The sequence below is a fragment of the Streptomyces sp. ASQP_92 genome (assembly GCF_025399895.1).
Lineage (GTDB): Bacteria > Actinomycetota > Actinomycetes > Streptomycetales > Streptomycetaceae > Streptomyces.
Map to the genome: position 1 here is coordinate 1 of NZ_JAODUA010000026.1, position 56,174 is coordinate 56,174.

The following is a 56,174-nucleotide window of genomic DNA, read 5'->3' on the forward strand; positions in this document are numbered from 1 at the left end:
GGGGCTTTGCCCCAGCCCCGCGGGGGGTCCGCCCGCCCACCCACCCGTGCAGCCCGTCGAACCGGCTGAGCCCCTGGGGCTGCGCCCCAGACCCCCTTCGCGCCTTGAGGGCGCTCGTCCTCAAACGCCGGACGGGCTGAGGTGCCCCGCTGCGGGGCGGCACCGACCCTGCCAGGGGGCGCGGGGAACTGCGCGAGAAGCGGGCACGGTCCGCAGGCGGAGGGGCTTTGAGGGGCGCGGGGAACTGCGCGAAAAGCGCCCCCGTTCCGCAGGGCGAGGGGCTTTGAGGGGCGCGGGGAACTGCGCGAAAAGCGCCCCCGTTCCGCGGACGAAAGCGGGCTTAGGGGCGCGGGGAACTGCGCGAGTAGTGACCGCGGACCGCAGGCGAAAGCGGGGTTGGGGGGCGCGGGGAACCCCGTGGGGGTGATCGGCGGCGGGGTCGCAGGGCGCGAGGGGGGATGGGGGCGAACCCCCAGGGGCGTGGGGGGTTTCGGGGGGCATACCGACCGGTTAGTCTGTCGGGGCATCCGGCACGCAGAGAGGCGGGTCTCCATGAGCACGGGACAGACGGCCGAGGGCACCACCGTGGTGGTCACCGGCGCGGGCGGCGGCATCGGAGCCGCCCTCGCCCGCAGATTCGCGGCGCAGGGCGCCCGGGTCGTCGTCAACGATCTGGACGCGGACAAGGCCCGTACCACCGCCGAGGAGATCGGCGCCATCGCCGTACCGGGCGACGCCTCCACCGTGGTCGGGGCGGCCCGGGACGCCCTGGGCGGGACCATCGACATCTACTGCGCCAACGCGGGCCTGGGATCGGGGGGTTCGGAGTCCGCGCCCGAGGAGGTGTGGGCCGCCGCCTGGGACGTCAATGTGATGGCCCACGTCCGCGCGGCCCGCGAACTGCTGCCCCACTGGCTGGAGCGCGGACACGGCCGCTTCGTGTCCACCGTCTCCGCCGCCGGCCTGCTCACCATGATCGGCGCGGCGCCGTACAGCGTCACCAAGCACGGCGCGCTGGCCTTCGCCGAATGGCTGTCGCTGACCTACCGGCACCGCGGCATCCGGGTCCACGCCATCTGCCCCCAGGGCGTGCGCACCGACATGCTGGCCGACACCGGCACGGCCGGTGACCTCGTGCTCAAGCCGACCGCGATCGAGCCCGACGAGGTCGCCGACGCGCTGTTCGCCGCGATGGCCGAGGACCGCTTCCTGGTGCTGCCGCACCCCGAGGTCGCGGACTACTCCACCGCCCGCGCCGCCGCCCCGGACCGCTGGCTGACCAGCATGAACCACCTTCAGCAGAAGTGGGAGGCGAGCGCCGGATGAGCTCGATCTACGCGACCAGGCCCTGGCTCTCCCAGCTCAGCGCCGCCCAGCGGGCGGACATCGACCCGCCCGCGACGGTGCTCGACTCCTTCCGCGCGGCCGTCGCCCGCGCCCCCGAACACACCGCGCTCGCCTACTTCGACGGCCGTCTCGGCTATCGCGAGGTCGACGAGCTGTCCGATTCCGTCGCCGGTCACCTCGCCGCCCGTGGCCTGGCCCGGGGCGACCGGGTCGCGCTCATGCTCCAGAACAGCCCGCACTTCGTGATCGCCCTGCTCGGCGCGTGGAAGGCCGGGGCCACCGTGGTGCCGCTCAATCCGATGTACAAGGCGGGCGAGGTCGCACACGTGCTGAACGACGCCGGGGCCGCCGCGCTGATCTGCTCGGACCGCGCCTGGGAGGGCTATCTGCGCGACACCGCGGCCGGCTCCCCGGTGCGCGTCGCGCTCACCGCCTGCGAGCTCGACTTCCAGACCCGCCACGACGAGCGCGTCCTCGGCTTCGAGCGGCTGCCGGTCCCCGCCGACGCCGACGACCTCCTCACCGTCGCCCGGCAGGGGCTCGCCGCGCCCTCGGGACGTGAACTCTCCGGCGGGGCAACGGCGTTGATCAGTTACACCTCCGGCACCAGCGGAACCCCCAAGGGCGCGATGAACACCCATCGCGGCATCGCCTACCAGGCGGAACGGCAGCGCACCGGACATCCGATAGCGCGAGGCGCGGGCTACTTCGCGCTCGCGCCGCTCTTCCACATCACCGGCATGGTGTGCGAGCTGGCGACGTGCATCGCCAACGCGGGCACCCTGGTCCTGACCTACCGCTTCCACCCGGGCGTCGTCCTGGACGCGTTCACCGAGCACCGCCCCGCCTACACGGTCGGGCCCTCCACGGCCTTCATGGCGCTCGCGGCGACCCCCGGCGTCACCCCGGACCACTTCGCTTCCTTCGAGCTCATCTCCTCGGGCGGCGCCCCCCTGCCGCCCGCGCTCGTGGAGAAGTTCCGCGAGGGCTTCGGACCGTACATCCGCAACGGCTACGGCCTGACCGAATGCACCGCCCCCTGCGCCTCGGTGCCGCCCGAGAAGGAGGCGCCCGTGGATCCGGTCTCCGGCACCCTCTCGGTCGGCGTGCCCGGCCCCGAGACGGTCGTACGGATCGTCGGCCCCGACGGCAAGGAGGTGCCCTTCGGGGAGCAGGGGGAGATCGTGGTGCGCGGGCCCCAGGTCGTGCCCGGCTACTGGCGCCGGCCCGAAGCCACCGAGGAGGCGTTCCCCGGCGGCGAACTGCGCACCGGCGACATCGGGTTCATGGACCGCGACGGCTGGCTCTATGTGGTCGACCGGATGAAGGACATGATCAACGCGTCCGGCTTCAAGGTCTGGCCGCGCGAGGTCGAGGACGTCCTGTACACCCACCCCGCCGTCCGCGAGGCCGCCGTCGTCGGCATCCCGGACGCCTACCGCGGGGAGAGCGTCAAGGCGTACGTCAGCCTGCGCCCGGGCGCCGAGGCGGGCCCGGCCGAACTCGCCGCGTACTGCAAGGAGCGGCTCGCCGCCTACAAATACCCGCGCGAGGTGGAGATCCTGGCGGAGCTTCCCAAGACCACGAGTGGGAAGATCCTCAGGCGGGAGCTGCGCACCCAGGCGTAGCACCCCCGGACCCGGCCGGCGGACCCGCCCGGCACGACCGGTACGGCACGACCAGCACACGCGGCGAGGGGCACGACCCCTCACGCGTGTACGAAAGACACGTACGAGAGACACGTACGAGAGAAAGGTGGCGGCGATGGCCAAGGCGACGGACACGAGTGACACCACCCCCGTGCCCCAGCGGCTGCTCGCCGCCGCCACCCGCCTGTTCGCGGAGAACGGCTACGACCGCACCTCCGTGCAGGAGATCGTCGAGGCGGCGGGCGTCACCAAGGGCGCGCTCTACCACTACTTCGGCTCCAAGGAGGACCTGCTCCAGGAGGTGTACGCCCGGGTGCTGCGCCTCCAGCAGGAGCGGCTCGACGCGTTCGCCGACGCGGACGAGCCGGTCGAGCGCAGGCTGCGCGAGGCGGCCGCCGACGTGGTGGTGACCACCATCGACAACCTCGACGACGCGGCGATCTTCTTCCGCTCGATGCACCATCTGAGCCCGGAGAAGAACAAGCAGGTCCGGGCCGAGCGCCGCCGCTACCACGAGCGTTTCCGGGCGCTCGTCGAAGAGGGCCAGAACGCCGGGGTGTTCTCCACGGCCACCCCGGCCGACCTGGTGGTGGACTACCACTTCGGTTCGGTCCACCACCTGTCCACCTGGTACCGCCCGGACGGCCCGCTCACCCAGCAGCAGGTCGCCGATCACCTGGCCGACCTGCTGCTGCGCGCTCTTCGCCCCTGAACGGCCCGGCCGCTACAGGTACTTCTTCAGCTCGCGGCGGGCCAGCGAGCGCTGGTGCACCTCGTCCGGGCCGTCCGCGAGCCTCAACGTCCTTGCGGAGGCCCACAGTTCGGCCAGCGGGAAGTCCTGGCTCACGCCGCCCGCGCCGTGCAGCTGGACCGCCTTGTCGATGATGTCGACGACGGTGCGCGGAGTGGCGATCTTGATGGCCTGGATCTCGGTGTGCGCCCCGCGGTTGCCCACCGTGTCCATCAGCCAGGCCGTCTTCAGGACGAGCAGCCGCACCTGCTCGACCGCGACCCGGGCGTCCGCGATCCACTCCTGCACCACGCCCTGCTGAGCGATCGGCTTGCCGAAGGCCGTACGGGCCACGGCCCTGCGGCACATCAGCTCGATGGCCCGCTCGGCCATCCCGATCAGCCGCATGCAGTGGTGGATCCGGCCCGGCCCCAGGCGGGCCTGCGCGATGGCGAAGCCGCCGCCGGCCTCTCCGATCAGGTTGCTCGCGGGCACCCGGGCCCCGTGGAAGACGACCTCGGCGTGACCGCCGTGGGAGTGGTCCTCATAGCCGTACACCTGCATGGCGCGGCGGATCTCGACGCCCGGGGTGTCGCGCGGGACCAGGATCATCGACTGCTGGCGGCGCACATCGGCGTTGCCGGGGTCGGTCTTGCCCATCACGATGAAGATCGCGCAGTCCGGGTTCATCGCGCCGGAGATGTACCACTTGCGCCCGGTGATGACGTAGTCGTCGCCGTCCCGCTCGATGCGCGTCTCGATGTTGGTGGCGTCCGAGGAGGCGACCTCGGGCTCGGTCATCGCGAACGCGGAACGGATCTCACCCGCGAGCAGCGGCTGAAGCCACCGCTTCTTCTGCTCGTCCGTGCCGAACTGGGCCAGCACCTCCATGTTGCCGGTGTCCGGGGCCGCGCAGTTGAGGGCGGTGGGCGCCAAGTGCGGGGAGCGGCCGGTGATTTCGGCCAGCGGGGCGTACTGGAGGTTGGTGAGGCCCGCGCCGTGCTCCGCGTCGGGCAGGAACAGGTTCCACAGGCCCTGCCGGCGCGCCTCGGCCTTGAGGTCCTCCACCACCTGGGGGGTGTCCCACGGCGAGGCGAGCTGGGCGCGCTGTTCGTGGGCGGTGACCTCGGCGGGGTGGACGTACTCGTCCATGAAGGCGAGGAGCTTGGCCCGCAGTTCTTCGGTGCGGGCGTCGTATGCGAAGTCCATGACGGGCTTTCAGCCTTCCTGAAGGGTGGTGAGGCCGTGCTCGATGAAGACGGGGACCAGTTCGCCGATGCGGTCGAACCCGGCGCCCACGGTCTGGCCCAGGGTGTAGCGGTAGTGGATGCCTTCGAGGATCACGGCGAGCTTGAACCACGCGAACGCCGTGTACCAGGAGAGGGCGGAGGTGTCGCGGCCCGAGCGGGCCGCATAGCGTTCGATGAGCTCGGCGGGGGAGGGGTGTCCCGCGGCGCCCGCCGTGGTGGAGACCGGCGAGTGGGGGAGGTCCAGCTTCGCGCTGTACATCACCAGGAGGCCGAGGTCGGTCAACGGGTCGCCCAGAGTGGACATCTCCCAGTCGAGCACCGCCGTGATCCGGTCGTCGTCGCCGATGAGCACGTTGTCCAGGCGGTAGTCGCCGTGGATGACGGTGGGCGCGGGGGAGGTGGGAAGGGCGCGTCCCAGAGCGGAGTGCAGCTCGTCGATGCCGGGCAGGTCGCGGTTGCGTGAGGCGTCGAGCTGCTTGCCCCAGCGGCGCAGCTGACGGTCGAGGAAGCCCTCGGGCCGGCCGAAGTCCCCGAGCCCCACGGCCTGCGGGTCCACCGCGTGCAGCTCGACGAGCGTGTCGACCAGCGCGAGCACGGCCGCCCGGGTCCGCTCGGGGCCGAGCGGGGCGAGCTGTTCGGCGGTGCGGTAGGGCGTGCCGGCCACGTACTCCATGACGTAGAACGGCGAGCCGAGCACCGACTCGTCCTCGCAGAGCAGCACCGGCTCCGGCACCGGGACGGCCGTCGGGTGCAGGGCGCTGATGACCCGGTGCTCGCGCCGCATGTCGTGCGCGGTGGCCAGCACATGCCCCAGGGGCGGGCGGCGCACGACCCACTGACCGGTCCCGTCGGTGACGACGTACGTCAGGTTCGAGCGGCCCCCCTCGATCAGCCGGGCCCTGAGCGGTCCGCTCACAAGCCCGGGGCGCACGCGGTCGAGGTGGGCCCGCAGCGTCTCCGGGTCGAGGCCTGGCGGGGGGACTGTGCTCATCTGCGGCACCTCCGGAACGGGGCGGGCGACTGTCCGAAGACACGCTACCGACCAGTCGGTATGCCGTCCAGGGCGGGGTCTGGATTACGGCGTGGCGCGGGCGGCGGGGTGCCGCATCAGGGGCCGGACGCGGCCGGGCCCGATCGAGACCCGGGCCGCCGGCTCAGAACAGCGTGGCGACGGCGCAGCAGGCCAATGCCACCGCGCACAGGGCCGCCGCAGCGGCCGAGCGCGCCCCGAGCAGCCGGGGGCGCGTCCCCTTGCTCAGGGTCTGGATGCGGCGGTGCGCCACGGCGAGGAAGCCCAGCCACACCAGCCCGCTGAGGGCCACCGCGACCAGGGCGAGCGGTGAACTCCCTTGGTGCAGCGCCTGTTTGGCGGCGAGCACGGCCGCCACCGTGCAGGACAGGGTGGTACGCCGCCAGGCGAGCCGGGTCCGCTCCGGCTGGAGCCCGGGGTCGCGGGCGGGCGCCGCCGAGGGCATCAGCCGGCCCAGCCGAAGACGACGACCACCACCATCACCACGGCCACCACCGCGACCGCGAGGCTCAGCAGGGTGGGGAAGCGCGAGACCGGCAGATCCTCGCCGCGCCGCATGGCCCGCTCGCAGCGCACCCAGTGGTTCACCGCCCGCAGCGCGCACAGCACCCCCGCCGCCAGCAGCGCGAGGGCGAGCGCGACGCGGACGCCCCAGCGCAGGCCGGGCAGGAACTGATCGACCGCGAAACCCCCGCCGACCAGCGCGAGCGAGGTCCTGATCCAGGCCAGGAAGGTGCGCTCGTTGGCGAGCGAGAACCGGTAGTCGGGGGTCTCGCCCTCCTCGCCGATGCGCTGGGGCGCGAACCACAGCCGCAGGGTCTGCACGATCGTGATCACTCGCCGCACCCTACCCGGCGGGCCCTCAGGACGGCCCGAGCCCCGAGGCGCGCAGCCGCCGCCAGGCCGCGAGCCCGTCCGGCACCCACTCCCAGGTGTCGACGCGGCGCTCCAACTCCGCGAGCGGCAGGAAGGCGTGCCAGGCGACCTCCTCCAGCTGCGGGCGCACCGGCAGCTCGCAGCGCACCTCGTACACCGAGGACCACCAGCTCTGCTCCCCGTTCTCGTAGAGGAACTTGAACAGGGGCCTCGGCCGGGGCAGCCCGTGGACGCCGAGTTCCTCCTCGGCCTCGCGCAGCGCAGCGTCGTCGTACGACTCGCCCGCGCCGACCACCCCGCCCACGAACATGTCGTACAGGGAGGGGAAGACGAGCTTGTCCGGGGTGCGGCGGTGCACGAAGATCCGGCCCGCCGCGTCCCGGGCCAGGATGAACACGCAGCGGTGGCGCAGATGGCGGGCGTAGGCCTCGGCGCGCCGCGCCCGGCCGATCACGGTGTCGTTCTCGTCGACGATGTCCAGGATTTCGTCAGCCGGATTCATGGGCCCATGAAAGCACCGCCGCGCCGGTCGCCACCGGCCCCGGGCGGCGGGCCTCAGTGCGGCTGGAGGTCGCGGGACTGCTCCGGTGACGCCGTGCCCGAGGGCATCGCCGGATGCAGACCGAGCAGCACGATCCCCGTCACGATCGCCGCCAGCCCCGCCGCCTCCCAGGCCAGCGCGCCCGTGTCGGTACGCAGCCGGTCGCCCAGGAAGCCGACCCCGCAGGCGATCCCGGCGAGCGGCTGGGCGGCCGTCAGGGCCGGCAGCGACATCCGCAGCGGCGCGGTCTCGAAGGCGCTCTGCACCAGGACGAGCCCGGTCACCCCGAGCGCGATCACCCCGTACAACTGCCAGCTCGTCAGCAGCTCCGACCAGCCACCGCCCGAGAGCCGCTGTCCGCTGATGCGGGTCAGCGCGTCCTGGAGGCCGTAGAGCAGACCCGCCGCGACGGCCAGCATGACGGGGGCCGCCACGCTGAGCCGATCGTGTTTGGCGAGGCCCGCCAGGAGCAGCGCGATCCCGACCACCAGACCCACGATCAGCCAGTGGCGCAGCGCCCCCGCCTCCGAGACGCCGCCGTGCGGCTGGCCCGCGACGATGAAGGCGGTCACCCCGCCCGCGAGCAGGGCCAGCCCCGCCCAGCCCTGGCGGCCCAGCGGCTGGCGGGTCTGGAGCCGCGACAGCCACATGGCGAAGAACAGATTGGTCGCCACCAGCGGCTCGACCAGCGAGACCTCGCCGGAGCCGAGGGCGAGCGCGCTGAGCACCATCCCCGCCACCATCAGGCCTATCCCGGCCAGCCAGCGCGGCATGCGCACCAGGTCGAGCAGCAGCCGGGGCGACAGGAAGTCGCTGATCGGGGCGTGCTGCGCCGCGTTCTGTTGCAGCACGAAGCCGGAGCCCAGACAACAGGCTGCGCTCACGGCGAGGACGAGGACCAGGACCGACACGACGTGCACCTCAAGTACGGCCGGGGGTAGCCGACTTGGCCGACGATAGCGCCCCTGGGGGGCGGCTGCCTCCCGGGCGCCCCGGTCCGGGCGGTTGACGCCGGGTGAGCGCCCACCCAAGATCTGACGCACGAGTAACGTGCCGGACGAGCGGAGTGACGGGCCCATGGCGTACGACGCCGATGTGATCGTGATCGGGGCCGGCCTCGCGGGCCTGGCGGCCACGGCCGAGCTGGCGGACGCCGGCAAGAAGGTGATCCTGCTCGACCAGGAGCCCGAGCAGTCGCTCGGCGGCCAGGCCCACTGGTCGTTCGGCGGGCTCTTCCTCGTGGACTCGCCCGAACAGCGCCGTATGCGGATCAAGGACAGCCGGGCGCTCGCGCTCCAGGACTGGTACGGGACGGCCGGCTTCGACCGGGACGAGGACCGGTGGCCGCGCGAGTGGGCCGAGGCCTACGTCGACTTCGCCTCCGGCGAGAAGCGGGCGTGGCTGCACGCCCAGGGGGTCCGGTTCTTCCCGGTAGTGGGCTGGGCCGAGCGGGGCGGCTACGACGCCAACGGGCATGGCAACTCCGTTCCCCGCTTCCACATCACCTGGGGCACCGGGCCCGGCATAGTGGCGCCGTTCGAGCGGCGGGTGCGGGAGGCCGCCGCCCGGGGGCTCGTCCGGTTCAAGTTCCGCCATCGGGTGACCGGGCTCGGCCGCAGTGCCGGGGCCGTCGACACCGTGAGCGGCGAGATCCTCGAACCGTCCGGCGCCGAGCGCGGGACGGCGTCCACCCGGACCGTCACCGGATCCTTCGAGCTTACGGCGCAGGCCGTCATCGTGACCAGCGGCGGCATCGGGGGCAACCACGACCTCGTACGGGCCCAGTGGCCCGATCGGCTCGGCACCCCGCCGGAGCAGATGCTCTGCGGAGTGCCCGCCCATGTCGACGGGCTCATGCTCGGCATCGCCGAGGCGGCCGGCGCCCACCACATCAACCGCGACCGGATGTGGCACTACACCGAGGGCATCCAGAACTGGAACCCGATCTGGGCCCGGCACGGCATCCGCATCCTGCCCGGCCCCTCCTCGCTCTGGCTGGACGCGCGCGGCAACCGGCTGCCCGTGCCGCTCTTCCCCGGCTTCGACACGCTCGGCACGCTCGACCACATCATGAAGACCGGATACGGCCACACGTGGTTCGTGCTCGACCAGAAGATCATCGGCAAGGAGTTCGCCCTGTCGGGCTCCGAGCAGAACCCCGACCTGACGGGGAAGTCCGTGCGCGGGGTCATCGGGCGGGCCCGGGCCGATGTGCCCGGCCCGGTGCGGGCGTTCATGGACCACGGCGCCGACTTCGTCGTCGAGAAGGACCTCGCCGCCCTGGTGCGCGGCATGAACGCGCTCACCGGGGAGCCCCTCATCGACGAGGCCGCGCTGCGCCGCGAGATCGTGGCCCGGGACCGCGAGATCGCCAACCCGTTCACCAAGGACCTCCAGGTCACCGCCATCCGGGGAGCGCGCAATTACCTCGGCGACAAGCTCATCCGCACCGCGGCCCCGCACCGCATCCTCGACCCGAAGGCCGGTCCGCTGATCGCGGTCAAGCTGCACATCCTGACGCGCAAGTCGCTCGGCGGCCTGGAGACCGACCTGTCCTCGCGCGTGCTCACCGCGTCCGGCGAGCCCCTGCCTGGCGTGTACGCGGCGGGGGAGGCGGCCGGGTTCGGCGGTGGAGGCGTGCACGGCTACCGCTCACTCGAAGGCACCTTCCTCGGCGGCTGCCTCTTCTCGGGCCGGACCGCGGGCCGCGCGGCGGCGAAGGCCGTCTCCTAGGCACCCGAGGGGGCCCGCGATCCGTGCCCCGCCACCGGTCAGTCGTGCGGCGGGGACTCCACCAGGCGGAACCGGGTGGCGACGACCGGGGTGTCGTCGGTGACCTCGAACGCGGGGTCACCGAGCGCCTCCACCATCTCGGGGCTGCTCCAGTACGCCTCGTGGTGGGCGCGCCAGCCGGCCACGCTCTCGTCGCCCTCCCCCTCGTCGATCGCGTGCTGAAGATCGACCTCGGACAGCGGCAGCACCCGTACCCCGGTCACCTCGATCACGGCGACCGGCGCGCCCGCCGAGTCGATGACGCGGCTGCGTTCCCCCACGCGCGGCAGCGGGTCGCCCGCGTGCTCGTAGTCGGCGAGCAGGCCGGTCGTCGAGGTCTTCGCCCCGCTGAGGACCGCCACGACGAGCCGGTCACGCAGCGGCCCCGGAAAGGCAAACGCGAAGTCGGGCAGCGGCTGTTGATCGTTCATGCCGCCAGCCTACGGTGCCCGCCTGAGCCCCAACACCTGTGCGTGGGGCCCCGGTTCACCGGGCGGACAAGAGGCGAACGGCCTTGACGTGCGGCGGCGGCCACCGCTTTGCTGGCGGGGCCATCGCGCCCGCGTTCAGGGAACGCCGCCCACGCCCCGGCGACCCCCCGACGCCCAGGGGCGGTCCGCTCCGGACAGCACCGAAAGGGCACACCCCGCATGTCGAGCCGGACCAGCGAGACCGAGACCAGCACGGACCACGGACCGGACCGGGCGCTGCGCCCCGGCCGACTCGGCACCCCCGGGCTGCTGTTCTCGGTCCTCCCGGCGAGCGCGCCCCTGATGGTGATGGCCGCCGTGATGCCCGCCGCGTTCGCCACGGTGGGCATCGTCGGGCAGCCACTGATCTTCCTCGTGCTCGGCGCGGTGTCCGCTTTGTTCGCGGTGGGCTATGCCGAGCTGAGCCGCCGGGTGCACCACGCGGGCGCGTTCTACGCCCATATCGCGCGCGGCCTCGGCCCGACCGCCGGCGCCGCGGCCTCCCATGTGGCGCTCGCGGCCTACACCGCGCTCCAGGCGGGCCTCGGCGGCCTGGTCGGCTTCGAGGTCTCCGACCTGCTCGACCACCGCTTCGGCGTCACCATCGACTGGTGGGTGCCCGCGCTGCTCGCGGTGGCACTGGCCGGCGGGATCGCCCGGCTGCGGGTCGACCTCAACGCCAAGGTGCTCGGGGCGCTCCTGCTCGTCGAGGTCGCCCTCGTCCTCGTCTTCGACGGCGCGGCGCTGGCCCAGCCGGCCGCCGAGCGGCTCTCGCCGCACGCCTTCAACCCGCACACACTGGCCCGGGGCGGCGTCGGCACCGCCCTGTGCCTGTGCGCCGCCGCGTTCACCGGCTTCGCGCAGGCACCGGCGTACGCGGAGGAGACCAGGCGCCCCCAGGTCACCGTCCGACGCGTCCTGTTCCTCGCCGTCGGCTGTGTGACGGTCCTGCTGGTGCTCGGCTCCTGGGCGCTGACCCTCGCGGCAGGCCCGCAGGACGTCGTGGACTCGGCTCAGAAGCAGGGCCCCGGGCTGCTGTTCGCCCTCGCCGGGAACACCCTGGGCGCCACCTTCACCGATGTGCTCCACATCCTGTACGTGACCGGCGTCTTCGCGGCGCTGCTCGCCTTCCACAACGTGGCCGCCCGGTACGCCTTCGCGATGGGGCGCGAGGGCCTGCTGCCCGCCGGCTTCGGCCGCACCCGCGCGGCCGGCGGGGCCCCGCTCGCCGGCTCGCTGCTCCAGACCGCGCTCTCGGTGGCCCTCGTCGCGGCCTTCGCGCTCACCGACCACGGGCCGCCCGGCGACCCGACCGCCCCGGTCACCCGTCTGTGCGCCTGGACGGGCGCCTTCGGTGCGCTCGGCGTGGTGCTGCTGATGGCCGCCGCCTGCCTCTCCGTGATCGTCTACTTCCTGCGCCGTGGTGAGGCCGCGGACCAGCGGTGGCGGCTGCTCGCCGCGGGCCTCGCGGGTTTCGCCCTGCTCGGCATCGCCGCGTACACCGTCAGACGCCTTCCCGTGCTCATCGGCGCGGGCCCGCACAGTGTTGCCGGCCGGGTGCTGCCCGGGCTGCTCGTCCTCGTGCTGCTGGGGGGCCTGGTCCACGGGTTGGTGCTGCGGGCGCGCAGGCCCGAGGCGCACGCCGGGATCGGCCGGGGCAATGAGGCCCGCCGCCCGGGGCCGGCGCCGAGCGGGTCACGGGATTTCTGACGGAACGGTGACGTACGGCCGCGGCCCCTGGCAGGACCGGCCCCCGGGTGTTCGAATCGACGCGTGACACCAGAACCAGCACCGCCGCCCCCGCGCGGCACACCCGTGGGCCGCCGGCTCGTACTCGGCATGCTCGGCCTCGGCGTGGCGGGGGTCGCCTCGGCGCGCTATGTGCAGAGCGGCCTCGAATCCTTCCTCGGCGCCGCCGCCGACAAGGACCCCACGGGCCTCACCAATCTGCTGCCCAACGGCGGCGGCTTCCGCTACTACTCGGTCGCCTCCTCGGTGCCGGACAAGAGCGCCGCCGACTACCGGCTCACCGTCGACGGCCTGGTCACCAAGCCGGCCACGTACACCCTGGACGCGCTGCGCGCGCTGCCGCGGACACGGCTGGTGCGCGATGTGCAGTGCGTGACCGGATGGCGCGTGCCGGCCACCCCCTTCGCGGGGGTCCGGCTCTCCCGTCTGCTGGACGCGGCGGGCGTGCGCCCGGGCGCCGGCGCGGTCCGCTTCACCTGCTTCGACGGGGCGTACAGCGAGAGCCTCACCCTCGAACAGGCGCGCCGCGACGATGTGTTGATCGCGCTGAGCATGCAGGACAAGCCGGTCAGCCACGCGCACGGCGGACCGGTCCGGCTCTATGTGGCGCCCATGTACTTCTACAAGTCGGCGAAATGGCTGTCCGGGATCACCGTGACACACAAGGTCGAGCGGGGATTCTGGGAGGAGCGAGGCTATGACACCGACGCCTGGGTCGGCCGGTCCAATGGACGCGAGGACACCCCCACCACCTGAACTCCCGCGCACCGTACGGAGGTTCACGCCGGGCCAGCGCTGGGTGCACCGGGCCACGGCCTGGCTGATGGGTGCCTGTGTGGTCACCGCGGCGATCCTCTACGTCCCCCAGTTCGCCGAGGCGGTCGGCCGGCGCGAGCTGGTGGTGCGGGTGCACGAGATCTGCGGGACGCTGCTGCCCGTGCCGGTCCTGCTCGGCCTGGCCTCACGGGCCTTCCGCGCGGACCTGGGCCGCCTCAACCGCTTCCACCCCTACGACCGCACCTGGCTGCGCACCGCGCTGCGCAGGGAGCGGGAGCCGCGGCCGGCGGGGAAGTTCAACGCCGGGCAGAAGGTGTACGCGGGCTGGATCGCGGGGGCCGCCCTGGTGATGCTGGGCACGGGCCTGCTCATGTGGTTCACCCATCTCGCGCCCATCGAGGTGCGGATCGGGTCCACGTTCGTGCACGACTGGCTGTCGCTGGCCGTCGGTATCGTCGTCGCCGGGCATGTGTGGATGGCGATCGGCGACCCGGAGGCACGCCGTGGCATGCGCACCGGGTCGGTCGAGCGGTCCTGGGCGAAACGCGAACACCCGTTGTGGGAGCGGGAGTTGGACAAGGAGTGACAGGGACGGGCGAGGCGTGGCAGGGCTAGACGAGGAGTGAGAGGAGCAGCACGAAGCCGAGCGCCACCACCGAGATGATCGTCTCCATCACCGACCAGGTCTTGACCGTCTGGCCGACGTCCATCCCGAAGTACTCCTTCACCAGCCAGAACCCGGCGTCGTTCACATGGCTGAAGAACAGCGAACCGGCGCCCACGGCGAGCACCAGCAGGGCCGCGTGCGCGGTCGACATGTCGGCCGCCAGCGGTGCCACCAGGCCCGCCGCGGAGATCGTCGCCACCGTCGCGGATCCCGTCGCCAGCCGGATCGCCACCGCGATCAGCCAGGCCAGGAGCAGCGAGGGGATCGCCCAGTCCTTGGAGAGGTCAAGGATCATCCGGCCGACGCCCACGTCGATGAGGGTCTGCTTGAAGCCGCCGCCCGCGCCCACGATCAGCAGGATGCCCGCGATCGGGGCGAGGGACTTCTCGACGGTGGTCGAGAGCCGCTCCTTGGTGAAACCGGCCGCCCGGCCCAGCGTGAACAGGGCGACCAGGACGGCCGCGAGCAGGGCGATGAGCGGCGAGCCGACGACGTCGGTGACCTGCTGGAGGTGGCTCTTCGGGTCGTCGACCACGATGTCGACCAGTGCCTTGGCCAGCATCAGGACGACGGGAAGCAGCACCGTGGCGAGGGTCGCGCCGAAGCTCGGCCGCTTCTGGAGGTCCTCCGAGGGGCGGGTGGGGACCATCTTGTCCGGGGCCGGGATGTCGACCCAGCGGGCCGCGTACCGGGAGAACAGCGGGCCCGCGATGATCACCGTCGGGACGGCCACGACGACACCGAGCGCGAGGGTCACCCCGAGGTTGGCGCCGATCGCGTCGATGGCGACGAGCGGCCCCGGGTGCGGCGGGATCAGGCCGTGCATGACGGACAGGCCCGCCAGCGCGGGGATGCCGATCCGCATGAGCGAGAAGTTGCCGCGCTTGGCGACGAGCAGCACCACGGGGATCAGCAGCACGATGCCGACCTCGAAGAAGAGCGGGAGCCCGATGATCGAGGCGATGGCCACCATCGCCCAGGGCATCGCCCGCCCGCCGGACTTGCCGGCCTTGGCCAGGATGGTGTCGACGATCTGGTCGGCGCCGCCGGAGTCGGCGAGCAGCTTGCCGAGGATCGCGCCGAGCGCGATCAGGACGCCCACTCCGGCGACCGTGCTGCCGAGCCCGGCGGTGAAGCTGGTGATGGTCTTGTCGAGCGGGGCGCCCGCGAAGGCGCCGAGCGCGAGCGAGCCGATGGTCAGGGCCAGGAAGGCGTGCAGCTTGAACCGGGTGATGAGCAGGACGATGACGGCGATGCCCGCGAGTACGGCGATGCCCAGCTGGGCGTTGCCGGCCGAGGTGATCGGCTGCGTGGCGTCCGCTGCCAGGAACTCGACGCTGAGTCTGGTCACGGTGGGGATTCCTTAGCTGGTGAGCGGTCGCAGGGCGGCGGCGGCCCGCTCCGCGATGTCCTCGGGGGTGCCGGACACGTCGACGGCGACGCCCGCCTCGTCGGGGCCGAGCGGCTGGAGGGTGGCGAACTGCGAGTCGAGCAGCGCGGTCGGCATGAAGTGGCCCTTGCGCTCGGCCATCCGCTGCTCGATGAGCGCGCGCTCGCCCGTCAGATGCAGGAAGACGATCCCGGGGGCGGCGGCCCGCAGCCGGTCGCGGTAGCTCCGCTTGAGCGCGGAGCTGCTGACGACTCCGCCGAGGCCCGCCCGGTCGTGCGCCCAGGCGCCGATCGCGTCGAGCCAGGGCCACCGGTCGTCGTCGTCCAGCGGGACGCCCGCGGACATCTTCGCGACGTTGGCCGCGGGGTGGAAGTCGTCGCCCTCGGCATAGGGAACGCCGAGGCGCTCGGCGACCAGCGGCCCGATGGTGGTCTTGCCGGTCCCGGCGACACCCATCACGACGATGGTCAGGGGGGAGTTCATGCGGGTGGTGCCTCGCTGTCCTCTTCGACATCGATGTCCGTCGCGCACACTCAAACCCATTAGGTACGACATATTCAAGAGCTCGTGATGTAAAAGTCATACTTTTATGCGTCCGACGGTGACCCGTAGGCTTGGCCCATGACGACTCAGGCGCGGGGGCTCCACACGCATGTGCTCACCAGCCTGGGTCTCGCGATCACCGCGGGCGAGTACCCGCCCGGCAGCGTGCTGCGCACCGACGAGCTGGCCCAGCGCTTCGACGTCTCGCGCACCGTGGTCCGCGAAGTGGTCCGGGTCCTCGAATCCATGCATCTGGTCGAGTCCCGGCGCCGGGTCGGGGTGACCGTCCGCCCGGCCGAACAGTGGAACGTCTACGACCCCCAGGTCATCCGGTGGCGCCTCGCGGGCGCCGACCGGCCGCGCCAGCTCCGCTCGCTGACCGTGCTGCGCTCCGCGGTCGAGCCGGTCGCCGCAGGGCTCGCGGCCCGGCGGGCCACCCCCGCCCAGTGCGCCGACCTCACCGAGCAGGCCCTCGGCATGGTCGCCACCTCACGCGGGCGCCAGCTGGAGGCGTACCTGGTGCATGACGTCGCGTTCCACCGGATCGTGCTCAACGCCTCCGGCAACGAGATGTTCGCCCGGCTCGGGGACGTGGTCGCCGAGGTCCTCGCCGGGCGCACCCACCACCAGGTGATGTTCCCCGACCCCGACCCGGCCGCCGTCACTTTGCACGTGCGGGTGGCCGAGGCGGTCCGCGAACGCGACGCGGAGAAGGCCGAGCGGCTGACCCGCGAGATCGCGGTCGGCGCCCTCCAGGAGCTGGACGTCCTCGCACCCTAGGTACCCTGAGCAACAAAAACCGCTCACCGGATACCTTTCGGTTACCTCAGAAACAGCTCAAATCTGCCCGTACGTGACATTGGCCACTGCCAAACTGTGCCGACAGCCGGGACTATGGGCCGCCGGCCCGCGCCAAGGTGACGACCTGCATCACCAGGACGGCCGGTCCCGCACGACCGCATGACCCCTCACAAAGGCGAACTACTCCATGAGTGACCGCACCATGCCTGCGGCGGCCGAGCCCCAGAGTGCCCCCGCGGGGGCGACACCGGGCACCCCCCACATCGACGCCGGTGATGCCGGTTACAGCAAGGACCTCAAGTCCCGCCACATCAACATGATCGCCATCGGCGGCGCGATAGGCACCGGCCTCTTCCTCGGTGCCGGCGGCCGCATGGCGGGCGCCGGACCCTCGCTCGCGATCGCCTACGCGGTCTGCGGCGTCTTCGCCTTCTTCGTCGTCAGGGCCCTCGGCGAGCTCGTGCTCTACCGCCCCTCCTCGGGCGCCTTCGTCTCCTACGCCCGTGAGTTCATGGGGGAGAAGGGCGCCTACACGGCGGGCTGGCTGTACTTCCTGAACTGGTCGACCACCGCCGTCGCCGACATCACCGCGGCCGCGACCTACGCCCACTTCTGGGCCATGTTCAGCAGCGTTCCGCAGTGGGTCTGCGCCCTGGTCGCGCTCGCGGTCGTCCTGACCGCCAACCTCATCTCGGTGAAGTACTTCGGCGAGATGGAGTTCTGGTTCGCGATCATCAAGGTCGTCGCCCTGGTCGCCTTCATGCTGGTCGGCATCTACCTGGTGGTCACCCAGCACGACGTGGACGGCTCCACCCCGGGCTTCGCCAACATCACCAACCACGGCGGCATCTTCCCGATGGGCATGCTGCCCATGCTGCTCGTCATCCAGGGCGTCGTCTTCGCGTACGCCTCGGTCGAACTGTGCGGCGTCGCCGCGGGCGAGACGGAGAACCCGCAGAAGATCCTGCCCAAGGCGATCAACTCGATCATGTGGCGGGTCGGCGTCTTCTACGTCGGCTCGGTGGTGCTGCTCGCGCTGCTGCTGCCGTACACCGAGTACTCCGAGGGCCAGAGCCCCTTCGTCACCGTCCTCGACAAGATCGGCGTTCCGGGCGCGGCCGGCGTGATGAACCTCGTGGTCCTCACCGCGGCCCTCTCCAGCCTCAACTCGGGCCTGTACTCCACCGGCCGCATCCTGCGCTCGATGTCGCTCTCGGGCTCCGCGCCCAAGTTCGTCGGCGTGATGAACAAGGGCAAGGTGCCCTACGGCGGCGTGCTCTTCACCGCCTTCTTCGGTGTCCTCGGCGTCGCCCTGAACGGCTTCGTGCCCGACGACGCCTTCGAGATCGTGCTGAACTTCGCCTCCATCGGCATCCTCGGCACCTGGGCGATGATCATGATCTGCTCGCTGCTGTTCTGGCGCCGCGCGCAGGAAGGCGCCCTGGAGCGTCCCTCCTACCGGCTCCCCTGGGCGCCCTACACGCAGATCGTGACGCTGGTCTTCCTCGCGAGCGTGGCGTTCTTGATGTGGTACGGCGGGGGAGTGGGCCGCACCACGATCTACTGCCTGCCGATCATCGCGGCGCTGCTCGTCGGCGGCTGGTACGTCGTGCGCAAGCGGGTCGGCGCGATCGCCTCGGCCAAGTAGGCGCGAAGCCCCCAGAGGGCGGCACCCCCGGCGACGGGGGTGCCGCCCTTCAGCATGCCGGGGCCCGGCCCGGCACGCGCAGGCACGCGGTGCTCAGGCCCGTACGTGCCGCAAGCGGGCCGCGGCCGCCGCGAGCATCATGTCCAGGGCGGCCGGATAGGCGCTGCGGCCCATCTCCGCCACCAGCGTCGGCGCGGTCGCGGCCACATGCGGATGGGTGTCCGCGGGAAGCCGCGCATAGCGGTCCCGCCAGGTCCGCTCCTCCAGCGCCCGGGACTCCTCGGGCAGCGTGAGCACGGCGGCGTCGAGCGCCGCGAACGACAGCGTCTGGTCGACGAACACGTGGTAGATCCGCACCGCCTCGGCGTCCGGGAACCCGGCGTCGCGCAGGATTCCCAGGATCGTCTCCACCGACCGCATCTCGTGCGCCCGACCGGTCACCCGGGTGCAGGTGAGCATCGCCGCCTGTGGATGGGCCTGGTAGTCGGCGTGGATGCGCAGCCCGAGCGAGCGCAGATCCGCCCGCCACTCGCCGGTCGGCCGCCAGGTCCGCAGGGTGCGGCCGATGAGCTCGTCCGCCACCGCGAGCAACAGGTCGTCGGTGTCCTGGAAGTACCGGTAGAGGGCGCTGGGATCCGCGCCGAGGGCCGTGCCGAGCCGGCGCACGGTCAGGGCCGCCGCGCCGTGCTCGCCGATCAGCCGCAGCGCGGTCTCCACGATCAGCTCCTCGGACAGGACCGTGCCCCGCTTGGTGGGCCGCCGCCGGCGCCGCTGCCCGTCCGCCACGACTCGCTCGTTCATGGGCGGCACCCTACGAACCGGGCGCCCTTATGACAACAGCGTTGACGCATCCGCCGCATCCGGAGTTCGATGTGCCGCCATCGGGGCCGAAGCGCCCCCCTCGGCGAAGGAGCCCCTTGTGCGCACTCCCTACGGCAGCGGCCCGCCACCCGTTCTGCGCAAGAGCCTCGGCCTCGTCGACGGGGTCGCCATCGCCGCCTCCTCCACGGCGGCCACCACCAGCATCGGCATCGGACTCGGCGTCACCGCGGGCGCCGTGGGACTGCATCTGCCGATCGTCATGATCCTCGCGTTCCTGCCGATCCTGGGCATCGCGAGCGCCTACACCCGGCTCAACAAGGTCGAGCCCAACATGGGCAGCGGCTATGTGTGGGTGGGCCGGTCGCTCAGCCCCTGGCTCGGCTTCCTGACCGGCTGGATCGGCATCGTCTCGACCGTCGTCTTCCTCGCCTACACCACGGCCGTCACCGGCTCCGCCCTGCTCCAACTGGCGGGCGAGGCACGCCTGGACAGCGTGGGCGGGCTGCGCCTCGACCCCGACTCGACGGCCCAGTCCACCGCCCTCGGCATCGTCGTCCTGATCGCCGTCACCTTCACCGCGGTCGTCGGAACCCGCTCGGCCGCCACCCTCCAGAAGTGGCTCCTCGTCTTCGAGTACGCCGTGCTCCTCGGCTTCTGCGGCTACGGACTGATCGAGGGCCCCCACCCCTTCAGCCTCGACTGGCTGAACCCCTTCACCATCCCCTCCGGCCACGACCTCGCCCAGGGGCTGCTGCTCTCCGTCTTCTGTTACTGGGGCTTCGAGTCCACCTTCAGCGTGAACGAGGAGGTCAAGGATCCCGAGGACGCCTCCAGAGCCGGTCTCATCACCCTGTTCACCATGCTCGGCCTTTTCCTGCTCGGCTCGTTCGCCTTCCAACGGGTGCTCTCCGTCGAGGAGTTGACCGGCCACGGCGCCCAGGGCCTCACCTTCTTCGGCGACCGGCTCGCCGCCCAGCCGCTCGCCGCCCTCCCCCTGGTGGCTCTGACCTTCTCGGCCGTCGCCTCACTCCAGTCCGGCGTGATCCCCACCGTGCGCGGCATGTTCGCGATGAGCCGCGACCGCACACTCGGCCCGCTCTGGCTCAAGGTCAGCCCCCGATACGGAACCCCGGCGGCGGGCACGGTCGCGATCGGCTGCGCGGCGGCGGCCATCGCCGTCCTCTCGCTGCTGATCCCCAGGATCGGCGACCTGATCCTGGCCTCCGTCAACGCCATCGGGATCGTGGTGTCGCTCTACTACGCGCTGACGGCGCTGGCCGCCGCGAGCCGTTTCCGCGGTGCGCTGCGTGAGGGGGCGGCCGAGGCCGCGCGGGCGGTGGTGATCCCGGCCCTGAGCGCGCTGTTCCTGCTCGGCCTCGGCGGCTATCTCGCCTGGACCTTCTACACCTCCGCCGACCACTTCGAAGTCAGCCCCGACAATGGGTGGTTCATGCTCCTGTGCCCCACGGCGATGCTGCTCAGCGGCTTCGCCGTCGCGGCCTGGGCCAAGTGGGTGCGGAAGTCCCCCTACTTCGTCACCGGCCGCCCGACCCCGCCCACGGAATCGGCGCCCCCGCCCGCCACCGCTCCCGAAACCGTTTGAAAAACCGCCAGTACGGGGCGCCACCGGGCCCGTACCGAACCGACCGAACCCGATTCGCCCCTCCCGCACAGAATGGATCCGCGCATGCGCCACGACCCCGCCGACCTCGTCTTCACCGGCGGTCCGGTCCTCACCCTGGACGCCGCCCGCTCCCGCGCCACCACGGTGGCCGTCACCGGGGACCGGATCACCGCCGTCGGCCACGACGAGGTGCGCGAACTGATCGGCCCGAAGACCGAAGTCGTCGACCTGGGCGGCAAGTTGCTGATCCCCGGCTTCCAGGACGCCCATGTCCACCCGGTGTCCGCGGGCATCGAGCTGGCCCGCTGCGACCTCACGGGCCTGCGTACGGCCACCGACACCGTGGCCGCCGTGCGGGCCTACGCCGACGCCCACCCGGACCAGGAGTGGATCACCGGCGGCGGTTGGTCCATGGAGGCCTTCGAAGGGGGCAGCCCCACGCGCGAACTGCTCGACCGCGTACTGCCCGACCGTCCCGTCTACCTCCCCAACCGGGACCACCACGGCGCCTGGGTCAACTCCCGCGCCCTGGAACTCGCCGGGATCACCCGGGACACCCCCGACCCGGCCGACGGCCGCATCGAACGCGACGCCTCGGGCGAGCCCAACGGGCTGCTCCAGGAGGGCGCCATGGACCTGGTCGGCCGGCTCACCCCCCGCTCCACCCCGGCCGAGCGGCTCGCCGCCCTGCTGCGCGCCCAGGCGCATCTGCACGCGTACGGCATCACCGCCTGGCAGGACGCGATCGTCGGGCGCTTCGGCTCGATGGACGACCCCGCCGACGCCTATGTGACGGCCGCCCGCGACGGCTCGCTGACCGCCCGGGTCGTCGGCGCCCTGTGGTGGGACCGCGACCGCGGCGCCGAACAGATACCCGAACTGGTCGAGCGGCGACGGGAGTTGAGCGTGGGCCGCTTCCGCGCGGGCGCCGTGAAGATCATGCAGGACGGGGTCGCGGAGACCGGCACCGCGGCGCTGCTCGGCCCCTACCTCGACAGCTGCGGCTGCGCCACCGCCAACACCGGCACCAGCTTCGTCGACCCGGCCCAACTGCGCTCGTACGTCTCCGAGTTGGACGCGCTCGGCTTCCAGGCCCACTTCCACGCGCTCGGCGACCGGGCCGTGCGCGAGGCGCTCGACGCGGTGCAGGCGGCCCGCGAGAAGAACGGCTGGAGCGACACCCGGCCGCATCTCGCCCACCTCCAGATCGTCCATCCCGATGACATCGGCCGCTTCCGCGCCCTGGGCGCCACCGCCAACATCCAGCCCCTGTGGGCCTCTCATGAACCCCAGATGGACGAGTTGACCATCCCCTTCCTGGGGGCGGAGCGCGCGGGATGGCAGTACCCGTTCGCGGCGCTGCTGCGCTCCGGGGCGACGGTGGCGGCGGGCTCGGACTGGCCGGTGAGCAGCCCCGACCCGATGCAGGGCATCCACACGGCCGTCAACCGGATCGCGCCCGGCGAGAACGGCCCGGTGTTCCTGCCGGAGCAGCGCATCGGCCTGACCGCCGCCTTCGCCGCGTACACCTCGGGCACGGCGTATGTGAACCACCTCGACGACACGGGGTCGATCCGCGCGGGCGCGCTCGCCGACCTCGCGGTGCTCGACCGGGACCCATACGCGGGGCCCGCGCAGGAGATCGGGGAGACGCGGGTCCTGGCGACCTACGTCGGCGGCCGACGGGTGCACGATGCCACCTCATAGGGTGTATTCCTGATTCATCCGACGGTCGGTACGGAACAGGGAGTGGCGGTATGGCGCAGCAGGTCCAAGGGGTCATCGCACCGGGAAAGAACCAGCCCCTACGGGTGGAGACCATCGTGGTGCCCGACCCGGGCCCCGGCGAGGCGGTGGTGAAGATCCAGGCCTGCGGCGTCTGCCACACCGACCTGCACTACAAGCAGGGCGGCATCAACGACGACTTCCCGTTCCTGCTCGGCCATGAGGCCTCCGGAATCGTGGAGTCGGTGGGCGAGGGCGTCACCGACGTCGCGCCCGGCGACTTCGTGATCCTCAACTGGCGTGCGGTGTGCGGAAGTTGCCGCGCCTGTCTGCGCGGCCGTCCGCAGTACTGCTTCAACACGCACAACGCGCGTCAGAAGATGACGCTCCTCGACGGAGGGGCCGAGCTGTCGCCCGCGCTCGGCATCGGCGCGTTCGCCGAGAAGACCCTGGTCGCGGCCGGCCAGTGCACCAAGGTCGACCCGACGGTCTCGCCGGCCGTGGCGGGTCTGCTCGGCTGCGGGGTGATGGCGGGCATCGGCGCGGCCATCAACACCGGCAACGTCGGCCGGGGCGACTCCGTCGCGGTCATCGGCTGCGGCGGCGTCGGCGACGCGGCGATCGTGGGCGCCCGGCTCGCGGGCGCGGCCCGGATCATCGCCGTCGACATCGACGACCGCAAACTGGCGACGGCCCAGGCCATGGGCGCCACCCACACGGTCAACTCCCGCGCCCAGGACGCCGTCGAGACGATCCGCGAACTGACCGGGGGCCATGGCGCGGACGTCGTCATCGAGGCGGTGGGCCACCCCGAGACGTACAAGCAGGCGTTCTACGCGCGCGACCTGGCGGGCACGGTCGTCCTGGTCGGCGTGCCGACCCCCGAGATGACCCTGGAGCTCCCCCTCCTGGACGTCTTCGGCCGGGGCGGCGCCCTGAAGTCCTCCTGGTACGGCGACTGTCTGCCCTCCCGGGACTTCCCGATGCTGATCGACCTGCACCAGCAGGGCCGGATCGACCTGGGAGCGTTCGTCACGGAGACGATCGCGCTCGACGAGGTCGAGAAGGCCTTCGAGCGGATGCACGAAGGGGATGTGCTGCGTTCGGTGGTGGTGTTCTGATGTCGCCTCGCGCAGGTGGGGGGAGTTCTGACGGCGGTGGAGTTCCGACTTCGCCCATTCGCACACGTATGAGGAATTTCTGATGTCAGTTCGCGCGCGTATCGATCATCTGGTCACGTCAGGCACGTTCGCTCTCGACGGCGGTACGTGGGACGTCGACAACAACGTATGGATCGTCGGGGACGACGAGGAAGCCGTCGTCATCGACGCGGCGCACGACGCCGAGGCGATCCTGGCGGCGCTCGGCGGCCGCACGCTCCGGGCGATCGTGTGCACCCACGCCCACAACGACCACATCGACGCGGCGCCGGCGCTTGCGGAGGCGACGGGTGCGCCGATCCTCCTCCACCCGGCGGACCTCCCGCTGTGGAAGCTGACCCATCCGGACCGGCTTCTCGACGGTGAACTCGCCGACGGCGAGGCCGTGTTGGTCGCGGACGTGGTCCTGAAGGTCCTGCACACCCCCGGCCACGCCCCCGGCGCGGTCTGCCTCCACGCCCCGGCCCTCGGCACGGTCTTCACGGGCGACACCCTGTTCGCGGGGGGCCCGGGAGCGACGGGCCGCTCGTTCTCCCACTTCCCGACGATCATCGACTCGATCAGGGAGCGGTTGCTGACGCTGCCGGGAGAGACGGTGGTCCTCACGGGGCATGGGGACGGGACGACGATCGGCGCGGAGGCGGGGGGTTTGGAGGGGTGGGTGGCTCGGGGGCACTGACGCGTCCCTGGGCGGTGCGGTTGCGTCCCGGGGGCGGGGGGTCCTCTTGCCGTTCCGGCCGGCTTTCCTTTGGTCCGCCGGGTGGCCCCCCTCTGGCCTTCGGGCCGGGTGCGGGGCCGCCCTTCGGGCGGGGGAGGGGGGTGGGTGCCTCGGCTGAGGGGGGGGGGGGTACGTCTTGCGCAGTTCCCCGCGCCCCTTGGGGTCGTTTTCGTCCTCGGGTTGTGGTGGGCTGGTCGCGCAGTTCCCCGCGCCCCCAAAACCCTATGTCCGCCTCGCGCCGTGGTCGCTTCTCGCGCAGTTCCCCGCGCCCCTTAGCGGTACTGGTGCTGGCCCGCATCGGGCAACCTCAGCCCGTCCGGCGTTTGAGGACGAGCGCCCTTAAGGCGCGAACGGGGTCTGGGGCGGAGCCCCAGGAGGGCCGGAACGAACCAACCCGCTGCACGGGCGGGTGGGTGGGCGAGGCGCCTCGGGGTCTGGGGCGGAGCCCCAGAGGGCCCGGAACCGACCAACCCCGCTGCACGGGCGGGTGGGTGGGCGAAGGTGCCCGGGGCCTGGGGCGGAGCCTCAGGAAGTCCACCTCAGCCGCCCACACCCCCGGAGGGTTTCGGGGAGGGGCGGGGAGGGGCAACCCCCGCCGAAGGCGACAACCCGTACACCCCCCGAGCCGTCCCCCCGAACACCGCCCGCCGCTCACCCACCCCCAACCCCGCCACCAACCCCCGCCCCGCCCCCAACACCCCCTCGTACGACGCCGCCAGCCGGCACACGGGCCAGTCCGACCCCCACATCACCCGCCCAGGCCCGAACGCGTCCAGCACCACCTCCGCGTACGGCCGAAGATCCGCGAGCGTCCAGCGCGTCCAGGACGCCTCCGTCACCATCCCGGACAGCTTGCACACCGTGTTCGGCAGCGCCGCAAGCGCGCGCACGTCCGAGGCCCAGGGCTCAAGGGCCCCCGAGGCGATCGGCGGCTTCCCCAAGTGGTCGAGGACGAGGGTGAGTCCGGGATGGAGCGCGGCGGCCCGGACGCACGCGGGCAGCTGACCGGGGAGGACCACCAGGTCGTAGACGAGCCCCGCGTCCGCCACGGCCCCCAGCCCCCGCGCCACATCGGGACGCAGCAGCCACGAGGGGTCCCGCTCGCCCTGCACCTGGTGCCGGATCCCGACCAGGCGGTCGCCGCCGGGAAGCTCCCGGAGCCGGGCCAGCTCGTCGGCGACGCCCGGCGCGGTGAGGTCGGTCCAGCCGACGACCCCCGCCACGAGATCGCTGCCGTCCGCGAGGGCCAGGAGTTCGGGGGTCTCCTCCGCCACGGTCACGGTCTGCACGAGCACGGTCGCCCCGACACCGGCGGCCCTCGCCTCGGTCCGCAGGTCGTCGAGCGTGAAGTCCCGTCGCAGCGGGGCGAGTTCGGGGCCGTTGATCCAGTCCTGATCACGCACCCCGAGCTCCCACACATGGTGATGCGCATCGACGGCCTCCGCGAGTTCGACGGCTTCCGCGACTTCGACGGCCTCTGCGACTTCGGAGACGTCGGCGGCCACGTCGGACACGTCGGACACGTCGGCCACGGCGACCTCGGCGGGGCTCACAGCTCCCACACCACCGGAAGCCCCGCCCCCGCCCCCTCGCCCGAATAGTCGTGCACGACATCGAGCAGTTCGCTCATACGAACCTGCCACGCCGCGTTCACCGGCAGGTCCGCCAATTCGCTCAGCAACCGTGCGTAATCCGTGCATTCGATCACGTGGAACAACTCGGTCCCGCTGCGCCAGATCGTCCATGAGGTGGCCCCGGCGGCCCTGATGGCGGCGGTGAGTTCCGGGGGCACCTCGCGGTGCGCGGCCTCGTACTCCTCGATCCGGTCGGCCCGGACCCGGGTGTGCAGTGCCACCCTCACAGACCCAGCTCCTCCCAGAGCGCGTCGGGTATGGACGTCTCGAACTGGGCGGCGGCGTCGATGACTTCGGCGGGCGAGCGCGCGCCGACCAGGACGCCGGCCACCGCGGGATGCCGCAGCGGAAAGGCCAGCGCGGCCGCCCGCAGCGGGACGCCGTGGGCCGCGCAGACCGCCTTGATCCTCAGCGCCCGCTCCACGAGCTCCGGGGGAGCGGCCGCGTAGTCGTAGGTCGCGCCGGGGCGGGGGTCGGCGAGCAGGCCCGAGTTGAAGACCCCGCCGACCACCACGCTCCTGCCGCGCGCGGCGGCCTCCGGCAGCAGTTCGTCGGCCGCTTCCTGGTCGAGGAGCGAGTAGCGCCCCGCGCACAGCACGGCGTCCACGTCCGTCTCGCGCAGGAACCGCGTCAGCAGCGCCGTCCGGTTCATGCCCGCGCCTATGGCCCGTACGACGCCCTCCGAGCGCAGCCGTTCGAGTGCGGGGTACGCCTCGCGCAGCGCCTGTTCGGCGTGGTCGTCCGGGTCGTGCAGATAGACGATGTCGACCCGGTCGAGCCCGAGGCGTTCCAGACTGGACTCGATGCTCCGGCGCACCCCGTCCGCGCTGAAGTCCCAGCGGCGCCGGTGGGTGGCGGGGACGGCGAAGCCGGCGGCGAGGTCGTCGCCGCCGCCGCCGTCCCGGGGCTCAAGGATCCTGCCCACCTTGGTGGAGAGCGTGTACGCATCCCGGGGCCGTTCGCGCAGCGCCCGCCCCATCCGGCGCTCCGAGAGGCCGAGGCCGTAGTGCGGGGCGGTGTCGAAGGAGCGGATGCCCGCGTCCCAGGCGGCGTCGACCGCACCCCAGGCCGTCGCGTCGGACAGCGGCGAGAAGAGGTTGCCGAGGGCGGCGCCGCCCAGGGACAGAGCGGTCACGAGGCAGTGACTCGCGCCCAGCGAGGTAGCACGCATGCCCGCATATTTATCAGACCTTTGCGGGGTTCAGGCACCCCTCAGGCCCCAATTTCCGTACAGGAAGCCCCTATTGATCCGATGTCTGAGGGTCGGGCCACTCCGCGAGCCGGAGCCGGCTCTCGAACCTGTGCGCCCGGCCGTCCACCGGATCGGTGAACTCGAGGGCCTTAGCGAGCAGTTGCAGGGGCCGCTCGAAGACCTCCGGCTCGGGCTCCGGCAGGACCACCGGATACACCGGATCGTGGAGGATCGGCAGGCCGAGCCGGTGCATATGGACCCGTAGTTGGTGGGTACGGCCGGTCGTGGGCAGCAGACGGTAGCGGCCGAGGGCGCCACGCCGTTCGGCCAGCTCGATCCGGCTCTCGGCGTTGGGCTCGCCCGCTTCCTCGCGGGCGGCGATGACCCCGCGCTCCTTCACGATCCGGCTCCGCACGGTCACGGGCAGCCCCACGCCAGGGTCGTACGCGGCCACCGCCTCGTACTCCTTGCGCACCCGGCGCCCGCTGAACAGATTCTGGTAGGCACCCCGGTCCTCGGGCCGCACCACGAACAGGGCCAGGCCGGCCGTCAGGCGGTCGAGGCGGTGGGCCGGCTGGAGTGCGGGCAGGCCGAGGTCGCGCCGCAGCCGGGCCAGCGCCGTCTCGGTGATGTGCCGGCCGCGCGGGGTGACGGCCAGGAAGTGCGGCTTGTCCGCGATCACGATGCGCTCGTCCCGGTACACGACGCCCACCTCGAACGGCACCGGCACCTCCGGCGCGAAGTCCCGGTGGAACCAGACGAACGCCCCCGCCCGGTACGCCTCCGCCCCGCTCAACGCCCCCTCGGAGCCGACGAAGCGTCCCTCGCGCAGCATCGCCTCCACCCGCTCGGCGCCGATCGCCCCCGCGAACCGGCCCAGGAGATGGTCACCGATCGTCACCCAGGTCCCCTCCGGGTCGGCGGGCAGCCGCACACGTACCGGATCGATGCCGTCGCGCTGTGCGAGCGGGGCGGCCGGGGTCCTGGATCTGCGTCTCACGGAACCAGAGAACCCCACCGCACCCACCGGAGGCAAGAGAAGCCCAGGTCAGCCCCGGTGTCTCGGGACGCCCCGCGCACTTTTCGAGGGCGGGACGAAACTCCCTGGCCTGCTTTCTTCCCGCTCCGGAGGCATGCTGCCAGAGGGGATTAACCCCGTAATGTTTCGAATCCGTCGCGAATGAGGCAAAGGTTCACGATGAGCGAAGAGTCGGTCATGGGCGGCAAGTGCTGTCTGCTCACCACGGGCGAGCTCGTGCCCGGGGACGTCATCGCCACGGATCCGGACGGCCCCTGGCTGGTGGTGGTGCGCACCGCGCCCGCGACCGAGACCAGGACGCGGCTGCAACTGCGCCCGATGACCGGCGGCCCCGACCTGGAACGCGTACTGCCGCGCTACGAACGTCAGGTGGTCCGCACCACGCGGGTGGACCCGGCCGAAATCCCTGACCCGGTGAGTCCGGCCGTCCCCGAGCGCCGCCGGGTGGTGGTGACCGGCCTCGGCGCGGTGAGCCCGCTCGGCGGCGATGTGCCCGAGCTGTGGCACGGCCTGCTCGAAGGCCGCTGCGGGATCTCGGTGATGGAGGGCCCGGGCTTCGACGGGCTTCCGGTACGCCTCGCGGCCCGCGCCGCCGTCGACCCCGCGGAGCTGCTGCCGAGGCCGATGGCGCGGCGGATGAACCGCTCGGCCCAGTTCGCCCTGGTCGCGGCCCGCGAGGCCTGGCTGGACGCGGGACTCGACCCCGCCGGGACCGTGGCCAGCGGGCTGCGCCCGACCCGTACCGGAGTCTCCATGGGCACGATCATCGGCGGTGCGCCGGTCATGGTCGAGAGCCGGCTCACGCTCATCGAACGCGGGCCGCGAGCCATTTCCCCGTACACCACCCCCATGACCGTGCCGTCCGCCTCGGCCGCCCAGATATCCAAGGACCTGGACATCCGCGGCGAGGCCCGGACCTTCGTGTCCGCCTGTGCCTCGGGAACCGAGGCGATCGGGCAGGCCATCGACGCCATCCGCACCGGACGGGTCGACCTCGTGGTCGCGGGCGGCACCGAAGCGGTGATCACCCCGGAGATCCTCGCCGCGTTCGCCGCGATGCGGGCCGTCTCGACACGCAACGACCAGCCCGAACACGCGTCGAGGCCCTTCGACGACGCCCGCGACGGATTCGTCCTGGGCGAGGGCGCCGGCATCCTGGTCCTGGAGGACGAGGAGCACGCCCGGGCACGCGGGGCCCGCATCTACTGCGAGGCGGCCGGCTGGGGACTGTCCGCGGACGCCTTCCACATGGCGGCCCCGGAACCGGGCGGCCGGGGCGTCGAGGCCGCGCTGCGCTCCGCCCTCGCGGACGCCGGGGCGACACCCGCCGACGTCGCCCACGTCAACGCGCACGCCACGGCGACCATCGAAGGCGACCGCACCGAGGCCCTCGCACTCGGCCGGCTCTTCGGCAGCCACGTCCGGGACATCCCCGTCACCGCGAACAAGGGAGCCCTGGGCCACCTCCAGGGCGGGGCGGGCGCGGTGGAGGCCGTCGCCGCGATCCTCACCCTGCGGGACGGCCTGATCCCCCCGACCGTCGGCTGCGACCACCCCGAGGAAGCCCTGGGCCTGGACATCGTCCGCGACACCCCCCGCCCGCTGCCACCCTGCGGCGACATCGTCCTGAGCAACTCCTTCGGCTTCGGCGGCCACAACGCGGTCCTCGCCTTCCGGCGCGCGTGAGCCGACGGGGATGGCGGCGTACCGACTGGCCCACCGGTCGGCGGGCGCACGGAGGTGCAGCACATGAGGTCGCCTGGTGCGCCGTGCGTACGCCGAGGACGGCTCGGTTGCCACGCCGCCCCAGAAACGCAGAAAACCCCAGACCGACTGGGGTTCTCACTGGTGCCTCTCCGCTCGGGCACCAGCACTTTAGAGGGCTGACCTGCAAGAACACGGCCGACACGGCAGAGAGTTGACGGCCCCTGTTGGTCATGCGTTCCTGCCGTTTCGGGCGTTTCGGACCGCTGTTGGTCATGCGCTGGTCACGTAGCCAACCCTCACGCGCACCTGACTGGTCAGGATGCCCTCAAGATCGTCTACCCGACAACGCGAATATTGGCGAAGTGCCATAGACCTGGCATGCGGGCCCGGCCTACCGTCCTCCTGGCGGCAGGGAACGCCCCTGCGCCCGAGGAGGGGAATCATGGCGCGTGAGGAACTGACCCGCCTTACCGGCAACGTCGGCGGACCCAACTGTGACGACGACGATTGTCCGAACGTCTACCGGGCGAAGGGCGGTTCGATCGTCGTCCAGGGCGACGTGTCCGATGCGTTCACTCCGCCCTCGGGCGAGGGACTGGTGGAGATCCCGGAGCACGTTTTGCGGGAGGCCGTCCGTGCTCTTGGATGGTGACGACTGGCGCCGCTTCTTCGACGCCTTCGAGCGCGAAGCGTGGCGGTTCGAGGCGCAGCCCACATACGCCATGCCCAAGGAGCAGGAGAACGTAGCCCGCTTCCTGCACGGTGAGGACAAGCCCACCGGCCACAATGCCCGCTGGCACGAACGAGTGCGCGGATACATCGAATCCGGCAAGCACATCGGACGTGTCCGCATCGTGCGTCAGCCGCTCACTGACTACCAGCTGTATCAATTCGCCTGGGGCATCCCCGGAAACATCTCTGCTGGAGAAGACATTCGCATCTTGGATGTGACGTTCGGCGACTTCGGGTTGCCGCTCTCAGGTCGAGACTGGTGGATGTTCGACGATTCCCGCATCGCCCACCTGAACTTCCGCCCGGACGGAACTCAGATAAATCGTGAAGCGTACGAAGGCGATCCGGCCCCCTATCGGGAGTGGAAGCGGGTCGCCCTGGAGCACGCAGTATCTTTCGAGGAGTACGTGAGGGGCCTTGACGCTTGACCCTGACCAGCTAGGCCAGTCGAAAGCTGACCTGGCAGAAACACTCCGCAGCATGCGAAAGCGAGCCGGGCGTACTCAAGTCTGGCTCGCTCAGCGCTGCAATATTTCTCAGACCAAGCTGAGCAATATCGAGACTGGTCGAGTCACCCCTGGTCTTGTTGATGTTGAGTTGATTCTTAGAGCCCTCGATGCGCCTCCGGCACTCTTGGCCGAAGTTACTGCCCTGGCGCGGCTAGCTCATACAGAGTGGCAAGGTAAGCGGGCGTCGTGGCGAAGAGGGCTGGAGAAGCGACAAGCAGAGCTGGCCAGCCTTGAAGGGGAAGCCTCGACGCTCCGCTACTTCCTGCCTGCAATGGTGACGGGGCTCCTCGCCACACCTGAATACATCAGGTCCAGCCTCAGCAACTCTCCAGTGGACACAACCAAGACGGTCGCTAGGAAGCTGGAACGGCAAGCAGTCCTCTACGAAAGCACGAAACATTTCACGTTCCTGCTGACAGAACAAGCTGTCAGGTGGGCCGTTGTCCCGCCTGTAGCCATGGCCGTCCAGATGGATCGGCTCGCCTCAATTTCCCACCTGTCCAATGTGCGTGTCGGGGTCATCCCTACAGGGACGGTTGTGGGTCGTGGGCCCATGAACACCTTCACCGTCTATGACCAACGGCTAGTGACTGTCGAGACATTCACCGGCCGTATCGTTTTTCAGGACGCCAGGGATATTGCGGAACACCTCGAAGTTTTCCGCACGTATGAGCGTTATGCATTGTTCGGCGACGAAGTCAGAGCTTTGCTCGGCCGGTGGGCCGCAGACTGCCGCGCGTGATCATTTACCTCACAACGCCAATAAGTGCGAGTTCCATGCAGCATCGGGTCGACACTTGTCGGGCGCCAAAGACGCCGACGAGAGGAAGCCATGACTAGTCCGCTCAATTATCCGCAACCACCGGTGGAGTTGGCCGGGGCGGTGGAGGCCTATCTCTACGACTGCACTCCGGCCGACGGCTGCGGAGTCTGCGCGGCACTCGTGAGGGAGTTGGAGGAGGCCAAGACGGCCAAGAGGTGGAGTGACGCATACGACGCTGCGGCGGAGGTGCGGAACCACCCGCATGCGAGGCGGAGGCAGCGGTGATGGACATGCAGGAGTGGCGCGGGGCGTGGGATCGCGCTCAGGATGCCACGGACGCTCTCACAGCTGCTCTGTCCGACATGGGGGCGGGACAGACGCGGGTGTCCCACTTGCGGCCCGTGGTGTCCCGCAGGGGAACGGCGTGGGTCGATGTGGGTCAGTTGCCCGCGACCGTGGCGGAAAGGCTCGCTGAGATCATTCGGGTCGGCAGTCTCGACACCATCGACCGCTCGTGAGCCAGGATGCGGCGTACACGCCCCAGGAGCTGAGTCCGGACGAAGCACTGGCCTCGTTGTACCGGTTGGCCATGAGCGTGGCTGCGGAGAACGGGGCGACGATCACAACCGGCGCCCGAGGGCTGGGCCCCTACGCGTTCATGGCCGAGGCCCGGCGTCGGGGAGTCATCATCCGTTTCCTCGACCATCGTGAGCCGTGACCGAATGGGTTGATCCGCGCTACGCGGACATCGTGGAGTTCTTCGATAAGGCGTACATCGGGGGCTCACTCCACTGCCCGAAGTGCTACGGCGTCCGCAACTGCGTGCTCATCGACATGGCGAATGGGGGCGCATGGGACCACTGGACGTGCATGTGCATCCCGGACGCCTATCGGGGCCCCCTCTGATACTCCCGCTCAGATTGGTGCTCCCACTTTTCTCACGGAACGGCTCCGTCGGCCGCTGCGCAGCGTGAGGGGAATCGGGCTTCTCCCGTCGCTTCTCGGAGAGGCTCACCATGTTCGGATGCTCCCCATGGTGCTCACGCTGGGGTGCGGGGCGACTCGGCCTCGCATCCCTGGTCTGACCAGCAACTCTCCGGGCTGTCGGTCACGTGGTTGGTCACGCCGCACCCAGAAACGCAGAAAACCCCAGGTCAACTGGGGTTCTCGCTGGTGTCCGAGGGGGGACTTGAACCCCCACGCCCGATAAAGGGCACTAGCACCTCAAGCTAGCGCGTCTGCCATTCCGCCACCCGGACAAGGTGTCTGTCTCGCGGGCCGTGCCCGTTCCGACGTGGAAAACAATAGCAAACATCCGGGGGTGCTCGATCACCCCCCTGGCCTGCATGAACTCCGAGTGACGGCGGGAAGCCGCCCTTGGGTGGGGAGGGGGCGCGGGGGAGGATGGAGGCGGACCACACGGAGCGACAGCGGGAGGAAGCAGCGTGAGCGAGTCGAGCACGACCCGGACCGGCGGCGTGACCGGTGAGGACGAGGTCGTCGACCTCTGTCGCGATCTCATCAGGATCGACACCAGCAACTACGGCGACCACTCCGGCCCCGGCGAGCGCGCGGCCGCGGAGTACGTCGCGGAGAAGCTCGCCGAGGTCGGCCTGGAGCCGAAGATCTTCGAGTCGCACAAGGGCCGGGCCTCCACGGTGGCCCGGATCGCGGGCGAGGATCCCTCGCGGCCCGCGCTGCTCATCCACGGTCACACCGACGTCGTACCGGCCAACGCCGACGACTGGACCCACGACCCCTTCGCCGGCGAGATCGCCGACGGGTGTGTCTGGGGCCGCGGCGCCGTCGACATGAAGGACATGGACGCGATGACCCTGGCGGTCGTGCGCGACCGGCTGCGCAGCGGCCGCAAGCCCCCGCGCGACATCGTGCTCGCCTTCCTGGCCGACGAGGAGGCCGGCGGCACCTATGGGGCACGCTTCCTGGTGGACAAGCACCCCGAGCTCTTCGAGGGCGTCACCGAGGCGATCAGTGAGGTCGGCGGTTTCTCGTTCACCGTCAACGAGAAGCTGCGGCTGTACCTGGTGGAGACGGCCCAGAAGGGCATGCACTGGATGAAGCTGACCGTGGACGGCACCGCCGGGCACGGCTCGATGATCCACAAGGACAACGCCATCACCGAGCTGTCCGAGGCCGTGGCGCGGCTCGGGCGGCACAAGTTCCCGGTGCGGGTGACCAAGACGCTGCGGCACTTCCTCGACGAGCTCTCGGACGCGCTCGGCACCGAGCTCGACCCCGAGAACATGGACGACACGCTGGCCAAGCTCGGCGGCATCGCCAAGCTCATCGGCGCCTCCCTCCAGAACACCGCCAACCCGACCCAGCTCGGCGCCGGTTACAAGGTCAACGTCATTCCCGGCCAGGCCACCGCGCACGTCGACGGGCGCTTCCTGCCGGGATACGAGGAGGAGTTCCTCGCCGACCTGGACCGGATCCTGGGGCCGCGGGTGCGGCGCGAGGACGTGCACGCGGACAAGGCCCTGGAGACGACGTTCGACGGTGCCCTGGTCGACGCGATGCAGACCGCGCTCCAGGCCGAGGACCCGATCGCCCGCGCCGTGCCGTACATGCTCTCGGCCGGCACCGACGCCAAGTCGTTCGACGACCTCGGCATCCGCGGCTTCGGCTTCGCGCCGCTGAAGCTGCCGCCGGAGCTGGACTTCGCCGGGATGTTCCACGGCGTGGACGAGCGGGTGCCGGTCGACGGTCTGAAGTTCGGCGTACGGGTCCTGGACCGGTTCATCGACGCCTCCTGAGCCCCCTGAGCCCCCTGAGCCCGGCAAGGGCCTCCCGTATCGGCGTGTGCGACCGCGACATTCCGTTAATCGTTTGAACGTACGGGGCGGACTGAAAAGAGTGAATGTACTCATATGCTCGTAGCCCCATAACTTCCCCCTCGTTACAGGGTGTGCGGTCCGAGGCTGAGATCGCACATATGCCAACAAGGAGGAAGTAATGATCAAGAAGGTCGTCGCTGCTGCGGCTGTCACTGGTGGTCTGGTTCTCGCGGGTGCGGGTCTGGCTGTCGCCGATGCGGGTGCCCAGGGTGCCGCTGTGCACTCCCCGGGTGTTCTGTCCGGCAATGTCGTCCAGGTCCCCGTGCACGTGCCGGTGAACGTGTGCGGCAACACGGTCTCCGTGATCGGGCTGCTGAACCCCGCCTTCGGCAACACCTGCGTCAACAAGTGACGTTGTGCCTCACCCCGTGAGGGTCTGAGCCGGGCGGCCCCGGAGTGCGCGCCATGCACTCCGGGGCCGCCGGGCATTTCAGTCCGGGCGCAACGGCGCATCCGGGCTTTCCGGAAGGCAGAAGGCAGGGAACGAATCTATGCGACAGGTCACCCGCAAGGGACTGATCACCATGGCGGCCGCGAGCGGCGTCATCGCCATGGGAAGTGGCGCGGCACACGCCGACTCGTCGGCCCACGGGGGCGCCTCGAACTCGCCGGGCGTGCTGTCCGGCAACGCCGTCCAGGCCCCGGTGCACGTGCCGGTCAACGCCTGCGGCAACACGGTGAACGTGATCGGCGCGCTCAATCCGGCGTTCGCCAACCACTGCGCCAACCAGGGCGGCGGCACCCGGGGCGGTGGGGCGGTCGCGGCCGGCCACGCCTCCCAGTCGCCCGGGGTGGGCTCCGGCAACGTCATCCAGGCGCCCATCGACGTACCGCTGAACCTCTGCGGGAACAGCGTGAACGTGGTCGGCGTCGGCAACCCCGTGTTCGGCAACGACTGCGTCAACGACGAAAGCGGCCACCCCGGACACCCCCAGCACCCCGGTCAGCCCCACCACCCGGGCACCCCGCACCACCCGGGCACCCCGCACCACCCCGGCACCCCGCACCATCCCGGGCATCCCGGCCAGCACCAGCCGCCCTGCACCCCCGGGCACCCCGGGCACCCGGGCCACCCCGGTCAGCCCCAGCACCCGGGCGTTCCCCAGCACCCGGGTCAGCCGCAGCACCCCGGTGTTCCCCAGCACCCGGTCGGCCCGGTGGCGCACCAGCCGGCCAAGCACGCGAAGCCCGGCGGGCCCGTCCTGGGCGGCTCTCCGGTCACCCAGGCCGTGACCGCGCCGCACGCCCCGGCCGCCGCACTCGCCAACACCGGCTCCGACGGCCTGGGCTTCGCCGGCCCGGCCGCCGCCGGGCTGCTGCTCGGAGGAGCGGTGCTCTACCGCCGGGGCCGGGCCGCGCAGTAGCCGTGCCCACCCGCCGAAGCGGCGCGCACGGCTGTCACGACGCATGACTGTCACCACGCAGGCACAGCTGTCACCGCGCACGCATGGCTGTCACCACGCACGCACGGCTGTCATGACGGAGCGGGCCCCACACACGCGGGGCCCGCTCCGTCATGGACGCACGTTCACCACGTGGCTCGCACCTGGCGGATGATCCGCCTGCGCAGTCGCACTCTGCGGCTGCCGTCCCGGTGCAGACTCAGTCGGTCCAACTCCCAGTGTCCGTACTCGGCATGGTCGGTCAGCAGACGTGTGGCCTCCTTGCGGGAGACCCCGCGCGGGACGTACACGTCGACAAATTCGTATTCCGGCATCGCATCTATTGTGCGGGCACGGGCCCGGTACGGATAGCGTCTGCACTATGTCTGATGCTGCGCAGCCCACCGCTGCCGAGGTACGTGCCGCCGCCGAGGCGGTCAAAGCCGCGCTGGACCGTCACCTCGATGCGGTGGAACGCCGCACGGGGGACGACGACCCCCAGGTGTACGAGGCGTTCAACGCCCTCGCGGCGGCCGCCGAGGCGTACGACGAGCGGCTCTACGACCGCTACGACGAGGTCACCCCCTTCGAGATCCCCGGCGCCGACGACTCGTTGCCGCCCTATGTGGGCCCCGAGGAACCCCATGCCCTGAGCGTCCTGATCCGGCGCGACTACGCGGTGGCCGAGCCACAGCGGCTGCTCGCCCAGGCCCAGCGGATCACCGACCTCGACCCCGACACGGACGAGAACACGGTGCCGGTCGTCGGCAGCAGCGTCCACGCGGCGCTCGGCGTGCTCTTCGGCGAGTACGAAGCCGATGAAATCGCCTCCCGGCACAAGGAGTTCGGCCTGGAGGAGGGCGACTCCACGCTGTGGGTGTCGGCCGCCGACGAGCTTCCGGAACCGGGGGAGTGGCTGAGCACGCCCTTCGACCATGCCGACCCCCAGCGCGTGGTGTGCCGTTTCGACGTGAGCGCGGTCTTCGACGAGGAGGAGCTGGAGGACGACCTCGACGAGGAGGACGGCCTGCGGGCCGCCCCCTGACCCGGTCGTCATGGCCACCCCCTGACCCAAGCGGCCTGACCTAAGCGGCCTGACCCAAGCGTCCTGACCCAAGCGTCCTGACAGAGGCCGCGCACTCCCCGACGGGGTGCGCGGCCTCCGTCATGGGCCTTTACCGATCCGCGGACGGGCATGGGCCGCACCGATCCGCAGGCGGGCATGGGCCCGCACTGATCCGGTGGCGGTGAAGGGCCCGCACTGACCGCGGACGGGCAGGGGCCCCTACTGCTCCGCGGGCTTCAGAAGGCCGTGCAGCAGCGGGACGAGACGCGTCGTGCGCGGCGCCGGGAGGACCTCCGCCACGGCTCGGGGGAGCGCCTGGTCGACGCCGTGGACGACGGACAGATGCCGCTCGGCGCGGCCGAAGGCGGTGTAGACCCATGCCCGGCTGAGCCCCTGCGCCGCGTCTCCCGGCAGCACCGCGACCACGGCGGGCCAGCGCATCCCGAGCGCCTGGTGCGCGGTCAGCGCCCAGCCGTGGCGCAGCATCGACTCGACCCCGTCCTTCGGTACGAGCACGGGCGTGCCGGCGCAGTCGAGCCGGAGGCCCTCCGCGTCCGCCGCGACCACCGTACCGGTCACCGTACGGCCAGGGGTCTGGGCGTATGCGATCCGGTCGCCCGGGTCGAAGCCGCCGAAGCGGCCGGGCCCGGGGTTGAGGCGCTGCTTGAGGGCCGCGTTCAGGGCGCGGGTGCCCGCGGAGCCGCCGTGGCCCACCGTGATGACCTGGGCCTGTTCCACAGGGATGCCGAACGCGCGGGGGATCGAGTCCGCCAGGAGCTGCACACAGCGGTGCACGGCCTCTCCCGCGTCCCGCACCGGGACGATCACGACCTCCTTGCCCGGGGCCTCGACCTGGTTCAGCTCGCCGATGCCGATCCCCGAGACCAGCTCGCCGACGGGACCGGGGTCGGGCAGTCGTGACGCCACCACCGGGCAGATCCGGGCGGCCAGTACATCGTGGAAGACCCGGCCCGCACCGGCCGGGCCGAGCACCCCCGGGTCCCCGCTCAGTACCAGGCGGCAGCCGTCGGGCAGCGACTCCGCGAGGACGGCCGCGGTCTCCACGTCGAGCTGCGCCGCGTCCTGCACCACCAGTACGTCGAGGGCGAGCGCGCCGTCCGAGTCCCGGCCGGGGCCCTCGCCGGACAGCAGCCCCGCCACCGTGAACGCGGCCAGCGGGCCGGTCAGTTCGGCCAGGCGCCGCTGTCCGTCCGCGGTGTGCGCCGCACCCGCGGCCCGCAGCCCCGCGGCCGCGGCCGCCGTCACCACCGCCGCCGACTCGGCGCGCGCGGCCTCGCCGCCGGTGTGCGCCACCAGGCCACTGGCCGCGACCGCGCGGACCAGCTCACTCCCTTCCGGCCACACCGAACCGTCGTCCCCCACCGGGGAGTTGAGCAGTCGCGCGAGAGCGTCGGCCAGGCTCTCCTCGGCGAGTGCGTACCGGTCGAGCCCGAGCAGTACCTCGACCGGCTCGACGGGCTCGACGGGCTCCGCCTCCTCCTCGGCCTCCTCGGCGTCCTGTGCGCCTTCCAGGCCGGCCGGATCCTGCGCGAGGCCGTCCTGGAAGACCAGCACCACGCCCTCGGCGACGGCCTGCTGCACCGCCTCGTCCGGATCGGGCACGGACCGCGCGGCCAGGGACTTGCGCACATCGTCGGCCGCAAGCGCCGTGTGCCCCTGGGCCGCCGCCTGCTCCAGGATCCAGCCCACCAGTGCGGCCGCCCTGCGCTCGTCGTCCGGCCGGCACTCGGCGCCGAGCAGCGCCCGTGCGAAGCCGTCGGCCTGCTCGGGCCGTACTCCGGGCACGGCCAGGAGCTGCCAGGGGTCCGCGCCGAGCCGCTCGGCCGCCTGCTCGCCCAGGGCGCCGGTGACCCGCACGGCCAGCGTCTCGGGCGCGCCACCCCGGGTCAGCACGTCCCGTACGGAGGCGAGGGCCTCCACCGAGGTGGTGGGCGCCTGCGCGGGCTCGGGCGCGCGGGGCCGTACCGGGGCTGCCGCCGGGGCGGGGTCGGGCGCGGGCCTGCGGGGGGCGGGCGGCGGCCCCGCGAAGAACGCGGCACCGGACTTCTCGCCGCTCTCCACGGCCCGTACCGCCGCGAGGAGGTCGGCCGCCTGCCCGCTCAGCTTGGTCCCGGCCGGGATCGGCGCCTCCTTCTCGGCCTTGCGCTGCTCGATCCTGGCCCGCAGCTCCCGCTGAGCGGCCAACTCGGCGGCGGCTTCGGTGAGTTCGGGCGCCTTGGCCTCACCCTCCAAGGGTGAGCCGTCGCCGGGTGAGCCGTTGCCCGCGCCGGCACCGGCCTCAGGATCGGCACCGGCGTCGGGGGCAGTCCCGGCATCGGCTTCAGGGTCGGCACCGGCATCGGCTTCGGCGCCGGCCTCGGGGGCGGCTTCAGGGTCGGCACCGGCATCGGCTTCGGCGCCGGCCTCGGGAGCAGTCCCGGCCTCGCCCTCGACTTCGTCCTGTGCCCCGCTGGCCTCGTCCGCGTCGTCCGCGTCGTCCGCGTCGTCCGTCTCGTCCGTCTCGTGCGCCCCGTCCGCCCCGTCCGCCCCGTCCGTGTCGGCCCCCGGGCCGGACGCCTCCGCGGCCTCCGTGGCCTCCGCGGTGGACTCGCCGACGGTGTCTGCGCCCGTGTCGGCGGTGTCCTGCGTGGGGTCGGGTGCCACCTCCGCCCCGGCGGATTCGTCGGCCGTGGATCCAGGGGCCGAGCCCTGGGGAAGCGCAGTCACAGCGTGCTCCAGTCCTGATCGGGATAGCGGTGCACGGGCGCCGACACATCGTCGAGCGCCTGGCAGATCTCGTCAGGAAGACTAAGGGCCTCCACTGACAATGCCGCCGCGAGCTGGTGTGCGTTGCGCGCGCCGACGATCGGCGCCACCACTCCCGGCCGGTCCCTCACCCATGCCAGCGCCACCTGAAGGGGTGTCGTGGCGAGGCCGTCCGCGGCTATCGAGACCGCGTCGACGATCCGGCTCGCCGCGTCGTCGAGGTAGGGCGCGACGAACGCCGAAAGACCCTCCGAGGCACCCCGCGAGTCGGCCGGTGTGCCATGCCGGTACTTCCCCGTCAGCACGCCCCGCCCCAGCGGTGACGAGGGCAGCAGCCCCACCCCCAGGTCCACCGCGGCCGGCAGAACCTCGCGTTCCACCCCGCGCTGCAGCAGCGAATACTCCATCTGGGTGCTGGCGAGCCGGGTCCGTACACCGGGCGCGGCGAGTTGCCACGTGGCGGCCTTGGCGAGCTGCCAGCCGCTGAAGTTGGAGATGCCCGCATAGCGCGCCCGTCCGCTGCTGACCGCGATGTCGAGGGCTTGCAGGGTCTCCTCCAGGGGCGTCCCGCAGTCGAAGGCATGCACCTGCCAGAGGTCCACGTGATCGGTGCCCAGACGCTGGAGGGAGGCGTCCAGGGCGCTCAGCAGATGGCCGCGCGAGCCGTCGAAGCGGCGGTCGGGATCGGGCACGCTGCCCGCCTTGGTGGCGATCACTAGATCGCGGCGCGGCACGAGCCGCTCCATCAACTGGCCGAGCAGATACTCCGCGTCCCCGCCGCCGTACACGTCCGCCGTGTCGATCAGCGTGCCGCCCGCCTCCCAGAACGCCTTCAGGAGATCGGCGGCGTCCTGCTCGCCGACGTCCCGGCCCCATGTCAGGGTGCCGAGCCCGATCCGGGATACGCGCAGGCCCGTGCGGCCGAGATGCCTCTGCTCCATGGGCGCGAGATTACTGGCCGGGGGCGCGGGGGGTGAGAGCCTGTGGACAACTCGACCCTGCCGCATCGCGCCCCCGCGCGCTAGAGTCCCCGGCACAGGAACGTTACTCATGAGTAAGACGCGGGAGTGGACGCGTGCGTACGCGTCACGACGAGTAAGGGGATCGGCCATGCGGCTCGGCATCAACCTCGGCTACTGGGGCGCGGGAATGGACGGCGACAACCTCGCCGTCGCCAAGGAAGCGGACAAGCTCGGCTACGACGTCTGCTGGGCGGCCGAGGCCTACGGTTCGGACGCGCCGACGGTGCTCGCCTGGGTCGCCGCGCAGACCGAGCGCATCGACGTCGGCTCCGCCATCCTCCAGATCCCCGCCCGCCAGCCCGCCATGACCGCGATGACGGCCGCCACCCTGGACTCGCTCTCCGGCGGCCGCTTCCGGCTCGGCCTCGGCGTCTCCGGGCCGCAGGTCTCCGAGGGCTGGTACGGCGTCAAGTTCGACAAGCCGCTGGCCCGCACCCGCGAGTACGTCGAGATCGTCCGCAAGGCCATGACCCGCGAGCGGCTCTCCTACGAGGGCGAGCACTGGACGCTGCCGCTGCCCGGCGGCCCCGGCAAGCCCCTCAAGCTGACCGTGCACCCCGAGCGCGAGCACATTCCGCTCTACATCGCCGCGATCGGCCCCAAGAACCTGGAGCAGACCGGCGAGATCGCCGACGGCGCGCTGCTGATCTTCCCGGCCGCCGAGCACATCGAGGCCACCGCGATCTCCCACATCCGCGCGGGCCGCGAGAAGGCCGGTCTGACGATGGACGGCTTCGACGTCTGCCCGACGCTGCCGATCGCCCTCGGCGCCGACGCGGACGTCCCGGCCCTCGCCGACGTGTTCCGCCCGTACACCGCGCTGTACGTCGGCGGCATGGGCAGCCGCAAGCAGAACTTCTACAACCAGCTCGCACAGCGCATGGGGTACGAGAAGGAAGCCGCCGAGATCCAGGACAAGTACCTGTCCGGCGACAAGGCCGGGGCGGGCGCGGCGGTGCCGCAGCAGCTCATCGACTCGACCACGCTGCTCGGCTCGGTGGAGCGGATCGCCGACCGGATGGGGGCCTACGCCGCGGCCGGTGTCACCACGCTCACGCTGGCCCCGGCCGGCTTCACGCTCGACGAGCGGCTGGCCTCGCTGCGCGCGGGCACCGAGGCGCTGGAGCGCGCGGGCCTCGCGTAAGGGGTGATTGGTCTCAGCGGCCGTGGTGGGGGCTCGGGGGGTCTTCCCCGCCACGGCCGTCATGCCCTACAACGCCCGGCCGCCGCGGGCGGTTACGGCGGCGGGGGCACCGCACATTCCTTCGTTCGGCCCAGTGGGGCCCGACCCCTGTTGCCGGGGCCGGTTCGCCGCATTTGACTCGGTTGCGCAGAGTCCTGCGCGCACCCGGAGGTACGGCAACGATGCTCTCGGCCAAGAGTCTGTTCCAGGAGATCCTCGACAACGACGAGTCGTTCCGCCTCTTCTGCTCCATCGCGGCCGGCGGCGAGTCCCAGGGCGGCTGGGAGAACGGCCGGATCGCCGCCCTCCTGCCCCCGGAGTGCCGCGCCCTCGCTCCCAAGGTGGCCCGGCACGGCGCCGACGAGGACAAGCACGGGCGGATCTTCCACGCGCTGATGAAGAAGCGCGGCCTGAGCGCCGTCGACGTACCCGACGACACCAACTACACGATGCTGCTCGAACGGCTCGGCATCGGACTCGGCCACGCGCGGCTCAGGAGCGAGGAGCCGCTCACCGAACGGGATGTCGTGGTCTACCTCGCACACAGCCGCGTCACCGAGCAGCGCGCCTCGGAACAGATGGAGCTGCTGTGCAAGCACTTCGGCACCGATCCCGACCTGGGGCGCGCGGTGCGGATGATCTCCGCCGACGAGGACAACCATCTGGCGTACTGCCACGAGGAGTTGCTGCGGCTGGCCCGCGCCGGACATGGGCCCGCGATCCAGCGGGCGCTGCGCCGCTGCGCGCTCGCCGAGATCCGCGTGTACCGCGATGTCAGCCTCGCCGTCATGGCCCACATGGGCCGCATCCTCGGCTGGCCGAGCTCCAGGGCGAGGCTCCTGGCAGCGGGCATCCACGCCGTGTACGCCTACGAACGCCTCGCGGGGTGGCGGCGGATGGTGAGCCTCGCCATGCCGCAGCGGCGCGACGCGCTCGGCGGCCCGCCCCTGCCCGCGCCCGGCTTCGCGTGACTACAGCCAGCCGCGCCGCTTGAACAGGCCGTACAGACCGGCTTCCAGGAGCACCATCAGCACGATCAGCGCCGGATAGCTCCATGCCCAGTGCAGTTCGGGCATGTGGTCGAAGTTCATGCCGTAGACGCCGGCCAGCATCGTGGGGACCGCCGCCATCGCCGCCCACGCCGAAATCTTCCGCATGTCGTCGTTCTGGCGGACGCTCACCTGCGCCAGATGTGCCGAGAGGATGTCCGAGAGCAGCCGGTCCAGGCCCTCCACCGCCTCGTTGGTCCGCATCAGATGGTCGTCCACGTCACGGAAGAACGGCTGGGACTCGGCGTTCACGAACGGCACGCCCGCACTCGCGAGGCGCTGCACCGGCTGCGCCAGCGGGCCGGTCGCCCGGCGGAACTCCTGGAGCTGCCGCTTGAACGTGTAGATCCGCGACGCGGTGTCCTTCGTGTCGCGGCCGCCCGAGGGCGAGAAGATCTGCGCCTCCAGCTCCTCCAGGTCGTTCTGGAGCTCGGCCGCCACCTCCGTGTAGTGGTCGACGACCGCGTCGCTCACCGCGTACAGGACCGTCGTGGGCCCGTGCTTGAGCAGCTCGGGCTCCGACTCCAGGCGTCGGCGCACCGCCTTGAGCGGCGCGCCCTCACCATGCCGCACGGTCACCACGAAACCGTCGCCGACGAACAGCATCAGCTCGCCGGAGGAGACGGTGTCGCTCTGCGGCTCGTACACGACCGGCTTGAGGACCATGAACAGCGAGTCGTCGTAGACCTCCAGCTTGGGCCTCTGGTGGGCCTTGAGGGCGTCCTCCACGGCCAGCGGGTGCAGCCCGAACTCGGTGCTGACCAGCTCGAACTCCTCCTCCGTCGGCTCATGGAGTCCCACCCAGAGGAAGCTGTCACCTTCGGCGCGCGCCTGGCGGAGGGCGTCCGAGAAATCCTCCGGGCCCTCGGTGCGGCGGCCGCCGTGGTAGATGGCGCAGTCAACGATCATTGCGCGCATTCTCCCGTGAAAGGGAGCCGCCCGCACCCGAGGGAGACCGGCCGCCTAGGCTGACGACCATGGCCACGCTGATCCTCGTACGTCACGGACGTTCCACCGCCAACACGGCGGGGGTGCTGGCCGGCTGGACGCCGGGCGTCGCCCTCGACGAGCGCGGCAACGCCCAGGCCGCCGCCCTGCCCGGCCGGCTCGCGGGGGTGCCGCTCGCCGCCGTCGTCACCAGCCCCCTGCAACGCTGCCGGGAGACCGTGCGGCCGCTCCTCGACGCCCGCCCCGGCCTGCCGCTGCACCCCGAGGACCTGATCGGCGAGTGCCACTACGGCGACTGGTCGGGCCGCCCGCTCGCCGAGCTCTCCACCGAACCGCTGATGGAGGTCGTGCAGCAGCACCCCTCCCACGCGGCCTTCCCGGGCGGCGAGTCGATGCGCGCGATGCAGTCCCGCGCGGTCGGTGCCGTACGGGACTGGAACGAGCGGATCGAGACCGAGCACGGTCCCGACGCGGTCTACGCCATGTGCTCGCACGGCGACATCATCAAGTCCGTGGTGGCGGACGCCCTCGGTATGCATCTCGACCTCTTTCAGCGCATCTCGGTGGAACCGTGTTCCCTCACCGTGATCCGCTACACCCGTCTGCGGCCCTACCTGGTCCGCCTCGGCGACACCGGGGACCTCGCCTCGCTGATGCCGCGCGCGACCCCCGCGGAGGAACAGGCCGAGGTCGGTGGCGGTGCGGGAGCACCGTGATCGCTCGGCGCAGTAGGGTGGACGCGCCGAAAACCGCTGCTCCAACTCCGCCTGCTCCAACTCCGAACTAGGGAGACCAGAACGTGTCCCGTCAGGTGTTCTTCTACGACCCGCCGGACCGTTTCGTGGCCGGCACGGTCGGGCTCCCCGGGCGCCGGACGTTCTTCCTCCAGGCGTCCGCGGGCAGTCGCACCACCAGCGTCGCCCTGGAGAAGACCCAGGTCGCCGCGCTCGCCGAGCGCATCGACGAGCTCCTCGACGAGGTCGTGCGCCGGACCGGAGGAAACGCTCCTGTGCCCGCGGTGGCCCCGCCGGACGTCACCGACAGCGCGCCGCTCGACTCTCCCGTCGAGGAGGAGTTCCGGGTCGGCACCATGGCGCTGGCCTGGGACGGCGACGAGCAGCGCATGATCATCGAGGCGCAGGCCCTGGTCGAGCTGGACGCCGACACCGAGGACGACCTCGCCGAGGCCGAGGAGCGGATGCTCCAGGACGAGGAGAACGGCCCGCCGATGCTGCGGGTGCGCCTGACCGGAGCCCAGGCCCGGGCCTTCGCCAAGCGGGCCCTCGACGTCGTGAACGCGGGCCGCCCGCCCTGCCCGCTGTGCAGCCTCCCGCTCGACCCGGAAGGACACGTATGCCCGCGCCAGAACGGATACCGCCGCGGAGCCTGACCGCGACCGAGCTCCTCACCCGGGGTGAGCTCACCGTCCTCGGGCAGATCCGTGAGGCGTCCAACGCGGTCCTGTACTGCTCGGTGGCGTACGGGGACGAGAGCGCGGAGTGCGTCTACAAGCCCGTCGCGGGGGAGCGGCCCCTGTGGGACTTCCCCGACGGCACGCTCGCCCAGCGCGAGGTCGCCGCGTACGAGGTATCGCGCGCGATCGGCTGGGACCTCGTGCCCCCCACCGTGCTGCGGGACGGGCCCTACGGCGAGGGCATGGTCCAGCTCTGGATCGAGACGGCGGAGGGCGACTCCGGGCTGCTGGCTCTCGTCGAGGACGAGGAGCCGGCCGAGGGCTGGAAGGCCGTGGGGTTCGCGGAGGTCGGCGAGGGCCGCACCGCGCTGCTCGTGCACGCCGACGACGAGCGGCTGCGGCGGCTCGCCGTGCTCGACGCGGTGATCAACAACGGGGATCGCAAGGGCGGGCATCTGCTTCCCGCGCCCGACGGGCGGCTGTACGGGATCGACCACGGGGTCACGTTCAACGTGGACGACAAGTTGCGGACGCTGCTGTGGGGGTGGGCGGGTGAGCCGCTCACCTCGGAGGCGGTGGGCGCCCTGAAGGGCCTGGCCGAGGCCCTTCGACCCCGGGAGCCGTTGGCGGTGCGGCTTGCTTCGCTGATCACGGGGGCGGAGGTCGAGGCGGTGCGGGCGCGGGTTTCGACCCTGCTGTCCTCCGGGGCCCACCCCGTCCCCTCGGGCGACTGGCCCCCCATCCCCTGGCCACCCATCTAGCCCACCGGTGCGGCGGCGGGCCTTCGGGTGCGGGCCGTGCTCGCCTTTTGCGCAGTTCCCCGCGCCCCTGAACCCCCGGTCGTGTGCGGACCGTGGTCGCTTTTCGCGCAGTTCCCCGTGCCCCTGGACGGCCTTCGGTCTGCGGACCGTGCGCGCTTGCTCGCGCAGTTCCCCGCGCCCCCAAACCCCCGGTCGTGTGCGGACCGTGCCCGCCTCTCGCGCAGTTCCCCGCGCCCCCAAGGAAGGCCTTCGTCTGCGAGCTGTGCCCGCCTCTCGCGCAGTTCCCCGCGCCCCCAAGAACGGCCTTCGTGTGCGGGCTGTGGTCGCTTCTCGCGCAGTTCCCCGCGCCCCTTGGCGGCGCTGGTGCTGGGCCGCATCGGGCCAGCCAGCCCGTCCGGCGATTGAGGACGAGCGCCCTTGAGGCGCGATACGGGGGCTGGGGCGAAAGCCCCAGGATTTGGCCAAGAGCGGGATCCGGTTCGTATCCGGAACGTGCGTCCGGTTACGCTCAAGGCATGCATGCCTGGCCCGCTTCTGAGGTCCCCGCCCTGCCCGGCAAGGGCCGCGACCTCCGGATCCACGACACCGCGACCGGCGGACTGGTCTCCCTCGACCCCGGTCCCGTCGCCCGTATCTACGTCTGCGGGATCACCCCGTACGACGCGACCCATATGGGTCACGCGGCGACTTACAACGCGTTCGACCTCGTTCAGCGCGTGTGGCTCGACACCAAGCGGCAGGTTCACTATGTCCAGAACGTGACGGACGTGGACGACCCCCTCCTGGAGCGAGCCATCCGCGATGGCAAGGACTGGGTCGAGCTCGCCGAGGGCGAGACCGCGCTGTTCCGCGAGGACATGACCGCCCTGCGCCTGCTCCCCCCGCAGCACTACATCGGCGCCGTCGAGGCGATACCCGGAATCGTCCCGCTCGTCGAGCGGCTCCGGGACGCGGGCGCGGCGTACGAGCTCGAAGGGGACGTGTACTTCTCCGTCGAGAGCGACCCGCACTTCGGCGGTGTCTCGCACTACGACACCGAGGTCATGAGGGCGCTGTCCGCCGAGCGCGGCGGCGACCCCGAGCGGCCCGGCAAGAAGAACCCGCTGGACCCGATGTTGTGGATGGCCGCCCGCGAGGGCGAGCCGAGCTGGGACGGCGCCTCGCTCGGCCGCGGCCGCCCCGGCTGGCACATCGAGTGCGTCGCCATCGCCCTCGACCACCTCGGGATGGGCTTCGACGTGCAGGGCGGCGGCTCCGACCTCGTCTTCCCGCACCACGAGATGGGCGCCTCGCACGCCCAGGCGCTGACCGGCGAGCACCCCTTCGCCAAGGCGTACGTACACGCCGGCATGGTCGCTCTGGACGGCGAGAAGATGTCCAAGTCCAAGGGCAACCTCGTATTCGTCTCGAAGCTGCGCCGCGACGGCGTCGACCCGGCCGCCATCCGCCTCTCGCTGCTCGCCCACCACTACCGGGCGGACTGGGAGTGGACCGACCAGGTGCTCCAGGACGCCGTCGAGCGCCTCGGACGCTGGCGGGCCGCCGTGTCCCGGCCCGACGGTCCGTCCGCTGACGCGCTCGTCGAGGAGGTCCGCGAGGCCCTCGCCAACGACCTGGACGCCCCCGCGGCGCTCGCCGCCGTCGACCGCTGGGCCGCGCGGCAGGACGCGGAGGGCGGTACGGACGAGGCCGCCCCCGGACTCGTGTCCCGCACGGTCGACGCCCTGCTCGGCGTCGCCCTGTAGCGCCAACGCGCCGACCCCGAACCGCCCTTGGACTTCTCGTGAGTCCGGGGGCGGTTTCGTTTTTCCTGGGCCCACCCCATGGTCCGATGCTCGTTCATGCGCTAAACACGCTCTATGCAATCACCAATACGCACGAGAGCGGCTCTCGTCGGAGCGGCCGTGCTCGGTCTGCTCGCGGTGTTCGCGGGTCCCGGCAGCGCCCGGGCCGACGTCGCGACCGACCCGCCGACCGATACCTCCGTGGGTGACGTGACCGGCTTCGAGGCCACGTCCGGCTCCGTCTTCACGCTGCGCGCGGGCGCGGCCGAGGCGCGCGTCAGCTTCGTCACGGACGACACCTTCCGCATCGAACTCGCCCCGGACGGCGACTTCACCGACCCGGCCGGCGCCGACATCGTCCTGCCGCAGGGCACGCCGCCCGCCACCCGCTGGAAGGACAGGGGAGACCGCTATGAGCTGAGTACCGCCAAGGTCACCCTGCGCGCCTTCAAGTCCCCGCTGCGCTTCGCCCTGTCCAAGGCGGACGGCACCCTGCTCTGGTCCGAGACCAATCCGCTGAGCTGGACCAAGGACACCACCACCCAGACCCTGTCCCGGGGCGCCACCGAGCAGTTCTTCGGCGCCGGCATGCAGAACGGCCGCGGCAACACCTCGCACCGCGACCACACGGTCCAGGTCGGCGTCGACGACAACTGGAACGACGGCGGCCACCCCAACTCGGTGCCGTTCTACCTCTCGACGGCCGGATACGGCGTCTTCCGCAACACGTACGCCCCCAATACGTACGTCTTCGGGCAGCCCGTCACCGCGAGCGCCAGGGAACACCGCTTCGACGCCTACTACTTCGCGGGCGATGCCAAGCATGTCGTCGGGGACTACACCCAGTTGACGGGGAAGCCGTTCCTGCCGCCGGTGTACGGACTCGAACCCGGCGACTCGGACTGCTATCTGCACAACGCCAACCGCGGTGAGCGTCACACCCTGGACGCGGTCGCGATCGCTGACGCGTACAAGGCCCAGGACATGCCCAACGGCTGGATGCTGGTCAACGACGGCTACGGCTGCGGCTACGAGAACCTTCCCGAGACCAGTGCCGGTCTCCAGAAGGACGCCATGCACATGGGTCTGTGGACCGAGGACGGCCTCGACAAGCTCGCCGACCAGGTCAAGGCGGGCCAGCGCGTCGCCAAGCTCGACGTCGCCTGGGTCGGCGACGGGTACAAGCACGCCCTCGACGGCTGCAAGGCGGCCTACCAGGGCATCGAGGCCAACAGCGGCGCCCGCGGCTTCACGTGGGCGCCGGAGAGCTGGGCGGGCGCCCAGCGCTGCGGCGTCCAGTGGTCCGGCGACCAGTCGGGCAGCTGGGACTACATCCGCTGGCAGATCCCGACCTACGCGGGCGCGACGCTCTCCGGGTTCGCCTACACCAGCGGTGACATCGACGGCATCTTCGGCGGCAGCGCCAGGACGTACACCCGCGACCTCCAGTGGAAGTCGTTCCTGCCCGCCGTGATGACCATGGACGGCTGGGCCGCGAGCGACAAGCAGCCCTACCGGAACGGCGAGCCCTACACGTCGATCAACCGGAGCTATCTGAAGCTCAAGGAGTCGCTGCTGCCGTACATGTACTCCTACGCCCACGAGGCCACCACCACCGGCGTGGGGCCGGTCCGCCCCCTGGCGCTCGAATACCCCGACGACCCGAAGGCGGCGACCGACGCCGCCAAGTACGAGTTCCTGACCGGCGAGGACTTCCTCGTCGCGCCCGTCTACCAGGACACGACCGTACGCGACGGGATCTATCTGCCGCAGGGCACCTGGATCGACTACTGGAGCGGGCGCACCTACCAGGGCCCGACCACCGTCAACGGCTACAGCGCGCCGCTCGACACCCTGCCCCTGTTCGTGAAGGCCGGGGCCGCCGTGCCGATGTGGCCCGGCATCCGCTCCTATCAGGACCGCACCAGTGACTCGTCGTTGGCCTGGGACATCTATCCCCAGGGTCGCTCGTCCTTCCAGCTGTACGAGGACGACGGGGTGACCCGCGCCCATCGGACCGGCGCCTTCGCCACCCAGCGCGCCGACGTCGTCGCGCCGTTGCGGGGGCCGGGCGATGTGAGCGTCCAACTCGGGGCATCTCAAGGGCAGTTCACCGGAAAGCAGAGCACGCGGCCGTACCGGTTCACGGTGCACACCGGGAGCGCGCCCGCCTCGGTGGAGGTCCAGGGGCGCAAGCTCGGGCGCCTCGCGTCGAAGGCCGCGTACGACAAGGCCACCACGGGCTGGTTCTACGACGCGGGCGACCGGGGCGGCGTGGTCCAGGTGAAGACCGCGAGCCTGCGCACGGACCGGGCGTTCGAGGTGCGGCTCAAGGACACCAGCGCCGTGGGCGGCAGGACTCCCGGCGCCGCCCTCACGCTCGCCGCGCCCGCCGGGCAGGAACTCGCGGCGGGCGCCCCCGCAACGGTGGCCGTGGACGTCACCGCCGGGAGTGCGGACGCCACCGGCGTGCGGGTGTCCCTCGCCGCGCCGGCCGGGTGGACCGTCACCCCGCCACCCGCGCTCGACCGGATCCCGGCCGGGACCACCCGGCGCGTCGAGGTGGCAGTGACCCCCGCCAAGGACGCCACGCCGGGCGAGACAACCCTGACCGTCAACTCCGCGTACGGGGGCGGCAGTTCAGAGCAACGGATCGCGGTCTCCGTGATGCCCGCGCCACCCTCGGGCGACAGCTGGGCCAGTGACCTGGTGTGGCTGACGTCGGCCAACGGATACGGGCCGCCCGAACGCGACCGCTCCAACGGCGAGTGGGGGGCCGCCGACGGCCATCCCCTCACGCTCGCGGGCACCACCTACGCCAAGGGCATCGGGGCCCACGCCGACTCCGACATCGAGGTCTACACCGGCGGCCGGTGCGGCGCCTTCACCGCCGACGTCGGCATCGACGACGAGATCAACGGCTACGGGGAGGTGGCGTTCTCCGTCGAGGCGGACGGCAAGGTGCTGTGGACCTCGCCGAAGGTGACCGGGGCCTCGGCGACGGTGGCGGTGAACGTTCCGCTCGGCGGGGCGCGCCATGTCCATCTGCGGGTCACCGACACCAACAACTCCAAGTCAGGGGACCACGGCGACTGGGCCGGTGCGACGTTCCACTGCGCCTAGCCGTCGGCGGGCGCCGGGCGGGGTCGTCCCCGTCCGGCGCCCGCCGTGCGGGAGCGCGAGCCGGCGTGTCAGTCCGAGGGCTCGGCTCCGTGCCACACCGTCGTCGCGTTGCAGAACTCCTCGATGCCGTGGCCGGAGAGTTCGCGGCCGTAGCCGGAGCGCTTGACGCCGCCGAAGGGGAGGGCCGGGTGGGAGGCGGTCATGCCGTTGAAGAACACCCCGCCCGCCTGGAGGTCGCGTACACAGCGCTCGACTTCGGTGTCGTCACGGGTCCAGACGTTGGAACTCAGCCCGAACGGCGTGTCGTTGGCGACCGCCAGGGCCTCGTCGAGGTCGCGCACCCGGTAGAGCGTGGCGACCGGGCCGAACGTCTCCTCGTGGTGGATGCGCATGTCGGCGGTGACACCCGCCAGCACGGTCGGCAGATAGAACCAGCCCCGGTCCATGCCCTCGGGCCGGCTTCCACCGCACAGGGCGGTCGCGCCCTTGCGTACGGCGTCCTCGACGAGCTCCTCCAAGTCGGCCCGGCCGCGCTCGCTGGCCAGCGGGCCGATGGCCGTGCGCTCGTCCAGGGGGTCGCCGACCTTCAACTCCCGCATTCCCGCGGTGAATTGCTCGGCGAAGGCGTCGTAGACGTCCGCGTGGACGATGAAGCGCTTGGCGGCGATGCAGGACTGGCCGTTGTTCTGGGTGCGGGCGGTCACCGCGGTCACCGCGGCCCGCTCCACATCGGCGGAGGCGAGGACGAGATAGGGGTCGCTGCCGCCCAGTTCGAGCACGGTCTTCTTGATCTCGTCGCCGCAGATCGCCGCGACCGAGCGGCCCGCGGGTTCGCTGCCGGTCAGCGTGGCCGCCGCCACCCGCCGGTCGCGCAGCACCTTCTCGACGCCGTCGGAACCGATCAGCAGGGTCTGGAAGCAGCCGTCGGGGAACCCGGCCCGGCGGAACAGGTCCTCCAGGTACAGCGCGGTCTGCGGCACGTTCGAGGCGTGCTTGAGCAGGGCGACGTTGCCCGCCATCAGCGCCGGCGCCGCGAACCGGACGACCTGCCAGAGCGGGAAGTTCCACGGCATCACGGCCAGGACCACGCCCAGCGGCCGGTAGTGGACCCGGGCCCGCTCGGCCCCCGAGTCGCGCACGTCGTCCGCCGAGGGCTCCTCGTCGGCGAGCAGCCCGGCCGCGTGCTCGGCGTACCAGCGCAGCGCCTTCGCACACTTCGCCGCCTCGGCCCGGGCCGCCACGACCGGCTTGCCCATCTCCACTGTCATGGTGCGCGCGATGTCGTCCCGGTCGGCGTCGAGCAGGTCGGCCGCGCGCAGTACGAGCCGGGCGCGCTCCTCGAAGCTGGTCGTGCGGTGGGCGCCGAAGGCGGTCTCGGCCGCGGCCAGGCGCCGCTCGACCTCCTCGGGCCCCATGACACCGAAGCTCTTGAGCGTCTCACCGGTAGCCGGATTCACCGTGGCGATGGCCATGACGTACGACACCTCCTGAAGGCACTGGTCCCTCGACCTTCCCGCGCGTCAGGAGGCGCCGCAACGCGAACGGCGGCCGGTCCCCGGGGCTACTCCTCGGGGGACTCCTCGCCCGGGTCGTCCGTCTTGGGGGGCTTGGGCGGGCGGGTGCGCCCGCTGGAGGTGTCCCGCAGATAGGACCCGTCGGCCTCGGTGGCGGGGCCGCCCGCGGTGGCCTGCCCCGGACCCGGGCCGCCGTCGCGCCGGCGCAGATACCGCTCGAATTCACGGGCGATGGCCTCGCCGGACGCCTCGGGCAGATCCGCGGTGTCCCGCGCCTCCTCCAGCGTCTGGACGTACTCGGCCACCTCGCTGTCCTCGGCGGCCAGTTGGTCGACGCCGAGCTGCCAGGCGCGGGCGTCCTCGGCCAGTTCACCGAGCGGAATCCTGAGGTCGATCAGGTCCTCCAGGCGGTTGAGCAGGGCGAGCGTGGCCTTCGGGTTGGGCGGCTGGGACACGTAGTGCGGCACCGCGGCCCACAGGCTGACCGCCGGGACGCCCGCGTGGGTGCACGCCTCCTGGAGGATGCCGACGATGCCCGTGGGGCCCTCGTACCGGGTCTCCTCCAGATCCATGGTGCGCGCCAGGTCCGGGTCGGAGGTCACGCCGCTGACCGGCACCGGCCGGGTGTGCGGGGTGTCGCCGAGCAGCGCGCCCAGGACCACCACCATCTCCACGCCCAGTTCATGGGCGAAGCCCAGGATCTCGTTGCAGAACGAGCGCCAGCGCATCGACGGCTCGATGCCGCGCACCAGCACCAGGTCGCGCGGCTTGTCGCCGCCGACCCGCACCACGGAGAGCCGGGTGGTGGGCCATGTCACCTTGCGGACTCCGCCGTCCAGCCACACCGTGGGCCGGTTGACCTGGAAGTCGTAGTAGTCCTCCGCGTCCAGCGCGGCGAAGACCTCGCCCTTCCATACCCCGTCCAGGTGCGCGACCGCGGAGGAGGCGGCATCGCCCGCGTCGTTCCAGCCCTCGAACGCAGCGATCATGACCGGGTCGACCAGCTCGGGAACGCCCTCCAGCTCGATCACCCAGTGCCTCCCTACGAAGTTCCCCATGCGTACGCCCCAACCTTACGGCTTCAGACCTACCCTGCCGCAGCCCCGTGCACAGCCCTCCCCGGTCCGAAGGGGCCGGGGAAGGGGGAGGCGGCGTACGGGACGGAGGCGGCACCAGCCCCGCATTCATCCGAGCTGTGGCTCGAAAATCTCGGCACGACCCTGGACGGTGGCGCCGGGACGGGGATATACATCGGATGACCGCTGGAGATCCGATTCCATACGGGTGCTTCCGCGGACGGTTTCGCGGACGTTCGTTCAGCGGTTCATCCGGGCGTCGGTCCACGTGCGGATCCAACGCGCGGATCCAGGTGCGGATCCATCTCCAGTTCCATGCGTTCATCCAGGGGGCGTGCATGAGGCCGAGCGTCACGGCGTTCGAGGTACACGACATCCGCTTTCCCACCTCGGAACGGCTCGACGGTTCGGACGCCATGAACCCCGACCCCGACTACTCGGCCGCCTATGTCGTGCTGCGCGCCGAGGACGGGCGCGAGGGCCACGGCTTCGTGTTCACCATCGGCCGCGGCAACGAGGTGACCGCCGCCGCCATCGAGGCGCTGCGGCCCTACGTCGTGGGCCGCCCCGCACCGGTCGGCGCGGCCGACCTCGCGGCCCTGCACCGCGATCTCACCCACGACTCCCAACTCCGTTGGCTGGGGCCGGAGAAGGGGGTGATCCACATGGCGGCGGGCGCCGTCGTCAACGCCGCCTGGGACCTGGCGGCCACCACCGCGGGGTTGCCGGTGTGGGAGTTCCTCGCCGCCATGACACCCGAGGAACTGGTCTCGCTCGTCGACTTCCGCTATCTGACGGACGTACTGACCCGGCAGGAGGCCCTCGCCATCCTGCGCGCTGCCGAGCCCGGGCGCGCGGAGCGGGCCCGGCTGCTGCGCGCCGAGGGCTACCCCGCGTACACCACCTCGCCCGGCTGGCTCGGGTACGACGACGACAAGCTGGTCCGCCTCGCCAAGGAGGCCGTCGCGGACGGCTTCGTCCAGATCAAGCTGAAGGTGGGCGCCGACCTCGACGACGACGTCCGCAGACTGGGCCTCGCCCGCGCCGCCGTCGGCCCCGGCATCCGCATCGCCGTCGACGCCAACCAGCGCTGGGACGTCCCGGACGCGATCCGCTGGATGGCGGCGCTCGCCCCGTACCAGCCGCACTGGATCGAGGAGCCGACCAGCCCCGACGACATCCTCGGCCACGCCGCCGTGCGGGCCGGTCAGCCCGTCAAGGTCGCCACCGGCGAACACGCCGCCAACCGCGTGGTGTTCAAGCAGCTCCTCCAGGCGGGCGCGGTCGACTTCGTCCAGATCGACGCGGCCCGGGTGGCCGGGGTCAACGAGAACCTGGCGATCCTGCTGCTCGCCGCGAAGTACGGCGTGCCGGTCTGCCCGCACGCCGGCGGGGTCGGCCTGTGCGAACTCGTCCAGCATCTGGCCATGTTCGACTTCGTGGCGGTCTCGGCCAGCCGCGAGGACCGGGTCATCGAGTACGTCGACCATCTGCACGAACACTTCGTGACCCCCGCCGTCGTCGAGGCCGGGCGCTACCGCGCCCCCACCGCCCCGGGCTTCTCCGCCCGGATGCACCCCGCCAGCATCGCCACCCACCGCTACCCGGACGGGCCCCTGTGGCGGGCCCGCCGACCGGCCCAGGAGGTCATCTCATGAGCTCTGCCCAGGACTTCGGCGGCATGGCGGCGCTCGTCACCGGCGGCGCCTCGGGCATCGGCGCCGCCGTCGCCGAGCTCCTCATGGCGCGCGGCGCACGCGTCGCCGTCCTCGACCGGGACGTCGAGGGCGCCCCGGACGGCGCCCTCGCCCTGGAGGCCGACGTCACCGACGACGCGGGCGTAGGGGACGCGGTCGCACGGGCCGTCGCCGCGTTCGGCGCCCTGCACACCGTGGTCTCCAACGCGGGCATCGGCGCCGTCGGCACCGTCGAGGACAACGACGACGCCGAATGGCACCGGGTCCTGGACGTCAACGTCCTCGGCATGGTCAGGGTCGCCCGGCACACGCTGCCCCATCTACGACGCGCGGCCGGGGAGCGGCCCGGCCGCGCGTCCCTGACCCAGACCTGTTCCATCGCCGCCACCGCCGGGCTTCCCCAGCGCGCCCTGTACAGCGCCGCCAAGGGCGCCGTCCTCTCCCTCACCCTCGCGATGGCCGCCGACCACGTACGCGAGGGAGTACGGGTGAACTGCGTCAACCCCGGCACGGCGGACACGCCCTGGGTCGCCCGGCTGCTCGACGGGGCCGACGACCCCGAGGCCGAGCGCGCCGCGCTGCGGGCCCGCCAGCCCATGGGCCGCCTGGTCTCGGCGGCCGAGGTCGCCGCCGCCATCGCCTATCTCGCGAGCCCCGCCGCGGCCG

The 56,174-nt window shown here is 71.7% G+C and carries 53 protein-coding genes and 1 tRNA gene (1 of these 54 running past the window's edge); 33 read left to right on the forward strand and 21 right to left on the reverse strand.

What is annotated here, in order from left to right; all coding sequences use genetic code 11:
• Positions 1–552 precede the first annotated feature (552 nt).
• The 3 genes from N4G70_RS33165 (at position 553) to N4G70_RS33175 (ending at position 3,708) form a co-directional block, all read left to right on the forward strand.
• On the forward strand, positions 553–1,326 hold the full coding sequence (locus N4G70_RS33165; RefSeq protein ID WP_261716489.1) for an SDR family oxidoreductase: 774 nt from the start codon (positions 553–555) through the stop codon (positions 1,324–1,326).
• Positions 1,323–2,975 (forward strand): class I adenylate-forming enzyme family protein, encoded by a 1,653-nt coding sequence (locus N4G70_RS33170; protein ID WP_261716490.1) that lies wholly within the window; start codon positions 1,323–1,325, stop codon positions 2,973–2,975. The genes N4G70_RS33165 and N4G70_RS33170 overlap by 4 nt, the downstream gene beginning before the upstream one ends.
• A gap of 136 nt (positions 2,976–3,111) precedes the next feature.
• A complete protein-coding gene (locus tag N4G70_RS33175; RefSeq protein ID WP_261716491.1) occupies positions 3,112–3,708 on the forward strand; it encodes a TetR/AcrR family transcriptional regulator in 597 nt (198 codons plus the stop codon).
• Between the two features lie 12 nt (positions 3,709–3,720).
• Here the strand turns inward: N4G70_RS33175 and N4G70_RS33180 are convergent, their stop codons facing one another.
• The 6 genes from N4G70_RS33180 to N4G70_RS33205 all read right to left on the reverse strand — a co-directional run bounded on the left by N4G70_RS33180 (position 3,721) and on the right by N4G70_RS33205 (position 8,334).
• A complete protein-coding gene (locus N4G70_RS33180; protein ID WP_261716492.1) occupies positions 3,721–4,935 on the reverse strand; it encodes an acyl-CoA dehydrogenase family protein in 1,215 nt (404 codons plus the stop codon).
• Between the two features lie 9 nt (positions 4,936–4,944).
• On the reverse strand, positions 4,945–5,967 hold the full coding sequence (locus N4G70_RS33185; protein WP_261716493.1) for a phosphotransferase family protein: 1,023 nt from the start codon (positions 5,965–5,967) through the stop codon (positions 4,945–4,947).
• 163 nt (positions 5,968–6,130) lie between these two features.
• A complete protein-coding gene (locus N4G70_RS33190) occupies positions 6,131–6,451 on the reverse strand; it encodes a DUF202 domain-containing protein (protein ID WP_261716494.1) in 321 nt (106 codons plus the stop codon).
• Positions 6,451–6,843, reverse strand: coding sequence for a YidH family protein (locus N4G70_RS33195; protein ID WP_261716495.1), 393 nt, complete (start codon positions 6,841–6,843; stop codon positions 6,451–6,453). Before N4G70_RS33195 ends, N4G70_RS33190 begins: the two co-directional genes overlap by 1 nt.
• A 25-nt stretch (positions 6,844–6,868) precedes the next feature.
• Positions 6,869–7,384 (reverse strand): NUDIX hydrolase, encoded by a 516-nt coding sequence (locus N4G70_RS33200; RefSeq protein WP_261716496.1) that lies wholly within the window; start codon positions 7,382–7,384, stop codon positions 6,869–6,871.
• A gap of 53 nt (positions 7,385–7,437) precedes the next feature.
• A complete protein-coding gene (locus tag N4G70_RS33205) occupies positions 7,438–8,334 on the reverse strand; it encodes a DMT family transporter (RefSeq protein WP_261716497.1) in 897 nt (298 codons plus the stop codon).
• A gap of 166 nt (positions 8,335–8,500) precedes the next feature.
• Between N4G70_RS33205 and N4G70_RS33210 the strand changes: the two genes are divergently transcribed.
• The gene (locus N4G70_RS33210) at positions 8,501–10,156 is read left to right on the forward strand and encodes an FAD-binding dehydrogenase (protein WP_261716498.1); all 1,656 of its coding nucleotides are present in this window, start codon (positions 8,501–8,503) and stop codon (positions 10,154–10,156) included.
• A gap of 38 nt (positions 10,157–10,194) precedes the next feature.
• Here the strand turns inward: N4G70_RS33210 and N4G70_RS33215 are convergent, their stop codons facing one another.
• Complete coding sequence (locus N4G70_RS33215; RefSeq protein WP_261716499.1) at positions 10,195–10,626, reverse strand: ASCH domain-containing protein; 432 nt, start codon at positions 10,624–10,626, stop codon at positions 10,195–10,197.
• Positions 10,627–10,845: 219 nt separating this feature from the next.
• Here N4G70_RS33215 and N4G70_RS33220 point away from each other — a divergent pair, with 219 nt between their 5' ends.
• From N4G70_RS33220 to N4G70_RS33230, 3 genes are all read left to right on the forward strand, one after another.
• Positions 10,846–12,375, forward strand: coding sequence for an APC family permease (locus N4G70_RS33220; protein WP_261716500.1), 1,530 nt, complete (start codon positions 10,846–10,848; stop codon positions 12,373–12,375).
• Positions 12,376–12,504: 129 nt separating this feature from the next.
• Entirely contained in the window at positions 12,505–13,170 is a 666-nt protein-coding gene (locus N4G70_RS33225) for a molybdopterin-dependent oxidoreductase (RefSeq protein ID WP_261716548.1), read from the forward strand.
• Positions 13,142–13,777: a cytochrome b/b6 domain-containing protein gene (locus tag N4G70_RS33230; protein ID WP_261716501.1), complete on the forward strand. Its 636-nt coding sequence runs from the start codon at positions 13,142–13,144 to the stop codon at positions 13,775–13,777. The genes N4G70_RS33225 and N4G70_RS33230 overlap by 29 nt, the downstream gene beginning before the upstream one ends.
• A 25-nt stretch (positions 13,778–13,802) precedes the next feature.
• Here N4G70_RS33230 and N4G70_RS33235 read toward each other — a convergent pair whose 3' ends face one another.
• Together N4G70_RS33235 and N4G70_RS33240 are read right to left on the reverse strand one after the other, a co-directional pair.
• The gene (locus tag N4G70_RS33235; RefSeq protein WP_261716502.1) at positions 13,803–15,209 is read right to left on the reverse strand and encodes a GntP family permease; all 1,407 of its coding nucleotides are present in this window, start codon (positions 15,207–15,209) and stop codon (positions 13,803–13,805) included.
• A gap of 12 nt (positions 15,210–15,221) precedes the next feature.
• Positions 15,222–15,731, reverse strand: coding sequence for a gluconokinase (locus N4G70_RS33240; protein WP_261716503.1), 510 nt, complete (start codon positions 15,729–15,731; stop codon positions 15,222–15,224).
• Positions 15,732–15,869: 138 nt separating this feature from the next.
• Between N4G70_RS33240 and N4G70_RS33245 the strand changes: the two genes are divergently transcribed.
• Together N4G70_RS33245 and N4G70_RS33250 are read left to right on the forward strand one after the other, a co-directional pair.
• Positions 15,870–16,571, forward strand: a complete 702-nt coding sequence (locus N4G70_RS33245) for a FadR/GntR family transcriptional regulator (RefSeq protein WP_261716504.1) — start codon at positions 15,870–15,872, stop codon at positions 16,569–16,571.
• A 208-nt stretch (positions 16,572–16,779) separates the two neighbouring features.
• A complete protein-coding gene (locus tag N4G70_RS33250; protein ID WP_261716505.1) occupies positions 16,780–18,240 on the forward strand; it encodes an amino acid permease in 1,461 nt (486 codons plus the stop codon).
• A 93-nt stretch (positions 18,241–18,333) separates the two neighbouring features.
• On the opposite strand, the gene N4G70_RS33255 is transcribed toward N4G70_RS33250, so the two are convergent.
• The gene (locus N4G70_RS33255) at positions 18,334–19,041 is read right to left on the reverse strand and encodes a TetR/AcrR family transcriptional regulator (protein WP_261716506.1); all 708 of its coding nucleotides are present in this window, start codon (positions 19,039–19,041) and stop codon (positions 18,334–18,336) included.
• 118 nt (positions 19,042–19,159) lie between these two features.
• Here N4G70_RS33255 and N4G70_RS33260 point away from each other — a divergent pair, with 118 nt between their 5' ends.
• From N4G70_RS33260 to N4G70_RS33275, 4 genes are all read left to right on the forward strand, one after another.
• Entirely contained in the window at positions 19,160–20,665 is a 1,506-nt protein-coding gene (locus N4G70_RS33260) for an APC family permease (protein ID WP_261716507.1), read from the forward strand.
• Positions 20,666–20,749: 84 nt separating this feature from the next.
• Complete coding sequence (locus N4G70_RS33265) at positions 20,750–22,393, forward strand: amidohydrolase (RefSeq protein ID WP_261716508.1); 1,644 nt, start codon at positions 20,750–20,752, stop codon at positions 22,391–22,393.
• A 50-nt stretch (positions 22,394–22,443) separates the two neighbouring features.
• On the forward strand, positions 22,444–23,532 hold the full coding sequence (locus tag N4G70_RS33270; RefSeq protein ID WP_261716509.1) for an S-(hydroxymethyl)mycothiol dehydrogenase: 1,089 nt from the start codon (positions 22,444–22,446) through the stop codon (positions 23,530–23,532).
• A gap of 82 nt (positions 23,533–23,614) precedes the next feature.
• Positions 23,615–24,250, forward strand: a complete 636-nt coding sequence (locus N4G70_RS33275; protein ID WP_261716510.1) for an MBL fold metallo-hydrolase — start codon at positions 23,615–23,617, stop codon at positions 24,248–24,250.
• Positions 24,251–24,828: 578 nt separating this feature from the next.
• On the opposite strand, the gene N4G70_RS33280 is transcribed toward N4G70_RS33275, so the two are convergent.
• From N4G70_RS33280 to N4G70_RS33295, 4 genes are all read right to left on the reverse strand, one after another.
• A complete protein-coding gene (locus N4G70_RS33280) occupies positions 24,829–25,842 on the reverse strand; it encodes an amidohydrolase (RefSeq protein ID WP_261716511.1) in 1,014 nt (337 codons plus the stop codon).
• A complete protein-coding gene (locus N4G70_RS33285; protein WP_261716512.1) occupies positions 25,839–26,150 on the reverse strand; it encodes an L-rhamnose mutarotase in 312 nt (103 codons plus the stop codon). Before N4G70_RS33285 ends, N4G70_RS33280 begins: the two co-directional genes overlap by 4 nt.
• On the reverse strand, positions 26,147–27,094 hold the full coding sequence (locus tag N4G70_RS33290) for an aldo/keto reductase (protein ID WP_261716513.1): 948 nt from the start codon (positions 27,092–27,094) through the stop codon (positions 26,147–26,149). Before N4G70_RS33290 ends, N4G70_RS33285 begins: the two co-directional genes overlap by 4 nt.
• A 70-nt stretch (positions 27,095–27,164) precedes the next feature.
• A complete protein-coding gene (locus N4G70_RS33295; protein WP_261716514.1) occupies positions 27,165–28,115 on the reverse strand; it encodes a pseudouridine synthase in 951 nt (316 codons plus the stop codon).
• A gap of 198 nt (positions 28,116–28,313) precedes the next feature.
• Here N4G70_RS33295 and N4G70_RS33300 point away from each other — a divergent pair, with 198 nt between their 5' ends.
• The 7 genes from N4G70_RS33300 (at position 28,314) to N4G70_RS33330 (ending at position 32,771) form a co-directional block, all read left to right on the forward strand.
• Positions 28,314–29,840 (forward strand): beta-ketoacyl synthase, encoded by a 1,527-nt coding sequence (locus tag N4G70_RS33300; RefSeq protein ID WP_261716515.1) that lies wholly within the window; start codon positions 28,314–28,316, stop codon positions 29,838–29,840.
• A 463-nt stretch (positions 29,841–30,303) separates the two neighbouring features.
• Complete coding sequence (locus N4G70_RS33305) at positions 30,304–30,513, forward strand: hypothetical protein (protein ID WP_261716516.1); 210 nt, start codon at positions 30,304–30,306, stop codon at positions 30,511–30,513.
• A complete protein-coding gene (locus N4G70_RS33310) occupies positions 30,497–31,021 on the forward strand; it encodes a DUF6879 family protein (RefSeq protein WP_261716517.1) in 525 nt (174 codons plus the stop codon). Before N4G70_RS33305 ends, N4G70_RS33310 begins: the two co-directional genes overlap by 17 nt.
• Positions 31,011–31,844, forward strand: a complete 834-nt coding sequence (locus N4G70_RS33315; RefSeq protein ID WP_261716518.1) for a helix-turn-helix transcriptional regulator — start codon at positions 31,011–31,013, stop codon at positions 31,842–31,844. The genes N4G70_RS33310 and N4G70_RS33315 overlap by 11 nt, the downstream gene beginning before the upstream one ends.
• Positions 31,845–31,934: 90 nt before the next feature.
• Positions 31,935–32,150 (forward strand): hypothetical protein, encoded by a 216-nt coding sequence (locus tag N4G70_RS33320; RefSeq protein WP_261716519.1) that lies wholly within the window; start codon positions 31,935–31,937, stop codon positions 32,148–32,150.
• A gap of 229 nt (positions 32,151–32,379) precedes the next feature.
• A complete protein-coding gene (locus N4G70_RS33325; RefSeq protein ID WP_261716520.1) occupies positions 32,380–32,583 on the forward strand; it encodes a hypothetical protein in 204 nt (67 codons plus the stop codon).
• Complete coding sequence (locus tag N4G70_RS33330; RefSeq protein ID WP_261716521.1) at positions 32,580–32,771, forward strand: hypothetical protein; 192 nt, start codon at positions 32,580–32,582, stop codon at positions 32,769–32,771. The genes N4G70_RS33325 and N4G70_RS33330 overlap by 4 nt, the downstream gene beginning before the upstream one ends.
• Positions 32,772–33,036: 265 nt before the next feature.
• Here N4G70_RS33330 and N4G70_RS33335 read toward each other — a convergent pair.
• Positions 33,037–33,124: transfer RNA gene (locus N4G70_RS33335), tRNA-Leu, on the reverse strand.
• Between the two features lie 186 nt (positions 33,125–33,310).
• Here N4G70_RS33335 and N4G70_RS33340 point away from each other — a divergent pair.
• The 3 genes from N4G70_RS33340 to N4G70_RS33350 all read left to right on the forward strand — a co-directional run bounded on the left by N4G70_RS33340 (position 33,311) and on the right by N4G70_RS33350 (position 36,087).
• The gene (locus N4G70_RS33340) at positions 33,311–34,642 is read left to right on the forward strand and encodes a M20/M25/M40 family metallo-hydrolase (protein ID WP_120724898.1); all 1,332 of its coding nucleotides are present in this window, start codon (positions 33,311–33,313) and stop codon (positions 34,640–34,642) included.
• A gap of 199 nt (positions 34,643–34,841) precedes the next feature.
• On the forward strand, positions 34,842–35,075 hold the full coding sequence (gene chpH, locus N4G70_RS33345; RefSeq protein ID WP_120724900.1) for a chaplin ChpH: 234 nt from the start codon (positions 34,842–34,844) through the stop codon (positions 35,073–35,075).
• Positions 35,076–35,214: 139 nt separating this feature from the next.
• Positions 35,215–36,087 carry a chaplin gene (locus N4G70_RS33350; RefSeq protein ID WP_261716522.1) on the forward strand — a complete coding sequence of 291 codons (873 nt, stop codon included), beginning with the start codon at positions 35,215–35,217 and terminating at the stop codon, positions 36,085–36,087.
• A 164-nt stretch (positions 36,088–36,251) separates the two neighbouring features.
• Here N4G70_RS33350 and N4G70_RS33355 read toward each other — a convergent pair whose 3' ends face one another.
• Positions 36,252–36,440 carry a DUF5703 family protein gene (locus N4G70_RS33355; RefSeq protein ID WP_005319466.1) on the reverse strand — a complete coding sequence of 63 codons (189 nt, stop codon included), beginning with the start codon at positions 36,438–36,440 and terminating at the stop codon, positions 36,252–36,254.
• A gap of 47 nt (positions 36,441–36,487) precedes the next feature.
• Here N4G70_RS33355 and N4G70_RS33360 point away from each other — a divergent pair, with 47 nt between their 5' ends.
• Entirely contained in the window at positions 36,488–37,150 is a 663-nt protein-coding gene (locus N4G70_RS33360) for a hypothetical protein (RefSeq protein WP_261716523.1), read from the forward strand.
• 240 nt (positions 37,151–37,390) lie between these two features.
• Here the strand turns inward: N4G70_RS33360 and N4G70_RS33365 are convergent, their stop codons facing one another.
• Entirely contained in the window at positions 37,391–39,898 is a 2,508-nt protein-coding gene (locus N4G70_RS33365; RefSeq protein ID WP_261716525.1) for an ATP-dependent RecD-like DNA helicase, read from the reverse strand.
• A complete protein-coding gene (locus N4G70_RS33370; RefSeq protein WP_261716526.1) occupies positions 39,895–40,878 on the reverse strand; it encodes an aldo/keto reductase in 984 nt (327 codons plus the stop codon). The genes N4G70_RS33365 and N4G70_RS33370 overlap by 4 nt, the downstream gene beginning before the upstream one ends.
• Before the next feature lie 169 nt (positions 40,879–41,047).
• Between N4G70_RS33370 and N4G70_RS33375 the strand changes: the two genes are divergently transcribed.
• Together N4G70_RS33375 and N4G70_RS33380 are read left to right on the forward strand one after the other, a co-directional pair.
• A complete protein-coding gene (locus tag N4G70_RS33375) occupies positions 41,048–42,103 on the forward strand; it encodes an LLM class F420-dependent oxidoreductase (protein WP_261716549.1) in 1,056 nt (351 codons plus the stop codon).
• 221 nt (positions 42,104–42,324) lie between these two features.
• On the forward strand, positions 42,325–43,113 hold the full coding sequence (locus N4G70_RS33380) for a ferritin-like domain-containing protein (RefSeq protein ID WP_261716527.1): 789 nt from the start codon (positions 42,325–42,327) through the stop codon (positions 43,111–43,113).
• On the opposite strand, the gene corA is transcribed toward N4G70_RS33380, so the two are convergent.
• Positions 43,114–44,100 (reverse strand): magnesium/cobalt transporter CorA, encoded by a 987-nt coding sequence (corA, locus tag N4G70_RS33385; RefSeq protein WP_315904326.1) that lies wholly within the window; start codon positions 44,098–44,100, stop codon positions 43,114–43,116.
• Between the two features lie 68 nt (positions 44,101–44,168).
• Between corA and N4G70_RS33390 the strand changes: the two genes are divergently transcribed.
• The 5 genes from N4G70_RS33390 to N4G70_RS33410 all read left to right on the forward strand — a co-directional run bounded on the left by N4G70_RS33390 (position 44,169) and on the right by N4G70_RS33410 (position 51,221).
• Positions 44,169–44,855, forward strand: coding sequence for a histidine phosphatase family protein (locus N4G70_RS33390; RefSeq protein WP_261716529.1), 687 nt, complete (start codon positions 44,169–44,171; stop codon positions 44,853–44,855).
• A gap of 83 nt (positions 44,856–44,938) precedes the next feature.
• Positions 44,939–45,529 (forward strand): DUF3090 domain-containing protein, encoded by a 591-nt coding sequence (locus N4G70_RS33395; RefSeq protein WP_053723476.1) that lies wholly within the window; start codon positions 44,939–44,941, stop codon positions 45,527–45,529.
• A complete protein-coding gene (locus tag N4G70_RS33400; RefSeq protein ID WP_261716530.1) occupies positions 45,493–46,314 on the forward strand; it encodes an SCO1664 family protein in 822 nt (273 codons plus the stop codon). The genes N4G70_RS33395 and N4G70_RS33400 overlap by 37 nt, the downstream gene beginning before the upstream one ends.
• Positions 46,315–46,829: 515 nt before the next feature.
• Positions 46,830–48,059 carry a cysteine--1-D-myo-inosityl 2-amino-2-deoxy-alpha-D-glucopyranoside ligase gene (gene mshC / locus N4G70_RS33405; RefSeq protein WP_261716531.1) on the forward strand — a complete coding sequence of 410 codons (1,230 nt, stop codon included), beginning with the start codon at positions 46,830–46,832 and terminating at the stop codon, positions 48,057–48,059.
• A 114-nt stretch (positions 48,060–48,173) separates the two neighbouring features.
• A complete protein-coding gene (locus N4G70_RS33410) occupies positions 48,174–51,221 on the forward strand; it encodes an NPCBM/NEW2 domain-containing protein (protein WP_261716532.1) in 3,048 nt (1,015 codons plus the stop codon).
• A gap of 68 nt (positions 51,222–51,289) precedes the next feature.
• On the opposite strand, the gene N4G70_RS33415 is transcribed toward N4G70_RS33410, so the two are convergent.
• Together N4G70_RS33415 and N4G70_RS33420 are read right to left on the reverse strand one after the other, a co-directional pair.
• Positions 51,290–52,693 carry an NADP-dependent succinic semialdehyde dehydrogenase gene (locus N4G70_RS33415; RefSeq protein WP_261716533.1) on the reverse strand — a complete coding sequence of 468 codons (1,404 nt, stop codon included), beginning with the start codon at positions 52,691–52,693 and terminating at the stop codon, positions 51,290–51,292.
• An 89-nt stretch (positions 52,694–52,782) separates the two neighbouring features.
• Positions 52,783–53,766, reverse strand: a complete 984-nt coding sequence (locus N4G70_RS33420; protein ID WP_261716534.1) for a PAC2 family protein — start codon at positions 53,764–53,766, stop codon at positions 52,783–52,785.
• A 383-nt stretch (positions 53,767–54,149) separates the two neighbouring features.
• Between N4G70_RS33420 and N4G70_RS33425 the strand changes: the two genes are divergently transcribed.
• Together N4G70_RS33425 and N4G70_RS33430 are read left to right on the forward strand one after the other, a co-directional pair.
• Positions 54,150–55,469, forward strand: a complete 1,320-nt coding sequence (locus N4G70_RS33425; protein ID WP_261716535.1) for an enolase C-terminal domain-like protein — start codon at positions 54,150–54,152, stop codon at positions 55,467–55,469.
• Positions 55,466–56,174 carry the 5' portion of an SDR family NAD(P)-dependent oxidoreductase gene (locus N4G70_RS33430; RefSeq protein WP_261716536.1) on the forward strand. It continues 68 nt past the right edge of the window, so 709 of the gene's 777 nt are visible here — the first part of the coding sequence; it begins with the start codon at positions 55,466–55,468; the stop codon falls past the right edge of the window. Before N4G70_RS33425 ends, N4G70_RS33430 begins: the two co-directional genes overlap by 4 nt.

Excerpts from the sequence above, each read along its gene's own strand:
- N4G70_RS33165 (WP_261716489.1), top strand. The coding sequence starts at position 553 with ATGAGCACGGGACAGACGGCCGAGGGCACCACCGTGGTGGTCACCGGC.
- N4G70_RS33170 (WP_261716490.1), top strand. The coding sequence starts at position 1,323 with ATGAGCTCGATCTACGCGACCAGGCCCTGGCTCTCCCAGCTCAGCGCC.
- N4G70_RS33175 (WP_261716491.1), top strand. The coding sequence starts at position 3,112 with ATGGCCAAGGCGACGGACACGAGTGACACCACCCCCGTGCCCCAGCGG.
- N4G70_RS33180 (WP_261716492.1), bottom strand. The coding sequence starts at position 4,935 with ATGGACTTCGCATACGACGCCCGCACCGAAGAACTGCGGGCCAAGCTC.
- N4G70_RS33185 (WP_261716493.1), bottom strand. The coding sequence starts at position 5,967 with ATGAGCACAGTCCCCCCGCCAGGCCTCGACCCGGAGACGCTGCGGGCC.
- N4G70_RS33190 (WP_261716494.1), bottom strand. The coding sequence starts at position 6,451 with ATGCCCTCGGCGGCGCCCGCCCGCGACCCCGGGCTCCAGCCGGAGCGG.
- N4G70_RS33200 (WP_261716496.1), bottom strand. The coding sequence starts at position 7,384 with ATGAATCCGGCTGACGAAATCCTGGACATCGTCGACGAGAACGACACC.
- N4G70_RS33210 (WP_261716498.1), top strand. The coding sequence starts at position 8,501 with ATGGCGTACGACGCCGATGTGATCGTGATCGGGGCCGGCCTCGCGGGC.
- N4G70_RS33215 (WP_261716499.1), bottom strand. The coding sequence starts at position 10,626 with ATGAACGATCAACAGCCGCTGCCCGACTTCGCGTTTGCCTTTCCGGGG.
- N4G70_RS33220 (WP_261716500.1), top strand. The coding sequence starts at position 10,846 with ATGTCGAGCCGGACCAGCGAGACCGAGACCAGCACGGACCACGGACCG.
- N4G70_RS33225 (WP_261716548.1), top strand. The coding sequence starts at position 12,505 with ATGCTCGGCCTCGGCGTGGCGGGGGTCGCCTCGGCGCGCTATGTGCAG.
- N4G70_RS33230 (WP_261716501.1), top strand. The coding sequence starts at position 13,142 with ATGGACGCGAGGACACCCCCACCACCTGAACTCCCGCGCACCGTACGG.
- N4G70_RS33240 (WP_261716503.1), bottom strand. The coding sequence starts at position 15,731 with ATGAACTCCCCCCTGACCATCGTCGTGATGGGTGTCGCCGGGACCGGC.
- N4G70_RS33245 (WP_261716504.1), top strand. The coding sequence starts at position 15,870 with ATGACGACTCAGGCGCGGGGGCTCCACACGCATGTGCTCACCAGCCTG.
- N4G70_RS33250 (WP_261716505.1), top strand. The coding sequence starts at position 16,780 with ATGAGTGACCGCACCATGCCTGCGGCGGCCGAGCCCCAGAGTGCCCCC.
- N4G70_RS33255 (WP_261716506.1), bottom strand. The coding sequence starts at position 19,041 with ATGAACGAGCGAGTCGTGGCGGACGGGCAGCGGCGCCGGCGGCGGCCC.
- N4G70_RS33265 (WP_261716508.1), top strand. The coding sequence starts at position 20,750 with ATGCGCCACGACCCCGCCGACCTCGTCTTCACCGGCGGTCCGGTCCTC.
- N4G70_RS33270 (WP_261716509.1), top strand. The coding sequence starts at position 22,444 with ATGGCGCAGCAGGTCCAAGGGGTCATCGCACCGGGAAAGAACCAGCCC.
- N4G70_RS33275 (WP_261716510.1), top strand. The coding sequence starts at position 23,615 with ATGTCAGTTCGCGCGCGTATCGATCATCTGGTCACGTCAGGCACGTTC.
- N4G70_RS33290 (WP_261716513.1), bottom strand. The coding sequence starts at position 27,094 with ATGCGTGCTACCTCGCTGGGCGCGAGTCACTGCCTCGTGACCGCTCTG.
- N4G70_RS33300 (WP_261716515.1), top strand. The coding sequence starts at position 28,314 with ATGAGCGAAGAGTCGGTCATGGGCGGCAAGTGCTGTCTGCTCACCACG.
- N4G70_RS33305 (WP_261716516.1), top strand. The coding sequence starts at position 30,304 with ATGGCGCGTGAGGAACTGACCCGCCTTACCGGCAACGTCGGCGGACCC.
- N4G70_RS33320 (WP_261716519.1), top strand. The coding sequence starts at position 31,935 with ATGACTAGTCCGCTCAATTATCCGCAACCACCGGTGGAGTTGGCCGGG.
- chpH (WP_120724900.1), top strand. The coding sequence starts at position 34,842 with ATGATCAAGAAGGTCGTCGCTGCTGCGGCTGTCACTGGTGGTCTGGTT.
- N4G70_RS33350 (WP_261716522.1), top strand. The coding sequence starts at position 35,215 with ATGCGACAGGTCACCCGCAAGGGACTGATCACCATGGCGGCCGCGAGC.
- N4G70_RS33355 (WP_005319466.1), bottom strand. The coding sequence starts at position 36,440 with ATGCCGGAATACGAATTTGTCGACGTGTACGTCCCGCGCGGGGTCTCC.
- N4G70_RS33360 (WP_261716523.1), top strand. The coding sequence starts at position 36,488 with ATGTCTGATGCTGCGCAGCCCACCGCTGCCGAGGTACGTGCCGCCGCC.
- N4G70_RS33370 (WP_261716526.1), bottom strand. The coding sequence starts at position 40,878 with ATGGAGCAGAGGCATCTCGGCCGCACGGGCCTGCGCGTATCCCGGATC.
- N4G70_RS33375 (WP_261716549.1), top strand. The coding sequence starts at position 41,048 with ATGCGGCTCGGCATCAACCTCGGCTACTGGGGCGCGGGAATGGACGGC.
- N4G70_RS33380 (WP_261716527.1), top strand. The coding sequence starts at position 42,325 with ATGCTCTCGGCCAAGAGTCTGTTCCAGGAGATCCTCGACAACGACGAG.
- corA (WP_315904326.1), bottom strand. The coding sequence starts at position 44,100 with ATGATCGTTGACTGCGCCATCTACCACGGCGGCCGCCGCACCGAGGGC.
- N4G70_RS33390 (WP_261716529.1), top strand. The coding sequence starts at position 44,169 with ATGGCCACGCTGATCCTCGTACGTCACGGACGTTCCACCGCCAACACG.
- N4G70_RS33400 (WP_261716530.1), top strand. The coding sequence starts at position 45,493 with ATGCCCGCGCCAGAACGGATACCGCCGCGGAGCCTGACCGCGACCGAG.
- mshC (WP_261716531.1), top strand. The coding sequence starts at position 46,830 with ATGCATGCCTGGCCCGCTTCTGAGGTCCCCGCCCTGCCCGGCAAGGGC.
- N4G70_RS33410 (WP_261716532.1), top strand. The coding sequence starts at position 48,174 with ATGCAATCACCAATACGCACGAGAGCGGCTCTCGTCGGAGCGGCCGTG.
- N4G70_RS33415 (WP_261716533.1), bottom strand. The coding sequence starts at position 52,693 with ATGGCCATCGCCACGGTGAATCCGGCTACCGGTGAGACGCTCAAGAGC.
- N4G70_RS33425 (WP_261716535.1), top strand. The coding sequence starts at position 54,150 with ATGAGGCCGAGCGTCACGGCGTTCGAGGTACACGACATCCGCTTTCCC.